The organism is Acidobacteriota bacterium, assembly GCA_028874215.1.
Classification (GTDB): domain Bacteria; phylum Acidobacteriota; class UBA6911; order RPQK01; family JAJDTT01; genus JAJDTT01.
On the sequence record JAPPLF010000003.1, the window covers coordinates 103298 to 160968 of the forward strand.

Genomic DNA, 57671 nt, shown 5'->3' on the forward strand with positions numbered 1-57671 from the left:
TTTTTGCCTCAACTTACCCCCCCCCCCCCCCCCCCCCGGCCCCGGCCGGTCCGGGCCGGGGGGGGCCGCCGCCCCCCGGGTCCGCAGGGAGATCCCAAGAGATCGTGGGGAAACTGGAGGACGGAGGGCCGCCGGCGACCGGCGGACAACGCCGCGAACGCTTCGTCCACGGCCGGCGCCAGGTCCGCCGGATCCTCCACCCGGCGGGCATGACCGGTCACCGACCGGAGCATCCGAAACTGTTTCTTGGGCTCGTGGATCAGCCCCAGACCCTGCTCCCGCTCGCCTCGCGCCACGGTGGTGGTCAGATGCAGCAGGGGAGAGCTGGAATGGTAGGCCTCCCCCACCGCGTGCATGGAGTTGGCCGCGCCGGGCCCGGTGCTGGTGACCAGGACGCCGGGACGGCCGCTGGAACGGGCGTATCCGTCGGCCATGAATCCGCAACCCAGCTCCGACCGTCCGCCGATGTGGCGCACCCGGTCCCGGTAGCGGTGGAGGGCGTCGAAGATATCCAGGTTGTGGATGGAGATGATGCCGAAAAGGAGGTCGACCCCGTGGAGCGACAAACGCTCCACCAGTGCCTCGCCGCCGGTCCTGTTGGCCATCTCAACTGTCCGGAATCAAGGGCCGCCCCGGCGTTCCATTCGTCATTCCCCGGACTGCCGTTCCGGGCGAAGCTCCCGGACCACCTTGCCGATCCGCCACATCTCCGATTGCTCGACCTCCTTCAACTCCCGGGTGAGGGCCTCCCGGTAGTCGGCGGCCCGGTTCGCAGCCAGGACCCGGCGCGTCTCTTCGCCGCGCGCCACCTTGTCGTAGAGCTCCTCGAAGATGGGGACGTTGGCGTCCCGGAAGCGCTTGAACCAGTCCAGGGCGCCGCGTTGGGCCGTGGTGGAGCAGTTGGCGTACATCCAATCCATCCCGTTCTCGGCGATGAGAGGGTAGAGGCTCTGGGTCGCCTCTTCGACGGTCTCGTTGAAAGCCTCCTGAGGACTGTGGCCCCGGGCCCGAAGCACCTCGTACTGGGCCAGCCAGAGTCCGTAGATGGCTCCCATCAGGACCCCCCGTTCTCCCGTCAGGTCGCTGTAGACCTCCTTTTTGAAGTTGGTCTCGAAGAGGAACCCGGACCCGATGGCGATTCCCAGCGCCAGGCAGCGCTCCCGGGCGCGGCCCGTGTAGTCCTGGTCCACCGCGTAGCTGGAATTGATCCCCCGGCCCTCGAGGAAGAGCCGCCTCACCGTCGTCCCGGATCCCTTGGGCGCCACCAGGATCACGTCGATGTCGGGCGGCGGAACCACGCCGGTCTGGTCGTTGTAGGTGAGGGCGAACCCGTGGGAAAAGCAGAGGGCGTCGCCCGGTTTGAGGTGGGGCTTGATGTTGGGCCACTGCGCGCCCTGCCCGGCGTCGCTCAACAGGTACATGACCAGCGTGGACTGCTCCACCACCTGCGTGATGTCCTCGATCAGGTTGACACCCGGGACCCAGCCGTCCTCGACCGCCTTCTTCCAGCCGTTGCCGCCGCGGCGCTGCCCGACGACCACGTCGATCCCGTTGTCCCGGCAGTTCAGGGACTGCCCGTGGCCCTGAGGGCCGTAGCCAATGACGCCGATGCGCTCACGACCCAGAATCTCCCGGACCTTGTCCATGGGGTAGTCGCTGCGTTCGATGACGTCCTCGACATAGTCGCCGATCTGGATTCTTCTCATAATTCCCTCTCTTCGGAAGATTCGATATGCTTCGCTTGTTCAGCAGGACGAAGGAGCGAGTTTATACCAAATCCTGCGAAGGCGACTCAACAACTCCGGGACGCAGTTCCCGCGGGCCGACAAGGAGCAGTCATGCAGATCAAACAGGTTTGGGACCTGACCCGGTTTCGCCCCGAGAAAATGCAAAAGGTGAATCTCTTCGAGACCCCCCGCATGTTCTGCGACATCTACTGCTTCGAACCGGGCCAGGAACAGAAGGTTCACTCCCACCGGGGCAACGACAAGATCTACCACGTCCTGAAGGGACGCGGCCGTTTTACGGTGGGTGAGGAAACCCACACCCTGGAAGAAGGGGAGGCCACCTGGGCCCCGGCGGGCGAACCCCACGGCGTGCTCAACCATTCCGGTGATCCTCTGATCTGCCTGGTCTTCATGGCGCCCCATCCCAGACCGGACCGATTCGCGCCGGCGGGTGAAGATTGAAGCCATGTATTGCCGGTCCCTGCCCCTTTCCTCCGACCCGGCCGCGCTGTACGCCCGGCTGAGCCGGTCCCGGGGCCCCTGGGCGGTTCTCGACAGCGGTTGGGACCCCGGAGGCGCGCGGGGCGGTCCCCTGTCCCGGTTCTGCGTCTGCGCCGTCGACCCGTTCGCCCTCCTCACTGCCCGAGGGGACCGGGCGGTCCTGACCTGGAAAGACGGCCGTTGCGAAAGAGGATCGACGCTTCCGCTCCTCCGGGACGTACTGAAGCGCTTTCAGCTTCCGGACTCGAACTGGCCCACCCCTTTTCCGGCGGGGGCCTTGGGATATTTCGGTTACGAGCTCGGGGCTCTGATGGAGCCGGCGTTCGGTGCGCCCCCGAGAGCGGACCAGGAGACCGGCCTCCCCGACCTCTGGTTGGGTCTGTTCGATTCCGCGGTGACCATCGACCTGGAGCGCGAACGGATCGTGCTCAGCGCCACCGGCCAGCCCGATTCCGGCGGCCGGGCCCGCCAACGGGCGGAATCCCGGATTCGGGAGCTGACCGCGGCAGTCGAATCCGCGGTAGCCGCCCCGATGCGCGGCCCCGTACCGGCACCGCCGGCATCCGCTGGCGGCGACGGCTTCGATTCCAACTTCACTCCTTCCGGGTTCGCCCGGGCCGTCGACCGGATCAAGGAATTCATCGCCGCCGGAGACATCTACCAGGCCAACCTCTCCCATCGCTTCCGGACACGCTTCAGGAAGGACCCGTTCCGGCTCTTCCTGGATCTGCGCCAGGCGGCCCCCGCCCCATTCTCCGCCTTCCTGGACGGTGGAGACTTCGCCGTGGTCAGCATGTCGCCGGAACGCTTCCTGCACCTGGACCCGGAGACGCGCCGGGTCGAAACCCGTCCCATCAAGGGCACCCGGCCGCGCGGGCGAACCGTCACGGAGGACCGCCTCTTGGCCCGGGAGCTCGTCCACAGCGGGAAGGACCGGGCCGAGCACGTCATGATCGTGGACCTGGAGCGGAACGACCTGGGCCGGGTGGCGCAGGTGGGCACGGTCCAAGTGAGGGAATTGTCGCTGCTGGAAACCTTCCCCACGCTGTTTCACCTGACCTCGACGGTGGAGGGGATCCTGGCGCCCGGACGCGACCGCGTGGATCTTCTCAAGGCCACCTTTCCCGGAGGCTCCATCACCGGAGCGCCCAAGATCCGCGCCATGCAGGTGATCGACGAGCTGGAGACGGTCCGGCGGGGGATCTACACCGGGTCTCTCGGGTACCTGAGCTTCACCGGCGGGATGGATCTGAACGTGGCCATTCGCACCATCGTCGTCCGGGATGGGCGCGCCGAGTTTCACGTGGGCGCCGGAATCGTCGCCGACAGCGACCCGGAGGCGGAATACCAGGAGACGCTGGTCAAGGGACGGTCCCTGCGGGAGGCCCTGGAGGCCGCCGAAACACGGGATCGCGAGCCCTTTCGCCAAACCGCCTCAAGGTTGCTGGCGGATCGGATTTTCTAATAGAATAGCGATCCTTCCGCCCGGAAACCTCAATTCCGGGCGTGACGTTTCGAATATGTGGTGGGCGTAGCTCAGTCAGGTAGAGCACAGGGTTGTGGCCCCTGTGGCCGTGGGTTCAAGTCCCATCGCCCACCCCATTTCCCGGGCTTTCCAAATATTTGGTTGAAAGTAGCGTAGAGGGGGACTGCCTGGGTCGCTCCGCTCCCTCGGCGACAGGAAAGTCGCCGCTCCACTCAGAAATGCTCGCTGCACCAGGGGGGCGGGGTGACGCGGAACATGGCGTCGGCTTCGGCGAGTTTCCTGGGGTCGCGGGCACGGATGCGGGACGCGCGAGCCAGGGTCAGGAAGCTCACGCCGCCGAGGTAGACGGCGCCCAGCTCGTTGGCCGTGAGTTCCAGGTCGGGGCGCCGGGTGGTGGGGCGGCAGGCGGCGCCGTCGGGTCCCCCTTCCAGCTCGAAGCGGCCCCGGTTCCAGGGGCAGCTCGCATCCTCCAATTCGAGAACCAGCCGGCCCGATGAAGCGTACCGCCGGGCTGAGAGCGCCGCCGGCGCGTCGATGAGGCGCAGCCAGAGAGAATCGCAGGGGGTGCGTTTCAGGTGGCGCGGGTCGGCCAGCATCCAGAGGAGCGGGTCCTGCAAGGGTCGGTGGCCCGCCTGGACGCAGGTCATCAGGTCCACTCCGAAGCAGAACTGCCAAAGCGCTCTTTCGGCGCGCGCGTTGATGCCGCAGAGTTCGTCCACGGCGACGATCTGGTCCCGGGGGCGGATCCGGTAGAGCGCATAGCCTTCGACGCTGGACCCGTCCCGGTACACGGCACGGATCAACCGGGTCCGGTCCGGGCGATCCTGGTCCTGGGGGTCGCCCAGAGCCTGTTCCCAGCGCGCGGTTCGGCGATGGATGGCCCCGGCTCGCCCATAACAGGCCTGCTCGCGAACCTTCGGCAACAATTCCAGCGCTTCGGACCGGGAAATGTATTCCACCCGTCCTGCGCCCGAGTCGCCGGGGATCATCTGCGTCCGCAGCCGGTCGATGGACCAGGACTCGTGGAAAGTGGCGATCCCATAACCGAAGCGGCCGTAGATGATGCTCTCGGAGGCGTAGAGGCCGGTGGCCGGTTCTCCCCGGTCATGCATGTCCCGGAGCTGGCGGTTCATCATCCGGGTCATGAGCCCCCGCCTCCGGTGCGTGGGCTGGACCGTCACTCCGGCCACCCCGGCCATGGGGAGCCAGCCTCCCGGAATCCGCAGCCGGAAGGTGTGGGAGTTGATGGTGCCCACGATCCGTCCCGAGTCGTACGCGGCCAGCGAACGGTCTATTTCAACCGGAGTGTTCAGTAGCTGCGATTCCGGGATGCCGTACCCGAATCCGCTGTACTTGGCCCGGATCCAGGCGGGATAGTCTTCGGCGGACAGGGCCCGCAGCTCGATGCTCATTCGTCCTCCGGCACGATCTCGACTTCGACTCTGAACCGCCCGAACCGGTTCTGATCTCCCTCCAGCTCGAAAGTCAGGATCTTCTCGGGACGAGACCTGCAGACCTGGACCCGCGTCCAATCCCGGTTCCGGACGGTCACTCGATAATCCCGCTCCGGCAGGACGTCGTAAAGGCAGAGGCCGTGGCGGCGAATCAGCTTCAGATCCAGGGCAACCGCCGCGCCGGCGCTGTCGTAGACCGCGTTCAAGACCTGGAGGCCCTTGGAGTTGGCGTTCAGGAGCAGCGGACAGCCGGCGGGCGGCGGCGCCAGCCGGAGGGTCACCTGCTCCCCGGGGTCCAGGGGAGGCGCCGTGAAATAGCGTCCGTCCACGATGTGAATGTAGTTCACTCCGTCCGCCGAGACCCCTTCCACGGGAACGTCGCTCTCCACCATGAACCCTTCCAGGCGTCGGCCGGTGGGGTTGGCCACCGTCACGCTCCCGGGAGAGTCGGCGCGGAATCGGATGGACTCATAGTCGGTCATGGTCTCGTACAGCATCTTCTCGCTGGCCAGCCAGAAACCGAGCCGTTCGGCCCGGGTGATGGCGTAGATCAGGTAGTCCAAGGTCCCACGCCCCTGGTTGACGCTGCCGTCCGCGCTGAAGAGGGGATGGTATTGGAGCGTGTAGACTCCGTTGTCCAGCCGGTACGGGTCTTCGTTCCCCTCTCCCGAACCCAACTCGAACTCCCAGGGAGGCTTGCGCGTGGAGGCTTCCAGAGCCGGAGAAGGGGCCTTCCCATGCCGGCCCGAGTAGATCAGGTCGACCAGATTGTAATCGCAGTCGTATTCGTGGGTGCGATCCCAACCCCGCAGGGCCTTGTGCTTCTCCACTCTGGTGATGACCGGGTGGTAGGGAAACCAGAAGCCGGAACTGGCCACGGTGGTGCTGCCGTCGGTCTCGTAGGCGTGCTCGCCATATTCCCACATGTCGTAGAAGCAGAAGGTGCAGGTTCCCAACAGGTCGGGCACTTGCTCGTATGCGTAGTCCATGGCGTCCAGGGTTTCAGGGTGGGCGTGGGCGCCGCCGTGCCGGCCGCAGGTGTAGACCCGGATCCCCAGACGCTCCTCGGTGACCCGGATATGTTCGTAGAGCCCCTTTCCCACCAGGTAGGTGGGGGGACCGCCCACCAGGCTGTCGTTGTGCAGCCCCGCCTCCAGGAACTCGTACTTGGCGACCTCGCGGACCCAGAGCCGGGACTCCTCCTCGGTGGCGGAATCGTCCGCAATGACCCAGTCCAGGATGTCCCAACTGGCCGGCACCAGGTTGGCCGCCTCGTACTCCAACATGGCCAGGTCGGATGACTGGTCCACGTCGTGCCGCAGGGAGAGGACACCCCGGTAGCTGCCGAACGCGCGCAGCCGGGTAGGGGGCAGGCCCTGGTTTTGTTCCTTCAGGAGCCGGGCCAGGAAGTAGGCCAGCGTGTCCCCCCAGTGGACCGGATTGTTCCAGTTCCGGATCTCGTCCACGTAGAGGTGGGCCTGCAGCACGCCGCCCAGGAACTCGAAGACCTGGTTGGCCACGTAGAGGGTGTTGCCGGTGAGGACGATCCCGTCGCCGAGCCGGCTCCGGGTGGCCGTCGAGGCGTTGCGGAGGTCCCCCGTAATCTCGTAGAGGCCGGCTGCAACCTCTGCGCCGGCGGCGGCCTCGACGCGGTGAACGGCCGCGCCGCGGGCGCCCGTGACGTAGAGATCCTCCCAGGTCGACGTGTCGCCGAACGGGGAACCGGCGGTCCAGCCCCATCCGCTGTAGCCCTGGGGCCGCTCCAGCCGGGATCGCTCCAGGCCCAGGAGGGAATCGGGGAGATTGGTCCGGCCGGTGACCATGAGAAAGAAATCCGGGTCCTGTAGACGGTCCCGGATCCGCGAGAGGGTGCGCTCTTCAAGCCGGGCGGCATTGGGAATCACGAGAGTCTGGTACTCCCGGATCGATTCCCGCAACTCCTCTTCGTCGACGGTGTCGTGCTTCAGGTTCAGCCGGTTGAGAAAGGCGGAGGCGGCGTTGGGGGCCAGGTAGGCGTACTCCCCCTTGAGCCACCGGGCCCGCTCCCCCCAGGCGTCGGTGAACTCGTAGATCTCGTCTTTCGCCCGGGCTTCCCGGACATAGAGTTGCCGCGAAGTCCCGCTCTTGAGCAGGGCGACGTTCTGGCGCAGAGTCGGTGGCATTTCGGTCACTCCTCATCGAATCTCCCGCCGCGGGAGGTTGCTTCAGATCTTCAGACGGGGGTCCAAGGCGTCCCGGAGCCCGTCCCCGAGAAAATTTACGCTCAACAGACTCACGAAAATCAAGAGACCCGGGAAGATGGCCAGCCAGGGGGCAACCTTCAAATAGTGCTGAGCGTTGAGCAGCATGTTGCCCCAACTGGGCAGGGGGGGCTGGATACCGAGCCCCAGGTAGCTGAGGCTGGACTCGGCCAGGATGGCGTAGCCCAGGTTGAGGGTGGCGTAGACGATGATGGGCGCCATGGTGTTGGGCAGTATGTGCCGCAGGATGATCCTCCAGTGGGGAATCCCCACCACCCTGGCCGAGTCCACGAACTCCATTTCACGCAGCGACAGGAAGGAGCCGCGAACGATGCGCGCCAGGCTCATCCACCCGAAGATCACCAGGATGCCGATGATCTCCCAGACGGTCCCGTTCCCCAGGCGGGAGAGGATCAGGAGCAGGGGAAGGCTGGGGATGGAGAGCATGAGGTCGGTGAAACGCATCAACAGGGTGTCGATGAAGCCTCCGAAATATCCCGAGACGGCGCCGATGAGGATGCCGGCCAGCGCGCTCAGCAGGGCTGCCGAGAGTCCCACGAAGAGGGAGACCCGCCCCCCCTGGAGCAGCCGCGTCAGGACGTCGCGGCCCAGCTCGTCCGTTCCCAGCCAATGGGACGCGGAGGGGGGTGCGAGATGCTGCTGCAGATGGACCCGGCTGTAGCTGTGAGGCGAGAGCCAGGGTCCCAACAGCGAGACCAGGGCGATGAGTCCCAGCACGGTCAACGAGACCATGGCCAGGCGATGCCGGCGGAGCCTCTGCCAGGCGGTGACGCCCGATCGGGTTCGAGACGGTTCCATGGTCGCCGCTTACTCCATTCGGATCCGGGGGTCCAGGAAGGCATAGGCCACTTCGGCCAGCAGATTGAACAGGGCCACCAAAAGTCCGAAGATGAGGAAGATGGCCATGGCCAGGTAGTAGTCGTTGTTCATCAGCGAATCGAAGATCAATCTCCCCATCCCGGGCCAGGAGAAGACGATCTCGGTCACTACGGCCCCGCCGATCAGGGCGGGAATGGTGAGGGCGATCAGGGTCACGATGGGAATCAGCGCGTTCCGGAGGGCGTGGCGCACCCAGATCACCCTTCCCGCAAGACCCTTGGCCCGCGCCGTCAGAATGTAGTCCTGGCGGATCACTTCCAACAGGCTGGACCGCATGTAGCGCATCCAACTGGCGGTGCTGAAAAGGCTCAGCACCAGAACCGGAGCCACGTAGTACCGGGCCTGCCCCCAGAAGCCCAGACCCGGCTCGATGGAGGGATGCCCTCCGGGCGGCAACCAGCCGAGAACCACTGAGAAGAGGAGAATGACCAGAATCCCGGACCAGAACACCGGGAAGGAGATTCCCACGAAGGCCACCAGAGAGAGCAGATAGTCCGCCACGGAATACTGGCGCAGAGCGCTGTAGACCCCGATGGGTATGGCGATGAGGATGCTCACCAGCAGGCTGAGGCCGGTCAGGGCCAGGGTGTTGGCCAGGCGTTGGGGAAGGATGCTGGTGATGGGACGATGGTAGAGGCGGGAATATCCCAGGTTCCCCTGAGCGACCTGGGACAACCAGCGGAAGTATTGGATATGGATCGGATCGTCCAGGCCGTAGACGGCCCGCAACCGCTCGACCTCCTCCGGCGTCACGTTGGGATTGGACAACACCAGCATGTCCATGGGGTCCCCGGGCGCCAGTTGCATCAGGGTGAAGACCACGACGGTGACGAAGAAGACCACGGGGATGGTCTGCAGCGAACGTCTCAACAGGTGTCGGAACATGGGTTGGGTGGGTCGTGGCAGTCCAAGGTTAGAGGGAGGGTTGGGGGTCTTCCGGTGGTGTTTTGGTGTTATGTTCGTTTGGAGGCCGGCGATTGGAAATCGCCGCTCCAGTCGCCGCTCCCAGGCGCCAGTTTTCGACTCCCCATCCCAGAAATTGATCCGGGTAGGGGACGTAGCCGGTGAGGCGCCGGTCCATGCTCACGACCCGGACGTGCCAGTACAGGGGCAGGGTGGGCAGCTCGCGAACCCAGACCTCCTGCTGGCGGCGCAGCAGGCCGTAGCGTTTTTCGTCGTCGATGGTGCCCAGCGCCTGCCGGATCAGGTCCTTGTTCTCCTGGACCGCGTTCCAGGGCGACCCTGGCGTCAACTGATCCAGGTTCGTGTCCCTGGGCCACCATAACCCATAGGCGGAGACCGTGGCCTCCGGCTGGATGACCCAGCGCCAGACGGCCACGCCTCCCGGTTGCAGATTCTGCCTCTGCAGCGTGTCGGGAAAGAGCAGCCGTGCCGACTCGGGCCGGATTTCCACCTGGATGCCCAACTCCTGCCACAGGGCCTGGAGCACCGACACCACCTGGAGCCGGGTCCTGTCCCCCGCGATGGTGATCAGGGTCAGGCGCATGGGCTCTCCCCGGGCGTTTCGGAGCGGCCCGTCCCCTTCCCTGGACCAGCCGGCCTGCTCCAGGAGTCTCTGCGCCCGTTCCGGATCATAGCCATACCGGGACAGTCCGGGGTTGTGAGCCGGATGGCTGGGGTGGACCCAGGAGTGGGCCGGGGGCTGCTTGCCCCGGAAGATGGCGTGGTTGATCCCCGCCCGGTCGATGGCCAGGAGAAGCGCCCGCCGCACCCTCAGGTCGTCGAAGGGAGGGTGTTTGACCTGCAAGGTGGCATGCTCCAGCCAGGCCGAATCGACATACCGGATTTCGATCGCGGGAGTCTCCTCCAATTCGCGGGCTTGTCCCAGAGTGAGCCAGCCGTCCGTCAGGTGGACCTGGCGGGTGGAGACGGCGATGGCCAAGGCGTTGAGATCGGGAATCACCCGCACCAGGATCCGCTCCAGGTCGGGCGGCGGGCCCAGGTTGTAGGCCGGATTGCGGACCAACAGGATATGGCTGCCCGAGGCCCACTCCTGGACCTGGAAGGGGCCGTTGGCCTTCGGATAGACGCTGACCCTCTCATCGGCCAGGAAACGGTCCCAATAGGCCCCTCCCTCCGAGCGGTACCGCTCCCAGATGGGACGGTAGTAGCCCTCGGGGATGAGACGCAACCGGAGGTCCGCGTTCCCGAAGGGCCACAACGTCTTGTAGGACACCCGGATGGCGTGGGAGTCCAGGGCCTGGACGTCGCCGATGGGCTCCATGTAGGACGCCCCGTGTGGGTACTGCTCGTCACTCATGAGCTCCCAGGCGAAGGCGGCGTCGCGGGCGGTGATCTCGGTTCCGTCGGCCCATTGGAGACCCCGCCTCAATTGGAACGTGGCCTCCATCACCCCCTTTTCGTAGTCCACCTTCAAGAGGCCGTTCTCCAGGCTGGGCAACTCGGTGCAGAGCACGCAGCGGGGCCGGCGCCGGGAATCGATGAGCAGCAGCGGACGCCAGATGAAGGATCCCACGTCGCCCGAAACCATCAGGTTTCCCACGATACCGAAGAGGGCGTCCGGTTCCTGGGAAACGCCGATCACCAGGGTCTTGCCGGGCTCCGGAACGGGGAGATCCGCCTGCCCGCCACAACCGGGAGCGGCCAAACAGACGAAGGCCGCCAGGAGCGAAAGCCGAAATTCCCGCAGCGCCGTCGACATCTTCAGTTCCTGACCCTCATCTTGCCCGAGCCGGGCTTGCGGCGGTATATTGGCCGCCTCCATGGGCCGGGGTCAACAGCCCCTGGTGAATGTCCCGCGCCGGGGCGCGACAGGGGATCCGCACCTGTGACTCACCTGCTGGAAGTAAAACGGTTGAGCGCTCGCTACACCACTCCCGGCGGCGTGGTTCGAGCCGTCGACTCCATCTCCTACTCTCTGGATCAGGGAGAAACGCTGGGACTGGTGGGAGAGAGCGGCTGCGGCAAGAGCGCCAGCGCCCTCTGCCTGCTCCGGCTCCTGCCCGATCCTCCCGGAAAGATCGTGGGAGGCGAGATCCTCTTCGACGGCCGCGACCTGCTCCGGCTCAGCGAGCGGGAGATGCGCAAGGTCCGCTGGTCCGAGATCGCCATGGTCTTTCAGGATCCGCTGGCTTCCCTCAACCCCGTCCTCACCATAGGCTTCCAGATCCAGGAAGTCTTGCGGCTGCATGAGGGGATGACCTACCGGCAGTCCCGCGACCGGGCCCGCGAGCTTCTGGGACTGGTGGGAATTCCCGACCCGGAGCGGCGGCTGGACCAGTACCCGCACGAATTCTCCGGAGGCATGCGGCAGCGGGCCATGATCTCCATGGCCCTGGCGTGCAATCCACGCCTGCTGATTGCGGATGAACCGACGACGGCGTTGGACGTGACCCTGCAGGCCCAGATCGTGGATCTGGTCAAGGAGTTGCAACAGAAGCTGGGGATGGCGGTGATCTGGATCAGCCACGACCTGGGAGTGATCGCCCGGCTGGCCCAGCGGGTGATGGTCATGTACGCCGGCGCCATCGTGGAGGAGGCCGACGTCCGGGCTCTCTACAATACCCCCGGCCATCCCTACACCAGGGGTCTGCTGCGGGCCACGCCCCACGCGGTGGCCGGGACGAAGCGTCTGGCCTCCATTCCAGGGCAGCCGCCCGACCTGATCGAGGAGCTCCCTGGCTGTCCCTTCGCGCCGCGGTGCGGCCACACCGTCCAGCGGTGCCGGCAGGAGGTCCCGTATCTGGAGGCGGTGGGAGCCGCTCACCGGGTGTCCTGTTGGCAGAAGGACGAGCTGGCGGGAGGTGCCCGGTGACTGTCCGGGACACTCCGGAACTGGTGCGGGTGGAGGGACTCAAGCAATACTATCCGGTGAACCGGGGCGTCCTGTTCCGGCGCCAGGTGGGTGCGGTGCGCGCCGTCGACGGCATCTCCTTCCTCATTCGGAGAGGAGAGACGCTGGGGCTGGTGGGAGAGAGCGGCTGCGGCAAGTCCAGCACCGGGAGGGCCATCCTGCAGTTGCAGCGTCCCACCGCGGGCCGGGTCTTCCTGGACGGAGTGGAACTGACGGAACTCAAGGGCGGGGCTCTGAGGCGCATGCGCCGCCGGATGCAGATGATTTTTCAGGATCCGTACGCTTCCCTGAACCCCCGGATGACGGCGGGACAGATCCTGTCCGAACCCTTGGAAATCCATCAACTGGCCCGGGGGCGCCGGCAGGAGAGGGTGCGGGAGCTCATGGAATTGGTGGGTCTCAACCCCGGCTACGCAGACCGCTATCCTCACGAGTTCTCCGGCGGCCAGCGCCAGCGGATCGGCATCGCCCGGGCCCTGGCCCTGCAGCCCGACTTCATCATCTGCGACGAGCCGGTTTCGGCTCTGGACGTCTCGATTCAGGCGCAGGTCATCAATCTTCTGGAGGATCTCCAGGAGCAGTTCGGTCTGACCTACCTTTTCATCGCCCACGACCTGAGCATGGTCCGGCACATCAGCGACCGGGTCGCGGTCATGTACCTGGGCCGGATCGTCGAGCTCGCCAGCCGGGACGACCTCTACGAGAGCCCCTTGCACCCGTATACGCAGGCGCTCATCTCGGCCGTTCCCCTGCCCGATCCCGACCTGGAGACCCACCGCAGCAGGATCGTTCTGAAGGGCGATCCTCCCGACCCGGCGGACCCGCCCGCCGGCTGCAACTTCTGCACCCGCTGCCCGGTTGCCGTCGATCGGTGTCACCGGGAGGATCCCCCGCTTCAGGAAGTTCGACCGGGCCACTGGGCGGCCTGTCATCTGGTTGCATGAACCTTTCATGAGGGAGACACACGTCATGAAGAAACCGTTCGGTCTTGCAATTGTTCTGCTTTCGGCATCCATTTCCGCGCTCGGGGAGACCGAAAGATCACAGGCGGAGACGGAAGCCATCGCCGGCATCCAGGAGAAAGGAGGGCTGGTGCTGGAAGTCGCCCAAAACGACCCCAGCCTCGACGTCGCCTTCCATCTGGTCTCGAAACCGGCGGAGGACGGAGACCTGGCGCCCTTGGAGCAGCTCACGAACGTGGTCAACCTGAACCTTCGCAAGGCGGCCATCACCGATGCCGGCCTGGTCCACTTGAAGGGCCTCAAGACCCTCCAGCGCCTCCACCTGGAAAAGACCGCCGTTACCGACGCCGGCCTGGAGAATCTCAAGGATCTGACCAATCTCGTCTACCTGAACCTGTACGAGACCGCGGTCAGCGACGCCGGCCTCCAGCACCTGAAAGGACTGTCCAAACTCCGGAAGTTGTTCGTCTGGAAGACCCAGGTGACCCCGGCCGGCGTGGACGCCCTGCGCCAGTCGCTGCCCGAGCTGGAAGTGGTTTCAGGCCAGGAACTCGCTCCCGATCCTCCCGAGGAGAAGACCGGCGAGGACGAGGAGAAGAAGGCGGACTGAACAGCCCGTGGCAAGAGTCGCCACGGACGGTCAGGTCAGACGCAGCCGGGATACTCCCGCCCCCTCAGAAGCCGATAGCTCGGCATGGGCAGCGAAGGGTTCGTCCACCGGGAGCGGGCAGTCATGTAGTGCACGGCGAAACCGCGCCGGGAATGGTTCGTCCGGTTGGGGCGTGAGCTGTGCAGCAGCAGGCTGTGATGAAATGAGCAGCTCCCCGCCGGCATGACCACGGGCGCCTCGGACGCCAGGTCCATGGCGCTGGCCGGAACCTGCTTGTCGACGCGGTCCCCGATCTGCCAGGGCTCGCCGTGGTCCACGACTCCGCCCAGGTGGCTGCCCGGAATCACCCACATGCTCCCGTTGGCCACGGTGACGTCATCCAGCGCCGACCAACAGGTGACCAGAGCCATGGGCTCGATGAAGAAATAAGCCGAATCCTGGTGGTACGGCTTCTCGACGCCCCCGGGCGGCTTCATGAAGAGCTGGCTTTCGAAGAGCTTCACGTCGGGACCGATCAGGTCCTCCACCATGTCCAGAATACGACCGTTTTTGGCGTGGCGGAGAAACACGGGATCGTTCTCGGCGCAATGGTCCAGCTTGCGAATCGTCTCGACGGACCGGCGGCCGTTGGCCGTGGGTTCCAGCTCCAGGTTCGCCTCGGGAAAAGGGACGCGTCCCTCGGCGATGTCCTCCGTCCGCCGCTTCAGCGCCTCCACCTGGTCCGGGGGGATGACGTTCTCCACGATCAGGTAGCCCTGATCTCGATATTGCGCGACTTGAGCTTCGGTCAGTCTCTTCATGCTGGGAAGTATAGCAATTGAAAGGAAAGAGAAAAGCTCCCCCACCGGCCGGAGCGGCGGTTTTCCTACCGCCGGAGGAGCGGCGGTTTCCTAACCGCCGATTCTTGAATTTCAGGCGGACGCGAACGGGACCGGGCGATTGGGAAGCCGCCTCCTCGTTCAATGAAAAGCGAAAAGGCTACAGAAAGGGGTAGCCGTGGATCACCGACACGACGATGGAGAGGATCGTCAGGACGATGCAGACGGCGGCGGCGGCCAGGTGGTTCAGGCGCTCGGGTTGCATGGGGTCCAGCCAGCGAGCCAACAGGTAGCCTCCCAGAAATCCCCCCAGATGAGCCCAGTTGTCGATTCTCGGGAAGATGAATCCGAAGATCCCCAGGATAATGGCGTACCCTCGGGCCTGCCGGCTGATGTTGCTGCCGATGCCGCGGCGGCCGGCGTAGACCAGCGCCCCCAGAAGGCCGAATATGGCCGCGGAGGAGCCGACCGAGAACATGGCTCCCCGGAGCGGTCCGGGCAGGAAGGGAAGAAACATCCCGGTCACGGTGCTCAATCCGAACCCGGCCGCGGTGGCCACGGTGTAGATGAGGATCATGCGGCCGGGGCCGTAGATCTCGGCGGTGACCGGCGCCAGTTGGCGGACCCACATCAGGTTGAAACCGATGTGGAGCAACCCGCCGTGGAGCCAACCGGCACTGAGCAGGGTCCACCAGCGATCGTAACGGAACACGGGAATGGCGCCGCTCGCGCCGAACAGGAACAGGCCGTGCTGGCTGGGAGACAACAGCGAGAACATGCCTCCACCCCGGGACTCTCCGGAACCCACGACCAGGGTCGCGACGTACAGGAAGATGCAGCCCACCGTCACCAGCCGGAGAAATCCGAAGTCGTCGCCCAGAATCCGCACCAGGGGCGCAAAACCCCAGAGACCCGGGTTCTTGCAGCCGCACTCATAGCATTCGGAGTCGTTGACTCCCACCAACAGGCCGCAGGATCGGCACACCACCGAACCGGTCGTCTGTCGTCTGAACACCGTCGATCTTCCTCTCCGGACCTCAGCGGGAGGTTCCGTGCCTAGTGTACCAGCAAGACGGCGCCCGCAAGGGGTGGCCCTACGGCCGGAGAGCGAATTGGAACCGGTCCGGGTCGAAGGAATCGGAATGCGCGCGGTCCAGGAATTTCCCGGCGGCGCGGCGGCCGACTTCCCAACTGACTCCCATGCCGTGCCCTCCCAGGGCGGCGACCCAGAACAGATTCTCCAGTTCCGGATCCCAACCGATGACGAAGGAGGTGTCGGACGCCTTGGTGCGAAAGCAGGACCAGACTTGCTCCTGGACCGCGTCTCTGAGGTGGGGCAGCTTGGACCAGCAGAGCTGGGCCAGCGCCTCGGTCATGTCCGCGTCCACCGTCGGTTCCAGGCTCTCGGTCTCGCCCTCGTCGCAGACGCTGATGAGTAGTCCGTCGGACTCGGGCCTGAAATAGAAATTGTCCTCCAGGTTCCAGACGATGGGCCAATGGGGATTCACTCCGGGGACTCGCCCCAGGACAAAGAGGTGGCGCTTCAACGGACGCATGGGAACCGGCGCGGCGCCCGCGAGTCGGCCGACCAGCGGCGCCCAGGCGCCGGTGGCGTTGACCAGGCGGCGGGCCGTGATTTCGCCCTGGGTGGTGTCGATTCGGAACGGCCCCGTCCCCCGGCAGCCTCGCAGTTGGCAGTCGAACAGGAAGGAGACCCCCCGCTCCCGGCTGCCGGCGAGGTAGAGCTGCAGCAGAGCGGAAATGTCCATGATGCCGTCGGCGGGAGTCCAGAGGGCGGCGCCGAATTCGTGGCGGTCCAGCAACGGGACTCTCCGGCGGGCTTCCGGCGGGCTCAGGAGATACGATTCGATCCGGTCGGGTTCCCGCATCGCCTCCAACCGGTTCGCCGGTCCCAGGAGCAACGACCCGACCTGGCGAAAGCCCAGCTCCGACTCGTACTCGCCGTATGCCCGGCGACTGGCGGCGGCGGCCCGCCGGATGTCCTCCCGCTCCTCGTGCTGCCTCACCATGGCCGCATTCCGGCCCGAGGCGTGGAAGCCGGGCACCGATTCCTGATCGATCACCAGGATCGATCCCGGGAATGACCGGCTCAGGTGAAATGCGGTGGAGGCGCCGGCAAAACCCGCGCCCACGATGAGGACGTCGACCTTCATCCCGAAAACCGTATCGGTTCGCGTGGGGAGAATTCAACAGGAGCGGCGATTTCCAATTGCCCTCCCAATTTCTTTCTTGACAACTCCGATCGGAATACTAGATAATGCGCCGCGTCGTCGGAAGACACGGTCATGGAGACTCAAATTCAACCCAATGTCACACCCCTGCTGGCGCCGGCGGAAATGATGCCGGCCGAGGATCTGGTGGCTTGGGCGCTGGATCAGTGGCATCCCCGCATCGCCGTCTGCACCAGTTTTCAGGCCGAGGGAATGGTCATCCTGGATCTTTGCTGGCGCTACCGCAAGGATGTCCGGGTCATGACCATCGACACGGGACGGCTTCCGGCCGAAACCTACGAAATGATGGACCGCGTCCGGGACCACTATGGAATCCGCCCGGAGGTCTTCTTTCCTCACGCCGCAAGCGTGGAGACCATGGTGGGAGAATCCGGGATGAACCTCTTCTACCGATCCCGGGAAGAGCGAGAGCGTTGCTGCCACGTCCGCAAGGTAGAGCCTTTGACACGGATGCTCCAACCCCTGGACGCCTGGATGGTCGGCCTGAGGAGGGAACAGTCTTCCAGCCGAGTCGGCGTCTGCAAGCTGGAAACCGATTGGGAGCACGGTTCCAAGATCAAACTGAGTCCGCTGGCGGATTGGACCCACGATCAGGTCTGGGACTACATCCGGCGCAACCGGGTCCCCTGTCATCCCTTGTACGACCAGGGTTACGGCAGCATCGGCTGCGCCCCCTGCACTCGGGCTCTTCGTCCCGGCGAGCACCCACGCGCCGGACGCTGGTGGTGGGAGCAGGGAAACCACCGGGAATGCGGGATCCACTGCCTCCGGAAAGCCGATTGATTCGGTAGCCCTTCGTTTCGCAACTCTTCTTGAACACAATGCAGCCTTCCGAGGCGCAGGCACGCGATTCCAGTGATCCGAAGACCAAACTGATCTGCCCCTGGGGAGGCCGGCTCGTGGATCTCGTGGCGAGCCCGGAAGAGTCCGCGGATCTCCGGGCGCGAGCTTCCTATCTCCCTTCGCTTCAAATTTCCCGGCGGAGTGCGCTGGACCTGGAACTCATGGCGTCCGGGGCCTTCTCCCCGCTGACCCGCTTCATGAGCCGAGCCGACCACGAGCGGGTGGTGGGGGAGATGCGGCTGGAGACGGACGCCCTCTTTCCCGTTCCCGTCGGTCTCCCCGCTGCGCCCTCCGAGGCGTTCCGATTGGACGCGGAGATCGCCCTCCGGGACTCCAGGAACGACCTGCTGGCGATCATGACGTTGGAGGAGATCTACGAATGGGACTTCCGGGAGACGGCCCACGCCGTCCTCGGCACCCTGGACATTCGCCATCCCCTGATCACCGAAATGCACGGCTGGGGCAAGGTCAACCTGTCCGGAAGGCTCCGGGTGCTGCATCCGCCCCGCCGGCCCGACTTCGCCGAGCTGCGCCTGGGCCCGAGTGAAACCCGTTCCCGCCTGGCGAAAATGAGCTTCGCCAACGTGGTCGCCTTTCAAACCCGGAACCCGCTGCACCGGGCCCACGAGGAGCTGACCCGCCGGGCCATGGACGAAACCGGCGGCGCCTTGCTGCTGCACCCCGTCGTAGGCATGACCCGCCCCGGCGACGTGGACCAATTCACGCGGGTCCGCACCTACAAGGTCCTGGCCCGCAACTACTACGACTCCCGCCGCGTGCTCTTGAGCCTGCTCCCCTTGGCCATGCGGATGGCCGGTCCCCGGGAGGCCCTCTGGCACACCCTGATTCGAAGAAACTACGGCGCCAACGCCCTGATCGTCGGCCGGGACCACGCCAGTCCGGGCACCGGACGGGGCGGCCTTCCGTTTTACGAACCCTACGAGGCGCAGGAACTGGTGCGGCGCTTCAGCGGCGAGACGGGAGTGAAGATGATTCCCTTCCGGCAACTGGTCTATCTGCCGGACGAGGACCGGTACGAGGAGGTCGGGCACGGGCGGACCGCGGCCCGGACCGCTTCCATCTCAGGATCCCAGGTGCGGGACGACTATCTGCGCAAAGGAAGGGACCTGCCGCGCTGGTTCACGCGGCCCGAAGTGGCGGACATTCTGGCGGAGGCCTACCCGCCGCGCCACCACCAGGGAATCTGTATCTGGCTGACCGGCCTGAGCGGCTCCGGAAAGTCCACGACGGCCCAGGTCCTCACCGTGCTCCTGCAGGAGCAGGGGAGGAAGATCACGGTTCTGGACGGCGACGTGGTCCGGACCCATCTCTCCAAGGGGCTCGGCTTCAGCAAGGAGGATCGGGACACCAACGTCCTCCGCATCGGCTTCGTCGCGTCCCAGATCGTCCGGCATGGAGGCACGGTGATCTGCGCCGCGGTGAGCCCGTACCGGGAGACCCGGAACCAGGTCCGATCCATGGTGGGAAGCGGCCACTTCGTGGAAGTGTTCGTGGACACTCCCCTCGAGGTCTGCGAGGAGCGGGACGCCAAGGGCATGTACGCCAAGGCCCGGCGCGGGGAAATTCGCGGATTCACCGGCATCGACGACCCCTACGAGTCTCCCCGGGACCCGGAGATCATCCTGGACACGGTGAGCCACTCTCCGCAGGAAAACGCTCAGGAAATCGTGGACCACCTGTTGAGGCGGGGCTTCGTCCGGCCGGCGGAGTGAGCCGGTCGTCTTCATTCAACAAGATTGAATCGCAGATTCGAGTCGCCGGTAGAGACAATCGAAGTCCTCGGCACATTTCAGGCGGATTTTGGAAATGTGAGAGGCGGCCTCTTCCCCCAACAATTTGCGACCACCGCCAGGACCGTCGGCGACGCCACGCGCTTTGGCCAATTGTTCGAAATAGTTCTCCTTGACGTGGACATCGGCTCGCACTTCGGCCCAGCGCCATCCGGCAGGCAGATCCAGACCGGCAAGGACCCAGGTTTCGATCTCCTCCCATGCGTTCTCCGCAAGGAAGGTTCGCATGCATCCGAACTCTTCTTCGATCTGGTCGAGTCTCTTCCGCCGACCCTTCTCGCCATCGCGATCAACGCACAACACGAATATTTGGGCCATTCCACGATGCCGTTGGATGATTTCCGCGATTCGGTGCGACTTCAAGGCTTCTCGGACGCCACCGAGCACAGGATCTTCGCAGACCCGGACACGCGTGCGTGGTCTACCCATGGAGCCAAAGAGAGATTCGAACAGAGGTTTTAATACAGACTTGTCTTTACGGGAATCTTCGGGTATGACGAGGACTCTCACGAGCCGTCCTTCGCTTCGCCGTAGTCTTCGGTGAAATAGAGCGCATCCTCCATCCAGCCGGATTCATGGAGCCGGCCAAGGCCTTGATCTCTCCGCAGTTCCTGCACGTTGGGCAGCTCGGCAACTCGGCGGATGATTGCATCAGATTTGTTTTCCAAGCGGCACACTACGGATGTGCTCTTAAACGTATCGTCGTTGATAGCGGTCAACAGTGTCGGTGCATGAGTCGTCGTGACCACCTGAATACAGTGCTTCGCGGTTTGTCGTTCGATCAGATCCGCCAGCAAATGCAGCCTGACCGGATGGATTCCGTTGTCCAAATCTTCAAAGAAATACAGGCCCTTGGAGTTTGAGCCAAGCAGCGCTGCCAGTATGACGAGAAAGCGCAAAGTTCCATCCGAAGCACTGTAGGCCGACACCTTCCTGCCATTGGCTTCACAGACCATGAGATGGACGCGGCCACTCGGACCACGCGGAAACTCGAAGCCACACACATCCATTGGCGTGAGTTCGCGTAACCAGCTCGCTAGAATGGCTCGACGCTCGGCATCGGCGCAGATTTCCTCCAACACCGTCGGCAAATTGTCGCCGGAATCCCCCAACACATTGGCTCCAGGAAACGTTGGGTCGCGCATCCGATCCAGTGACGGTTCCAGAAAACGCATACTCTTCAGGGCATTGAGGACCTGTCTCGTGAGATCCCTATACCGAATCCCTGCTTGTCGGCTTTCACAAACCTGCGTCACCGCCGGCCGATCCCGTTTGATGTTGATTCGGCGACCGTTGTCCAGATCAATGTATACGTCTGGGTATGGGGTCCTGGGTTTCTCAAAGACATCTTTCTGACCAACGCGGAGGCGCTCATATGTGATTCTGAATCCGCTGGTTCGAGATATTTCAGGGCTGACCTCAATCGAATACGTGGCCTCCCCATTCTCCAACGTCAAACCAATCTCAAATGCGAACGCAACTTGGCCAAAGCGGATGATTTCATTTGCTGCGCCTCGGATCGGTCGCCACTCAACGCGCCCGTCAGCGCCATATCTGCCGCCGATGATCTCTGCCAGCGTATAACCGCGGCCGACACCTTGGAGAAAACGGAACGCGTCCCGGATGTTGCTCTTGCCGCTGGCGTTGGCGCCGACAACCACGGTAAATGGACCGACACGCAGTGTCTCGTCAGCGAAGTTCTTGAAATCGACGAGTCGAAGTGAAGTGATCACGCCGGTGACACCGATGGGGCTGCTGGGGCGATGTCGCAAGTTAAGTTGGTGGAGGTAATCGGATTCGAACCGACGACCCCCTGCTTGCAAAGCAGGTGCTCTTCCAACTGAGCTATACCCCCACCCTGGGTCGAGAAACTACAGCGGCAATCACCGAAGCCGATGGGGTGCGCCCCAGGAGATTCCCGCTATGGGCGTTTAGTTTAGCAGCCTCGGAGAATGCGCGTCGCGATTCGGAGCTGGGACTCTTGAAGCGTAAAGGGGGGACTGATGTCCCCCCTTACCCCCCAACCGGCGGTAGGAAAACCGCCGCTCCAGCCGGCGACAAGAAAGTCGCCGCTCCTGGCGGTAGGAAAACCGCCGCTCCTCTCAGCCGGAGACGGTGCGGGGGCGGGTGAAGGGCTCCTCCAGGTATTTCTTGGCCTCGGCCTGGGCTCCGTTGTAGTCGATCTTGCTGTTGGCGGCCTTGCGGTATTCCGACTTGGCCCGCTCCCGCTGGCCCAGGATGTCGTAGATCTTTCCCAGGTAGATATGGATCCAGGTCTCGATCCAGGGTGGGTTCAGGTTCCCGTTGAGCGACTCCCGGAAGGCGTTGGCCGAATTGGAGAAGCTGTGCTGCTGGAAGAACACCTCGCCCAGCCGATAGCTGGCCATGGAGCTTCTGGGGTCCATCTCCTTGGCCTTCTCGAATTCCTGAATCGCCGCCACGAACTCCGCCTTCCGCTGGTAGTCCTCTCCCAGCGCGATGTGGACCAGGACCCGCATCCGATCCGAATCGTTCAGGATCTTTCCGTTGGGATCCACCACCACCCGGAGGGGCCGGTCCTTCATGTCGAGCTTGAACGACGTGGAGCGGCCTCCGATGACCAGTTTGTCGTCGTTGGCGTCACCCTTGGTCTCGATTCGCAGGTCGGCCGGCATGCGGAAGAGGTCGATGTCCTGCTTCACCTGGCCGCGGATCTGGAATGTCCCGTCTCTCAGCTTGTAGATGTTGTAGTCGACCTTGAACTCGGGGACTCCGACCGACTCCACCCACTGGACGAAGAACCAGCCGTAGTCTTCGCCGCTCTTCCGCTGGACGAAGTCGACGAAATCCTGGATGCCCGACTCCTGGTCCTTCCGCTCCTGGTACCACTCCTTGAAATACCCGTCGAAGCCCTCCCGGCCGATGAGCTGACCCAGCATGTAGAGCACCCAGGCCCCCTTGCTGCCGACGATGGACTCGTACTGGGAAGAACCGGGCTTGAAGGTGAGGCCCTCGGTGATGGGGGCCAGTTTCTGGTGCTTCATGGCATCCACCGCCTCGCGGGCCAGCACGCCGCGAAAATCGTCGGCGTGACTCGACTCCATGTAACGGAGTGCCGCGTAGGTGCAGAAACCTTCGCGGAGGAAGACGTCGCGGTCCCCCTTCGGTCGCACCGAGTACCCCCACCAATGACGGGCCAGCCGTTTGGCCAACTCCACCACCGGCATCCGCTTGGCTTCGAGCAGTCCGGATTCCAGAAATATGAGGCCGAACGACCCGGCGGTCTCCAACTCCACCTTGCCCACCGCAACCAGGTCCAGTTTGGACAGCGGGCTGGGACCGTACTCCTGGTTGTAGAATTCCAGGATCTTTTCGATCTCCTGAGCCCAGGGAGTCAAGTCGCCCTTGAAGTCCTCCCTCACGTGGAAGCTGATGGGAACCGGACCCTCCTTGAAATCCTGCCGGAGGTATTGGGAGACCACCACGGGGATTTCGGTCAGGGGATAGTCGCTCGACCAATTGAAGACTTCGGTGACGCCCTCGGTCCGGATCGACTCCAGGCGGCCGGGCGCCACGGCCGAGAATCCAAGGGGAACCCGCACCCGTACCTTGGCCGTCGCCGAGTCGAACGGAAGCAGGTGCTGAGGAAACCAGCGGCCCTCGGACAGGAGCAGTGCTCCGTCGGGGGAAATCACGGCCTTCTCGGTGCGGGCGACGTTCAGGAAGGCGAATTCATCCCCTTCCAGATTCCCCTCGAACCGGAAAGTGAGCGTCACCTCGGTCCCCGGGTTGAGGGACTTGGGGCCCTGAACCCTCATGTTCTTCTGGCTCAGGTCGTCGAATCGTGTCGAGTACCGGTTCCCGTCCTGGTCCATGGTCGACAGAATGCTGAGCTGATTGTTGAAGTCGAAGGGGATGCTGAGGATGTTCTCCAGGACCTTGAAGGTGACCCGGGCCGATCCCTCCAGGAAACGCTCCTGGGGGTCCACCTCCACCTCGATGTCGTAATGGCTCACATCCAGCAGGCGCGGTCCGGCGGGCGCCGTCTCCGCCCATGCCGGAGCATTCCCCAGTACCAGAAGAGAAATCGCAATCAGCACTTTCATGACATCACTCCTGCAGATAACTTCGGACCTGCACCGCAGCTTCACGATACGCGTTCTGCCGGCCCAGGCGGCCGGCGGCCTGTCCCAATTTCTCCCTGACGCTCGCCCTCTCCCCTTCCTGAGTGAGGAGCCGCACCAGGTAGCGGCCGATGGTCCGTCCCCGCGCTTGCCATTGAATGAACTCGGGCACGATGCGTTCGCCCATAACCAGATTGGTCAGAGAGTAGGTCCGGGTCCGGACCAGAAGACGGGCGAATATCCATGTCGGCCACGACATCCGGTAGACCATGGCGAACGGAACGCGCAGCAACGTGGCTTCCAATGTAGAGGTCCCACTTTTGATTATGGCACAGTCGGTCCGGGGAAGGACTTGGGCCGTTTCCTCCTCCCGGAACTCCAGCGGCAAGGGCTTGCCCCGCCTCCCCAACCAGCTTCGATAGACTTCTTTTAGTTCCTCCAGCGGCAGGTCCGGAGCCTTGACCACCCAGTATCGTGCCTGGCAGCGGCGGGCAGCGTAGCGGGCGGCGTCCAGCATGCGTGGGAAGATTCGCCGCACCTCCTGGATCCGGCTGCCCGGCAGCAGAGCCACCAGGGGTTCCTCCTGCGGGCCGGACCCGGCTCCGGGCTCCACCTCTCGAAGCCGCTCCAGAGACGGATTCCCCACGTAGAGAGCGTTGACGCCCCGGCTCCGAAAGTACTCCTGCTCGAAGGGAAAGACGGCCAGAACCAGATCCACGTCCCTTCGAATCTGGCGGACGCGCGAAGAGCGCCATGCCCACACCTGGGGTGCAATGAAGTATACGACCGTCACGCCCGCCTGTTTCAAACGGCGGGCCAGCCTGAGATTGAAATCGGGAAAGTCGACCAGGATGGCGAGCCGGGTCCGGCGCAACCGGACCTCCCGGAGAATGCTCTGATACAGGTTCCAATAGCTGGACAGATTTCCAGCCGCCTCCCAGGGACCGATGGCGGCCAGCCTGGAGACGTCCTCCAGCAGGTCAACGCCCGCCTGGGACATCTTTTGGCTGCCGCTCCCGAACCACTGGATCCGGATGCCGGAGCTGAGCCGGTCGATTTCCCGGACCAGCGCCGCGGCATGCTGCTCGCCGGAGGTTTCTCCGGCCACCACCAGAACTGAGACTTTTGGAATCACACCCATTGGACTGGACGGGGCGCCGGAAGTTTCACGCGGCCGTGAGATTTCGCGGGAGGTCACGCACCGGCGGTTGGAAACCGCCGCCCCCGTTGGAAACTGACTTTTTTGTTCGGCGGTTGGAAACCGCCGCCCCCACTGGAAACCGCCGCTCCTCCTTACTGGATGCGCTCGCGGATCCAGCCTCCGCCCAGGACCCGGTCACCCTGGTAGAAGACCGCCGCCTGACCGGGCGAGACCGACATCTGAGGACGATCGAAGACGACACGCGCCATTCCTCCCCCGTTCTCCGCTGCCGCCGCCGGGCAGTCGATCTCCGCGGCGGCCTCGGCGTGCCGGGAACGGATCTTGACCGAGGCCCGGACCGGGCCCCGCGGCGTCCGTCCCGAGATCCAATGGACACGCTCGGCCACCAGCCCCGTGCTGAACAGCTCCTCCTTGTAACCGACGATCACGGCGTTCTTCCGCCGCTCCAGACGCAGAACGTACAGAGGCCGTGGATGCGAGATGCCCAGGCCCCGCCTCTGTCCCACCGTGAAACGGAACAGTCCCCGGTGAGTCCCCACCCGCGAGCCGTCCGCCATGAGCACCGGCCCGGGACGCTCCTGCTCCTGGAGGACCGGCAGAAAGTCGTGATCCACCCCTCCGGCCTGCCGGCGAATGAAGTCCGCGTAGTTGCCCCCGGAAACGAAACAGATTTCCTGGCTCTCCGGTTTGTCGGCGGTGACAAGCCCGTTGGCGCGGGCGATGTCCCGAACCGCGGCCTTGGGATACTCGCCCACGGGAAACAGCGTCCGGGCCAACTGATCCTGGTTGAGCTCGAACAGGAAATAGGACTGGTCCTTGTCCGTGTCCAGGGCCTTCAGGAGCACGTGGCCGTCTTCTTCGTCGCGGCCCACCCGAACGTAGTGACCGGTGGCCACCCGCTGGAGACCGATCTGACGAGCGAAATCCATCAACCGGTCGAACTTGACGAAGGTATTGCAGAGCACGCAGGGAGACGGAGTCCTGCCCTCCAGGTACTCTCCGATAAAGGTCCTGATGACCTTTTCCCGAAAGACCTTCTCCATGTTGACGACGTAAAACGGGACCGCCAACCTTTCCGCCACCCGGCGCGCGTCGTAAGTGTCGTCCAGCGAGCAGCAACGCCCGGACCGGACCGCCGTACCCTGGGGGTCCTTGCGGTGGTCCCACAACCGCATGGTGCATCCCACGATGTCGTAGCCCGCGTCCTTGAGCAGGACTGCGGCGGCAGAGCTGTCCACGCCGCCACTCATGGCCAGAAGGATCCGCTCCATGGTTGCCGGTCACTCCTCTTCCTGGTTCCGATCCAAAAACTGGGACAAGAACGGGCGACCGCAGAGGCCGCCTTTGCCGCTGCCACGGTTCGTCAGGTCCCGGCCCGCAGTTTCGATTTTACTAACAGTCCGTGGTGAAAGTCCCGCGAGCACCGAGACCGTTCCTGCGCCCGCCGGACAAGGCGCGATTCGGGTGCATACCGGGAGTATGTGCCCGAATCGCAACGCAGTCCGCCGGGATGCAGGGACGGTCGAATGCCGGGGCGACTTTCGCCGCGGGCGGTTCAGATCAGCTCGTGAACCGGCTGGCCCGTGGTGTCGTCGATGGAATTGGCGATCTTGACGGGGCGGCCGATGGGGCTCATGTACTCCTTGGTCCAGTCGATCCCGAAGGCCTTGTAGACGGTGGCGTGCACGTCTCCCATGGTCACCATTCGTTCGGCCACGAAGGCGCCCCGCTCGTCGCTGGCGCCCACCACCTTGCCCCCCTCGATACCGCCTCCGCCCAGGATCATGGACCAGCAATGGGGCCAGTGGTCCCGTCCCCCCTTGGAGTTGAAGCGAGGCGTCCGTCCGAACTCGCCCATGACCAGAACGAGAGTCGACTCCAGCAGGCCCCGTTCTTCCAGGTCGTCCAGTAGCACGGGAAGGGATCGCTCCAGGCCGGGGACCAGGTTGTCCCGGTGTTTCTTGTCGTTGTCGGCGTGCGTGTCCCAGCCGTTGAGATCGTGGCCGGCCGCGGTGACGAATCGGCTTCCCGCCTCCACCAGCCGGCGCGACAGCAGCAGACTCTGTCCGAATCCGGTGCGGCCGTAGGCGTCGCGGGTCTTCTCCGGCTCCTTGGAGAGGTCGAACGCCTCCCGCACTTCGGAGGAGAGGACCATGTTCACGGCCTGCTCGGTGAAGCTGTCCATCTTGAACGCTTCAGCCCTCTCCATCTTCCGGCGGTAGGTGTCGTCCATCAGGGTCAGGAGCGAACGGCGGTCCTCCAGCCGTTTCGGCGAAATGGCCTTGGGCAGGCTCAGATCCTGCACCTGAAAGCCTTCGCTGTTGGGATCGGTGCCCACCACCATGGGATCGTACTTGGCGTCCAGAAACGCCCCCTTGAGGTAGGTTCCCTTGGCCCCCTGCGTGTAACCAGGGACCGCAATATGTGCCGGTACGTAATTTCTGGGGCCCCGTTCCCGCGTGACGATGGAACCGAAGGAGGGGAACTGCATGGCCGCCGTGGGCCGGTGTCCGGTGAGGGCGTAGTAGGTCCCCTGTCCGTGGTTGTTCTCCTCGGTGTGCATGGACCGGATGATGGAGACCTTGTCCATGCGCTTGGCCATGCGGGGAAGGAGCTCGGAGATCTGGATTCCGGGAACGTTGGTGGAGATGGGGTTGAAGCTGCTGCCGGCCTTGGGGTCCCACATGTCGACGTGGCTCGGTCCCCCGTCCAGCCAGACCAGGATGCACGACTTGGCGGTAGCGTTCGCTTCCACGTCGATGCCGGCTTCCGCAAAGACGCTCTTGGCCTGGAGATAGCGGCCGAGGCTGATGCCGAACAGGCTGAGGGCCCCGGTCCGGATGAACTCGCGCCGCTGCAGCAGCGACTCGGTGCAGGTCAGACAGCCGATCTTTTGGCCGGGCTTGGGTACGCTCATGAACGGATTTCCTTTTCAGATCAATACCAGATTTACCCGTCCTTCGGCCATCAATTCGAAGCGAACTCCCGGGACGTGATCATGGCCCACATGATGTCCTGCAAGGCCTCTTTCCGTGACTCACCGGAAGCAACCACGCGCTCCAGCCGGGATTGCTCCGTCTCGCTGGGCAATCGGCTGAACGCCCTCAGGTACAGTTCTTCGATGATCTCCCCATCCGTCCTGCCAACCTTTACGAGTTGATCGAGCCGGTTGCCGGGATGCGTGATCTTCTCCTGATAGGTCGAGCCGACCATGATGTGGAGCGCCTTCTTCAGGCTGGCGTCGTTCTTGCGCTCGGGGATGCTGGCGCGGTTGGGACGGTCGTGGATCTCCAGGAACGTGGACGAGTAGAGGTCGGGGACCCGGAGGTGAATGGCGCGGGTCCCGGCGGGAGCGACGCCCATCCAATTGTTCTTGAAGGTCTCGGGGACGCCCGTGACGTTGGAGATGGAGTCCAGGAGAATCTCGGCATCCATGTCCCGGCGCACCCGGCGGGAGTAATTGGCCACATCGTTCCGGTTGGTGGCGTTGGGAATGGCCGAGAGCTGATAGGTGCGGGACTTGGCGATGAGCCGCAGCAGGCGCTTGAGGTCGTAGCCGTTTTCGGCGAAATCCCGGGCCAGCTCGTCCAGCAACTCGGGATGCGTCGGAGGATTGGTGGAACGGAAGTCGTCCACCGGGTCGACGATCCCCCTGCCGAACATGTGTCCCCACATCCGGTTCACGATGGTCCGGGAGAAGTTGGGATGGTCCGTGATCCACTCGGCCAGGGCCAGTCGTGGATCGAATGACTTCTCCTCGGACAACGGCGTCCCGTCGGGAAACACCGGGGAGGCTTCCTGGCCGGTCCGGGGATGGAGGACCTTGACCGTGTCCTCCGACTCCTCGTAGTCGGGGACGCGGCCGGCCGGGTCCTCGAAGACCACGATGGCGCCCTCCGAGGTCCACTCGGTCCGGCTCAGCCGCCCGAAGAAGGCCGCCAGACCCCAGAACTGGTCCTGAGACCATTCTTCGAAGGGATGATGGTGGCACTGGGCGCAGTCCAGCCGGTAGCCCAGGAAGACCCGCATCTCCTCGGGCATGCCGTCCTCGGGTTTTGTAACCTCTCCGTTCTGCAGGAAGTGCCGGGAGGGTCCGTCGTTGCCCTGTGCCGAGATCCGCTCGAAGGCCATCTGGTCGTAGGGCTTGTTCTCGGTCAGGCTGTTTCGGATCCAGGCCCAGTAGACCAGGGAATGGGCCGGTGTCCCCGTGGAGGAGTAGGAAACCCGGTAAAGATCGCTGAAGCGGAAGGTCCAATAGTCGATGTACTCGGGCGTCTCCAGCAAGGTGTCGATGAGACGGTCCCGTTTCGCGGGATCGGTGCTGCTCAGAAACTCACGAGCTCGATCCGGCGGCGGAAGGGTGCCGGTCAGGTCCAGGCAGACCCGCCGCAGGAACTCTTCGTCGGAAGAGAGGCTCGAGGGGGCGATCCGCAGCTTCCGCAGTTTGGCGAACACGTGGCGGTCGATGAGGTTGTTGTCGGCCACCTGCGGGACCATGTGCACTGCATCGGCGATGACGCCGATCCGGGAGTTGGCCACCCTGCCCGGCGCCCGCACCAGCAGGGCCGTTTCTCCCGTGGCGACGGCCTCTACCCGGCCGGTGGGGGAGATCCGAACCAGTTCGGGGTTGACCGTCTCATAGCGCACCTGGTCCGTCAGGTCCTCGGTTCTTCCATTCCCCAAATGTCCGGTGACCAGCAACTGCCGGTGCTGGCCCTTCTCCAGGACCAGATAGGAGGGAAAGATCTCGATTCTCTCGATCCGGAGCTGTTCTTCTTCCCGAACCGGGGCGCCTTCCCGGACCCAGTCTCGAAGCGCCGCGTAATCGGCGGACTCAGCCGAGAAGCGGCTGCCTCCGCCATGGGGAATCTGGAACGTCGGCTTCTGCAGCAGCAGGCTCTCTTCCGGTTTTTTCGGATCCACTCGCGGCCGGATCGGTTCGGCGCTCTCGGGCGACAGGACCTGGTAGGTGCCGCCCTCCACGATCCAGCGGTGGTCTTCCTGGGGATGCCTGGCATCCAGCGAGAGCTTGAAGCCGCCGCGCCCCTTGACTCCGCCGTGACAGGCCGAATCGTTGCAGCCCCGCCGGGTGAGTATGCCGCCGATTTCTCTGGAGAAACTGAACGGTCTTGATGCCTGGCTCTCACGCACCTGGATCGAGGCCTGGGAAACCTGACCCTGAAATTCCGCCCTGATCGCCGTACCCCCGTTGTTGCGGGGGACGAGCTTCCCTTCGGCGCTCAAATCGGCGACGTCGCGGTCTTTCACCTCCAGGCGGGTGTCGGCGGTGACGTCCCGCTCCGTTCCGTCGGCGAATGCCGCCACCACCACCAGCCGCTGAGAGGCGCCGGCGCCCCACATTCGGATCTCCTGGGGCATCATGCGCAACGACAGAGCTTGAGGCGAGTGAGAAGGTGAGGGAGCAGGCGTTCCCGAAAAAAGCAGCGAACCGGTAAGAACCAGGACGATGGCCATCGATGCCCCGGCCGGAGCCCGGGTCCAGGGTTTCCGCTCGGTCGGCTCCGTCATTGCTCGTACTCCTTCTTGCCTTCGGCCGCCGCCGCACTCTGACCCGTGGCCAGCGTCATGATGGGGACCTGTCCCAGCGGAAGCCGGGCGCCGGTCCGGTCGCCCGACGTGGGTTGGGCCCAGAGACGAACGAGCTGAGGCATTTCGGTGGCCGTGGCGCCCGCGTCCGCCACGAAGGCCATCGTCACTCCCTTTCGAACCGGACGGAATCGAGTGATGTCGCCGATATTGCCGCTTTCCAGGCCCATGGGGAAATAATAGGCGCCCAGGAGCAGAGAGTCGGTGTAAGGGGCCGGGGTGGCCGGCAGGACCCGGACGCCGCTGGGGAGGTTTTCCGCCGAAACGGCGACGCCACCCTCGAAGCCTTCCTCCATGTCGCAGACCACGGTGAAGGTCTTGCTCTGTCCCGGCTCCAGGTTCACCCGGTCGGTGGTGGGTCCCAACCTTCGCCCCTTGACTCCCAGGACGTATTCCACCCGTCCCACGTGGGGGATCATGGGACGAATCATCAACCGGTAGGCCAGATCGGATCCTCCCCTTCGGGAGGTCAGGTCCCGGATCTGAAGCCGGTAGATCCCGTCTTGCTGAAATGTGAAGACCGTCTTTCGCTCCGTCGATTTGCTGACGTCGTCGCCGTCCCCGCCATATTCGAAGTGGATATTGTTGAAGACTTCCTCACCCTCCGGGTTCCAGACCCGGATCCAGGGATTGAATTGGGGAGGCGCGGCCTGTGGAGTTTCGACCTCGAAGACCAGGCCCTCTCCGGCCTTCGCCCGGAATCGATAGCTGTCCACGTCTCCCGGCGGGTCGATGGTCCCCTCCAGGAGCACGGCGGTGGGGACTTCCGGACCCTTCGAGTCGTTGGGTTCCTGCTCCTGCAATTGGGAGACGACCCGGTCCTGGGCCGCTTCTCGCCGGGACTCCGGCGCCGCCCCGGCGGTTCCTGTCCCAGAGGCAGGCTCGACACTTCGAGCCGCCAGCACCTTCAGCCGGTCGGGCTCCAGGGGCTTATGGAACGCACCATGTTGAGCGTACGCCCCCGAGTCCCGCTCCAGCCAGTCGGCCGGATCGGGATGGGCCGGCTTGCCCATGATCGTGGAAGAGTCGGGAGGTTCGGTGGCGATCCGGAGCAGGTAGACGAAGTCGGGATTTCCCTCACCCAGAAAGGAACCCATGGAGACCACATAGCGGCCGGCCTCTCGGAAGCGGTGCGTCGGCATGGGAAAGACGGCGAACTGAGCGCCCCACCCCTGCCGGCGCGACTGGAGCACCGGAACCCATGAGAGCGGCCTGGATTCCCAGGGCAGCCTGAGGAGTCGGTCCGGGTCGAACCAGCTTCCGGTGGGAGCGTAGAGATTCAACTCCGCCTCCGCGCTGTAGGGGATATAGATGGGAAAGGAGGTGAAGGTCTGGAAGTAAAACTGTTCGCCCTCTTCCGCTTGGAACGAGTACAGGTCGAGCTCCCCGTTGGCCTTGGTGGTGCCGGCGATGACGACCGGTGGCTGAATCGCCTGCTGATCCTCCGCGTCCCGTTCCAGCACCACGGGTTCGCGGACGACCTGGAAGTTCAAGGCATTGGACATGCCGCGGGGAGTGACGATCCGAAACCGGTGAAGCCCGACTGCGGCGTCCTCGCTGATCCGGAATTGCAGCCGGGCCCGATGTCCGGCCAACTCGGTCTGCTTGGCCTGTGCGTCGCGTTCCACCAATTCGTCGGGCGCCGCTTCCTGGATCTCCTCCAGCTTCAGAAACCGGACTTCCACGTCGTCGCACTCGCACTCGAACCAGGCGGCGTAGGTTCCCTCCATGTGCTGGCCCCGGACCGACACCTCCATCGTGGTGCCCCGTTCTCCCCCCAGCGGGAAGACGGAAAGGGTCTTGGGCTCCTTGGGCGCGGCCTTCCCGGAGTCGTCCGCGGCCCGGGAATCAGCCAGGAAAAGCAGCAAACTTGAGGCGATCAGAAGTCGGATCTTGATCATGGCTTCGGGTCTGCAATCGCCAGTCATGCTACCACACGGCACGGCCAGTTTCCGGCGTCCCGCGCCCGGTTTCTGCCGACAGCAAGTCTCGTAGTAGACTGACGGGGCGGCGCAGGCCGGCAATGCCGAACCCTGGCGCCGCTCGGTTGGAAAGATCCGGTGTCCGCATCAGCAGACGGGAGGAATAAGGCATTGAATTGTCCATCAAGTCCAAGGTTCGCATCTCGATTTCGGTTCGTCCGGATATCGCTACTCGCACTGTTTCCACTCTGGCTCCAGTTCTCCTGCAGTGAATCGGTCCCGCCCCAAGAGGACACGAAGCGGAGCCTGGTGGTTCCGCCGCCCGATTTCAAGGTGGCCTTCGTCGGAGACTCGGGCTACGGTCCGCGGACCGACCGGGTATTGGAGCTGATCCGGCAGGAAGGGGCGCATTTGGTTCTCCACCAGGGAGACCTCGGTTACGACGAGGGCAACCTGGAGGCGCCGGTCAACTGGCACTCGGGGGTCGAGCGGATTCTGGACGCGGCCGTCGAGGGAGGCCGGTTTCCCTATCTCTACAGCGTCGGCAACCACGACGTGCGGCACTGGCGCCAGCGGACCCCTCCGGGGTACAGCCGCATTCTCCAGGAACGGGTCGAGGGAACTCCCGGCCTGGAGTGCACGGGGGATCTGGGGGTGAAGTCCACCTGTACCTACCAGGGACTCTTCCTGGTGCTCTCGGGAGTGGGCTCCATGGGTCAGGGGCACCGGCAGTACCTGTCCGAGGCTCTGGAAGAGGGAGAGGACTTCCTCTGGAAAATCGCCTCCTGGCACAAAAACCAGCAGGACATGCAGGCGGGCGGAAAACGGGACGACACCGGCTGGGGGGTCTACCGGGACTGCCAGGAAGCCGGAGCCATCATCGCCACCGGTCACGAGCACTCCTATTCCCGGAGTTACACGCTGACCGATCTGGGCAACGAGGCGGCGGGCCACGGCGCCACCGGTTCCCCCGAGCGGATGGTTCTGGGAATGGGGAAGACCTTCGTTCTGGTCAGCGGGCTCGGGGGCAAGAGCGGACGGGACTACCACTGCGAACAGCACGAGGACGACACCTGGTGGGCCTCCATCTTCACCCGGAACTACTGGCTCAGAAACGGTGAAGTCAAGGAGAAGAACTGCTCGACCATGGACCCCGAGAGCAAGCAATACGCCCGGACGGTCCAGGAGTACGCAGACGGCGCCCTGTTCATCACCTTCAACCCGGGCGGCCAGACTCATCTGGCCCGCGGCGAGTTCCTGACGGTGGAGGGAGACCGGATCGACGAGTTCGAGATCGTGAATGAACTGGGTGCGGAGGAGGCTGCAGTCAGCGCGGCCGGCGGCGCCGGAGAGGGCGGATGAGAAGGCGCGACGCCCTGAAAGTGATGGCGGGTGGCCTGATGGCCGGGGACCTCTGGGCCCGGTCCGGAAGCGGGCGGCTTCAGGCCGCTCCGGACTTCCGACTCCGTTACATCCTGGCGTCCAGCCTCTATGGAACCCTGAAGCTGAAGGAGATCCTTCCCGAGGTGGCGCGGACCGGCACCCACTTCATCGACATCTGGCCCCGCGGCCATGCCGATCAGCGGGAGCAGATCGAGGAGATGGGTCATGAAGCCTTCGGCCGGCTCCTGCGGAAGCACGGCGTCCAGGTGGGGATCCTGACCCACTACGACTTGGGACCGTTCGGGCTTCAGGAGGAAATGAAGGTCGGCCGCCAGTGGGGGACCCGCATCCTGATCTGCGGCAGCGTCAAGCGGACCGGCGAGGGTCCGGAATCGCTCGAAGCCGAAATCGACGCGTTCATCGAAAAGATGAAGCCCCACGTGGCCGCCGCCGAGGAGGCCGGGGTGACCATCGGCATCGAGAATCACGGCTCGGCCCTGATCCGGAGCCCGGAATCCATTCGCTATCTGGCCGAAAAGTCTCCTTCACCCCGTCTGGGGATCGCTCTCGCTCCGTACCACCTGCCCCAGGACCCGGAACTCATCGCCGGGCTCATCCGGGATCTGGGCCCGAAGATGGTCCACTTCTACGCCTGGGAACATGGCAAGGGCGCCATGAAGAAGCTCCCCAAGGCAGAGGAAATGGAGCAGTTGCCCGGATTCGGCAGTCTCGACTTCGTCCCCGTCGTCCGGGCCCTCCAGGAGACCCGTTATGAGGGTTGGACCTCCATCTTCATGCACCCGGTCCCCCGGGGGATTCCCATCCTGCCCACCGCCCGGGAGGTCACGGAAGCCGTGAACCGGTCACGCCGCTATCTGGAGGAGTGCCTGAAGGCGGTCTCGTAACCCTGGTAAACCGTGCATTCCCCGGACCAGGAATCACGAGACTCGAATCACGCTAGCCGGGTGGAATTCACTTTGCCTGCGACCGCCCGGACTGCCGACTCGTCGACTTCGACGCCCAGGCCCGGTCCCTCGGGCACGATGTACTCGGCGCCGTCGACCTCGAGGGGCCGATGGAGATAGCGGTTGGCAACCGAGAAGACGGCCGGGTTGTACTCGGCGAGTCCGACATTGCTCGATGCAGCAGCGAACTGCAGGGCCGCGGCGATCTGGGGTCCCATGGCGATGCTGATGTGGGGGACGATCCGGGCGCTGGCGCCGACGTCCCGTGCAAGGCCGGCCGCTTCGGTGATGCCGCAACGGCCGATGTCAGGCTGCAACCACTGGGCGCAGCCGGATGCCAGGAACGGCGCCAGTTCGTACCGCGTACGATAGCACTCGCCCAATGCGATCGGGGTGCGGATTTCAGCCGCCAGATCGGCGTGGTCCTCCGGGAATTCCGGAGCCAGCGGGCACTCGAGCCACAGGGCTCCACGATCGTCAAGCTTTCTGCAAAAGCTGCCCGCCGAGTCCCCGTCAAGCCGCCAGAGAGCGTCCACCGCAATGGAAACCTCCGGTCCCAAAGCTGCGCGCAGGCGGTCGATGAGATCGAAGAGTTCTTCTTCCGTACGGTCGTAGAACAGTTTGAAGATTCGAAATCCCGCGTCCCAGGCTTCCCGGGCCCGCTCGACTCGATCCGCGTTCGTTGCGCCCGGGAGCCCCGAGAGGTAGCACGGAATCCTGCTCTTGGGGGCGGAAGACGACAGCAGGTCCGCGACCGAAGTCCCACGAGCCTTGCCGGCCAGGTCCCACAGGGCGATGTCGACTCCGGCAATCGCATCGACCATGAAGCCGCCCGTCTGACCGCGAACGCGCATGGTCGAGTACATCCGATTTCGCAACGATCTCACCGTATCGGGAGAACCGTCGAAATCCTGGTCCTCGACGGCCGGGCGCAGCAATTGATCCATGATCAGGCACACTACATCCGGAGCGAGCGGGGCCTGGGCGTCTCCCCATCCGGCCAGGCCCGACTCCAGGGTCACCTTGACCAGGGCGGCTTCGAAATTCACCGAATAGAGCGTGCTGCTGGTTTCCGACCAGCGGTAGTCAAAGCCGCTGGCAGCCAGCGCGGCCGGGCTGCCGGCGGTTCCTGTCACCTCTGCGGCGTCACGCGGCAGCCTGACCGAAAACGCCTCGATTGAAGCGATTCGATCTACCGGCATGGCTGACTGTTCGTCCCAACCAATTTTCGCAGAGCCTCAAGCTCGCTCAACCCGTGTTCATCGAGCGAGCGGGTTGGATGGCGAACCATGGCGTTCTCGACAACACCCGCATGCACGAGATTGTGCTTCATTGCCGAAATGCCCAGTCCGGGCTGCAGTTCATACCGGATCAAGGGCAGCGCCCGCTGGAACGCTCTCCATGCCGATTCGAGCTCACCGTTCTCAAGCGCGCTCCAGATCGAGCAGAAGACCGAAATCAGGTCGCTGCCCGGCATGGTTCCCTGGGATCCCCGCTGCCACTCCTCGATCATGAACTGCCCGTTCAGTCCTCCCAACAACCTCAGCGTGTCACCGGCGGCTTCGAGCGTCATGGTGATCTTGGGGGCGGTCGGCGGAGCTTCGATCTTCGCGTAGTCCACATGCTCGATTTCGCGCGCCAGGCGTGCGAGCAGCGCCGGAGGCATAACGACCTGCGTGAGCAGGGGCGCATCCTGCACCATGATGGGAATCCCCACCGCGTCGCTGATCGCTGCATAGAAGAACATCAGGCCGTCGGCATCCGGGCGCAAGTAGTACGGCGGCAAGACCATCAAGCCGGCCGCACCGAGCCCCTCCGCTTCTTTGCAGGTTTCCACGGCGGCTTCCGTGCCGGTGGCTCCGACGCCGGCGATCACCGGGGCCCTGCCGTCCAAATGACGCACCAACGCATCGAGCACCAGCCGCTTCTCTGAAGGGAGGAGAGCGTAGCCCTCGCCGGCGTTGCCGAAGGCGCCGAAGCCGTCGCGGGCTCCGTGCGCCTGCAGATGGTCAACAAGCCGCAGCAGGCTGGCCACGTCGACCTTGCCGTCGCCCTTGAACGGCGTTACGAGGATGGGGATGACCCCTTGGAAAGCGTTCTGCATCTTCGTCTTCTTCGTAACGGAAGCGGCCGCCGCTCCCCTACCACATCGACTTCTTGTCCCCCCACGGGTGACGGAGAAGCTCCTCCTCAACGAGCTCGGTCCCCCATCCGGGACCGGTGGGAATCTTCATGTGGCCGTTGACGACTTCGGGCGCATGGGTGGTCACATCGTCCCTCCACGGCACGTCGTCGATATCGGCCTCCATGATGCGGACGTTGGGGAGGACTGCGCAGAGGCTGGCGCTCATGAAGGTGGCCAGGTGGCTGTAGTAGTTGTGAGGAGCGACGTTCAGTTGGTAGGTCTCCGCCAGGTCTCCGATCTTCTTGGCCTGGGAGAATCCGTTCCAGGGCACGTCTACCATGAATACGTCGGCCGCCCGCAACTCGAAATAGGGAATGAACTCCCGCATGTAGATCAGGTTCTCCCCGGTGCAGATGGGCGTGGAGGTCGATTCCCTGATGTCCCGAATGGATTGGGGATCGTACATGTCGATCTCCAGCCAGAGCAGGTCGTAGGGCTCCAGGGCGCGGGCGATCCGGCGGCAGGCTTCCGGTTTGAAGTTGAAGTTGAGGTCCAGGTTGATGTCGATGTGGGGTCCGACGGCCTCTCGAAAAGTCGCGATGATGCTCACGATGTGATCCAGCAACTGTGGAGTGATGGCTTGGTCCGTAGTGCCGGGACCGCTCGCGAATCCGGGAAAGTAGGCGAACGGATCTTCTCCCGGAAAGATGATGTTCGTTTTCAATGCGGTGTAGCCCTTGGCCACCACCTCACGGCCCAGGACGCCCACGTCCGACAGGTTCCGGAGAGGCTCGCACCGAACGTGGCGATAGTGTGCGGTCCGGGTGGTTCCGCAATGCGACCAGTAGAGGCGGACCTCCTCCCTCAAGGGTCCGCCGAAGAGCTCCACCACTGAAATGCCCAAGGCCCGCGCCTTGATGTCCAGGAGCGCCAGCTCGATTCCGGCGATCCCCTTGGCCGCGATGCCGCCCGGACTCTGGCGGCTGCCTCGGATCATGTCCCAGAACCGCATCTCGAAGGCCCGCGGATCCTTTCCCATGAGCACCGGCTTCAGGTCGTTGACGACACCCACCACGCCCCACGGATTCTTGCCGTCGCTGCACTCGCCGTAGCCGGTCACCCCCTCGTCGGTCTCGATCTTGACGAATACCCAGGGTCTCCAACCGGCGTCCACGACGAAGGTCTTGATCTCGGTGATTTTCATGGCGCTGCTGCCTCGTCTCTGAAAAGGTTCCGAGAGAGTATGCCTGAGAATGCTACCCGTGCAAGCCTTACCGAATGGCCCGGCGCGGAGCTGGCACCGTCATATCGACTGCCAACGCCGTGAGTATGAGACCATGGAGTCATGAAAGCGGCTGTCGAACTTGATGACGCTACCTTCCGAGAAGCCAGTACCCTGGCCGCCGGTCGCGGGATGACGTTGGAGCAGTTTGTCGCTGACGCAGTCCAAGAGCAGCTCCGTCGGTACTCCCGTGACGCCAATATTCGAGACAAAGAGTCACCTTGGATGGCCGGTTTCGGCGGGCTGGCCGACCTCAAGAACGAAAATCGGTGTGTTCTACGTATGATCGAGGAGGAGTTCGAGGGGCCTGACTCGTAACGATTGCGTGATCCTCGATACGACTTCTTGATTGTCCCCGACGCATTTTCAGAGTCGCACCGGGCGTGCTAATCTGGTTTCCACTCATCAGGGGGAGATCACATGGATAAAGTACTCGTCATTGTTGGAGATGCGACGGAGACGGTGGATACTCTGTATCCCTATTTCCGCCTCCAGGAAGCCGGCTTCCAGCCCGTCGTCGCGGGGCCCGAGAAGCGCCGCTACAACATGGTCCTGCATGAGATCGGACCCAACTGGGACATCACCCGGGAATTCGAGGGCTACAAGATCGACGCGGACATCGCCTTTCGCGACGTGGTGCCGGAAGAGTACCTGGGCATCTTCTTTTCCGGTGGCCGGGCCCCCGAGTACATTCGTTACGACGAGGACCTGGTGGCCATGACGCGCCACTTCTTCGACGCCAACAAGCCTGTGGGCTGCGTCTGTCACGGCGTGGAGATTCCCGCCTACGCCGGCTGCGTCAAGGGGCGGAGGATGGCCACCGTTCCCAAGTGCAAGTTCGACCTGGAGGTGTGCGGCGGCATATTCGTCGACGCCGGTTGCGTGGTGGACGGCAACCTGGTGAGCGGGCGCACGTATCACGACCATGGCCAGTACATGGGGCACTGGATCCGGCTGCTGATCGAGGCTCGTGAGGAACAGCTTGTCCAGGCCGCGGCCGTCTGAGTTGAGATCCTCCCGGAAATCTTTCGCAACTCTGGCGGCGGGCTTCTGCGGCCTGCTGCTGGCCGTCGCTTGCTCCCCCGTTTCCGATCCCCCGAAAACGCCGTCCTACCCTCTCGTTGTCGGATTCGAAAGATTTCACCGGAACGGGGATGCCGAAGGGCCCCACGGAGGGGAAGTCCTCCTGGGAGAGCTGGGTTGCACCCATTGCCATGTGGCCGATGAAGCAGTCGCCCAACGGGTCATTCCCCGGCAGGCTCCCATCCTGGACGGAGTTGGCGGCCGGGTCCGCCTGACTTACCTGAAGGATTTCCTGAGTCGACCCCAGGGCGCCAAACCGGGGACGCCCATGCCCCATCCTCTGGCAGGTTGGGCGCCGGAGGAACGGGAAGCGGCGGCGGAAGCCCTGGCCCATTTTCTCGCCTCTTTGGAACAGCCGGATCCGGCAGAGTCCGCTCCGGTAGCGAGTCCGCCCGAGATCGAGCAAGGAGAGCGGCTTTACCACACGGTCGGGTGCGTCGCCTGCCACACTCCCTTCGTGCCGGCTGGAGCCATGCATCAGGCCGGCGGTGGGGGATTTTCACTGGAGCAAATCCAGATCCCGGCCCCTCAAGTCCCTTCGGTCCCCATCGCGGATCAGGTGTCAAGAACGACCCTTGAGCCGCTGGCCGGTTTTCTGTTGGATCCCCTGCGGACCCGGCCCGCCGGGAGAATGCCTCCGATGCGGCTCTCCGCTGCCGAGGCACGTGCCATCGCCGCCTATCTTCTGGCGCAGGGAGGAGTTCTCGCTGATCCCCAACGCACGTCCCCCGAGGGGGAAAAGATCGCAAGGGGCCGGGTCCTGTTCCGGGAACTGCGTTGCAACGCCTGCCATCGTCTCGAGGAAGAAAAGGCCGCCGCGGCCCCACTCCCGCGGCTTGAGGAGCTGGACCCCGAAAAACCGGGCGGCTGCCTGGATCCGTCGCCTCGCAAGGGAGTGCCCGACTACGAACTGGACCCGGTCCAGAGAGCCGCCCTGGCCGAGGCGCTGGCGGGATTGAAGGGAGAGATTGTCCGGCTGGATCCGGAGGCCCAGGTCCGCCGATACCTGGAGGTCTACAACTGTTTCGCCTGTCACCAGCGGGGAGATCAGGGCGGACCCGAAGCGGGAAGGGCGGCCTATTTCCTCCCGGTGGAGGAACTGGACATGGGGAACGAGGGCCGGCTGCCTCCCCCCTTGACCGAGGCCGGCCGCAAGTTGACCCCCGAGTGGTTGAGGAAGGTCTTGGAGGGTTCGGGCATGGTGCGTCCCTACCTGATGGTCCGGATGCCGGACTACGGGAGCGCCGCCGAAACCCTGGCGGACGCCTTGATCCGGGCCGACCAGGACCTGCAGTTGCCCGCTACGGATGTCTCCGGCACCTTGCACCACCACCGGAACCGCTACGGGCGCCGCCTCATGGGGGCCGACGGTCTCAATTGCATCAACTGCCACGGCCTGCGGGGCCACCCATCCACCGGTATGCCGGCCCTGGATTTGGCCGACTCCCTCGAACGCCTCCAACCCGACTGGTTCAAGCGGTACGTCCTGGACCCCGACTCCAGCCGTCCCGGGACCCTGATGCCCACCTTCTTCGAAGGAGGGAAGGGAACGCTGACGGACGTATTGGGTGGAGACGCGGACAAGCAGATCGAGGCGATTCTCACCTACCTGAAGGAACTGGACCAGACCCGCCTGCCGGTGGGCATGGAGCCGGAAGAGTTCTTCGACCTGGTCCCCGGGGACCGGCCCATCCTGTTGCGGACCTTCATGGAGGGAGTCGGCACCCATGCCATCGCCGTGGGTTTTCCCCAGGGGATCCATTTCGCTTTCGATGCTTTGGAGGTCCGGTCCAAGCTCCTCTGGAGAGGGCGGTTCCTCAACGCCGAGTCCACTTGGTCCAATCGCTTTACGCCCTTCGTGCAGCCCTTGAGCGAGGATCGGGCCAAGCTGCCTGAAACCATGCCCCTGGCGTTTCTGGAGAGCGGCCTGAGCCCCTGGCCCGGCGGGATGGGTAAACGGGCGGGTTACCGGATGCGTGGATTCCGGGTCTCGCCTTCCGGCGAACCGACGTTCCTCTACAGTTTGCGGGGGATCGCCGTCCGGGAACGGTTGATCCCGTCCCAGGACAATGCCTGGTTCCGGAGAACTCTCGATCTCACCGGCGACGGCGAATCGGTCTGGTTCCTGGCGGCGCGGGCCCCGGAGATCTAACCCCGGGGCGCAGCACTCTATCCCCCCGGCGGCCTCAAGACCCGGCTCGGCGAGCCGGAAGCCTCCATGCCCGTGCTCCGCCGGTCGGGCGGAGCCGGCGAGTTGCTGCTGCCGGTCCGGTTCCGGGATGGGCAGGCCCGGATCGAACAGGAAGTCTCATGGTGAAACGTATCGGCCTACTGTCGGCGTTGGTTCTGGCGTTCGCCGCGGACCTGGACGCGCAGGAAGAGGACTACTACCGCATCGTCACCCTTCCCGTCCCGGAGACCGTCCCCTTCGAGGTCAGCGGCCTGGAGCGGCTGCCCGACGGACGGATTGCCGCGGCCATCCGGCGAGGAGAGGTCTGGCTGGTGGAGGGCGCCTACAAGGAACCGGCCGAGGGGCTCCGATTTCGCAGGATCGCCCAGGCGCTCCACGAGCCGCTGGGCCTGGTTCGCCACGGCGATTCCCTCTATCTGGCCCAGAGGAGCGAGCTGACCCGGCTCCGGGACCTCGACGGCGACGACGTGATCGACGAGTATCTCACCGTCACCGACGACTGGGGCCTCACGGGCCACTACCACGAATACGCTTACGGCCCCCGGGTCGACGGGCAAGGGGATTTCTGGATCACCCTCAACGCCGCCATCGGGAATCTGACCGCCGATGCCGATGCCTGGCGGGGCTGGGCCTTGAAGGTGACGCCGCAGGGCCGCCTGGTCCCCGTGGCGACGGGTCTGCGATCGCCTTGCGGGATCGGAATGAACGGCCGCGGCGAAGTCTTCACCACGGATCAGCAGGGAGGCTGGGTCGCCACCGGCGCTCTCCATCACGTGGAGGAGGGAGACTTCTACGGACATCCCGACGGCCTCAAGTCGTGCTCCCTGCCCGGCTCGCCCGTCGTCTGTCCGGAGCGGATCCCCACCGGCATCACCGTCGTCGAGGCGGCCGCGCAGATTCCGGGATTCAAGTTGCCGGCGGTCTGGTTCCCCTACCGGAAGATGGGCCGGAGCGCCACCGACCTGGCGTGGGACCATTCGGCAGGCCGCTTCGGTCCCTTCCAGGGACAGCTCTTCGTGGGGGATTTCACCGACGCCATGATCTCGCGGGTGTTTCTGGAACGGGTGGGCGGACAATACCAGGGCGCCTGCTTTCGTTTCCGGGACGGATTTCAGAGCGCCGTCGTCCGCCTGGTCTTCGGAGCCGACGGCTCGCTCTTCGTGGGGGAGACCAATCGCGGCTGGAATTCCCTGGGTACCCGTTCCTACGGCTTGGAACGCCTGGTCTGGACCGGACGCACGCCCTTCGAGGTCCGGGAGATGCGGGCCCTGCCCGACGGCTTTCGGCTCACCTTCACCGGACGCGCAGACCCGGATCGGGCCGCGCAGACCGATTCCTACCGCATGATCAGCTATACGTATCTCTACCATCCCGACTACGGCAGTCCGGAGGTCGAGACCAGGGAACTGACCCTGAGAGAGGCTCGCGTGGCCGCCGGCGGTCGATCCGTGGACCTGATTGTCGAGGGTCTCCGGCCAGGCTACGTTCACGAGCTGCACCTGCCCGGCATCGTCTCCGCCGAGGGAGAGGGACTGCTCCACGCACGCGCCTATTACACGCTGAACCGGATTCCGGCCTCCGACCCCGGCTCGGAGCCGCATGCCCGAACTCGTCCCTGAACCGGCTGGCCGCCCGCTTCCTCAGGCGCTCAGAAACCAGGACTCCGGCACCCGCACGAGCTTGAGTCTCCGGGTCCTCTTGCCCTTCTCGACAGTGTCGTACTGGTAGGTCATGAGCACCTGGTCGCCGGAGAAGGCCAGGGAGGGATAGTGGCATCGGAAAAAGCCGCTGGGGAGTTTCCCCGCCTTCGGGTTGACCCGGATGTGGGCCACCGGCGGAGGGGAAATCCGGCCGGCCGGTTCCAGGCCGGGACTGGAGTCCACCGTCTTGAAGTTCCGCCAGGTCTGGCCCTCGTCGGCGGAGGTGGCCACGGAAAGGCGGGAACGATAATACCCGTTGCGAATCTCGTCCCCGGAGGTCTGGTTCCAGATCACCAGCAGTTGCCCCGAGTCTCGGAGCCGGTCCACGTCGCAGGGAACGTCGCCGGTGGAGAGGGCGGTGGGGCTCGCCTCATGCCAGTTCTCGCCGCCATCTTCGGAGCGGGTCTGGAAAAAGCGACCCACCTTGGTCCTCATGAGCATGAGAACGGATCCGTCCTTGAGCTCGGTCACCACCGGCTCGGCGGTTCCGCCGAATCCCCCCAGGCTCCTCTCCCCGGGAAGGGGCCAGACCATGATGGACCCCTTGGACCGCTGCCAGGTCGCTCCGCGGTCGTCGGAGAAATAAGCGAAGCAGCCGCTCATCTGAGGCCGGTGGGCGTGTCCTTCCAGGCCGATGGAATACCCGTCCAGCATTCCCGTGGCCATGGCCTGGCGGGTTTCGGGGTGAAGCCCGTTGAACTGCCAGTAAACGGGCAGCAGCAACCGTCCCGTGGAGAGCTCCGTCAATCGTCCGAAGGGAACCTGCAAGAAGGCGCCCGAAGAACCCGATCCGGGTCCCGGCAGGTCGATGTCCGATCCCTTCGACCAGTTCCGTCCGCCGTCCCGGGAGGTTGCGAAACGCAGGACTCGATGGTCGGCGTGGCGCGCCGGCGCACCGCTCAGTTCCTCGGCGTAGACCATGCCCACGGTTCCGCCTTTGAGAGGAACGAGATGGTTCCGCGTGACGTTCATGGGTTTTCCCTGCTGCATCAGTGGGAAGGGCTTTCCCCAGGTCTCTCCCCCGTCTCGGGAGAATGACCCGGAATTTTCGTTCATCAGGGTGAGAATATGGCCACGTTCCGACGCGGCCAGGATCCGTCCCGAGCCCGCCGGCAACAGCCCCTCGTAGGTGTGTCCGCTCGCCGAAACGGTGCCGGACGCCCTCAAAGCCGCGGCTCCCGCCATTGAGGTTGCCAGGAATTGCCGCCGGCTCAGGTTGTTTCTCTCTTGCATGCTCACTCTCCTTGATTCCGCGTCGAGTTCAAGTTTCAATTCCGCGCTACGGGACGCAGCCCGGGCATTGTAGAATGGGCGGCTTCCGAAAACGAGGAGAAGCGGCGGCGGTGAAGATTCAGCAGCCACGGGTTCCGGAGTCCAAGGTTCTCTCGCGAGACCAGATGGCCGCGGAGTGTGAACGGCTCCGGGACCAGAAACGGACCATCGTCTTCACCAACGGCACTTTCGACCTCCTCCACGCCGGGCATACCACCTATCTGAACCAGGCCCGGGAATTGGGAGACGTGCTGATCGTGGGTCTCAACTCGGACGAGTCGATCCGCTCCATCAAGGGGGACAAACGGCCCATCATCCGGGAGCCTTACCGGTCCCGAATGCTGGCGGCCCTGGAGTGTGTGGACTACGTGGTGCTTTTTGACGAGGATGAGCCCCGGAACCTGATCGCCGAATTGCTGCCCGATGTGCTGGTCAAGGCAGAGGACTGGGCCCACTATGTGAGCGGCCGCGATGTGGTGGAGGCCAGCGGGGGCCGGGTCGTTCTGGCGCCCCTGGTGCCGGGCCTCTCCAGCAGCGGGATCATTCGGCGGATTCGGGAAGTGTTCCAGGACCGGGAAGAGGAATCCCGCTGAAGAACCGAGGTTAGTGCAACGTGCCCGTCCAGTACATCGTCACCGGCGGCGCCGGATTCATCGGCCGCAACCTGGTGGCGGCGCTCAATGCCCGGGGCCACGAGGACATCCTCATCGTGGACCGTCTGGGCTCCGATCAGAAGTGGAAGAACCTGCTGGGCCTTTCGTTTGTCGACCTGGTGGACCTGGGCGAGTTCCGGGACTTCATGGCAGACTCCACCATCGACGAGCTGGAGACGGTCTTTCATCTGGGGGCCTGCAGTTCCACCACGGAGCGCGACGCCGACTACCTGCTGGACAACAACTACCGTTACTCCCAGGAAGTCTGCCAATGGTGCCTTTCCAGCGACGTGCGCTTCGTCTACGCTTCCAGCGCGGCCACCTACGGGGACGGATCTCTGGGCTACTCCGATGACGAGGCCCGGATTCCCCACTACCGGCCCTTGAACATGTACGGCTACTCCAAGCAGTTGTTCGACCATTGGGCTGCCAGGGAGGGACTCTTCGACCGGATCGTGGGACTCAAGTACTTCAACGTCTTCGGCCCCTACGAGGATCACAAGGGCGAGATGAGATCCATGGTGCACAAGGCCTACGGCCAGATCGTCTCCACCGGAAGGGTCCGGCTCTTCAAGTCGCACCGGCCCGGATACGGCGACGGCGAGCAACTGCGCGACTTCGTCTACGTGAAGGACGCGGTGGACGTGACCCTCTTTTTCGACGACCATCCCCAGGTTTCGGGACTCTTCAACTGCGGCACCGGGCGGGCCCGGAGCTGGAACGACCTGATGAACGCCTTATTTGCCGCCATGGGACGCTCGCCGGAGATCGAGTACATCGACATGCCCGAGTCCCTGCGCAACCAGTACCAGTACTTCACACAGGCGGACAGGGCCAAGCTCCGGTCCGCCGGTTACGATCGCCCCTTCACTTCCCTGGAAGAGGCGGTCCGGGACTATGTGACGACCTACCTGGATCCGGTCCTTGGAGGGGCCGACCCAGCCTAGATCCACCAAGTTGAAAGGAGCTCACGTGGCCGAACCTCTTCGCATTCTCTCCATCGGTGCGCATCCGGCGGATATCTTCGACCAGTGCGGCGGCACCATGGCCCATCACACCGCCCGCGGCGACTGGGTGGGCTGCGTCGTGCTGACCCACGGAGCCCGGGTCCACGACAAGGTCATCAGCGACTCCATGCACGGCCGGGAGACCATCCCTGAAGCCTCGGTCCTGGAGGGAATGATCGAGGAACGCTCAGACGTGAAGGCCCAGGAAGTCCGGCGCGCCTGCCGGCTGTTGGGAGTCGAAGACCTCTACTTCTTCGGGGCCGACGACTCCATCCTGCTGGTGACCGAGGAGGTGGTCCGGCGGCTGGCCCGGCTGCTGCGGAAGCTCCGCCCCAACGTGATCCTGACCCATTACCCCAAGGAAGGGGACGGTGTGGCCCAACCCCACGCCATCACCGGTCAGATCGTGATGCACGCCATCCATTTCGCTCATTCGGTGGACCCGGGGGACCGGAATCCGCCCACCAAAGCGGCCCAGGTCTTCTTCTTCGGGACCGGAGCCGCCGCTGTCCCCAGCGACGTCTGGGCCGCCCGGGTCGGGGTCTACAACGACGTGCTGATCGAGATCACCGACGTGGTGGACAAGAAGCTGGCTGCCCTGGACTGCCTGGAGAGCCAGGGGTACGGTGGCGCCTACGCCCGCAAGCGGATCGAAACGAGTGACGGAGCCTTCGGGGTCGGGGGCCGCGTCGCCTACGCCGAGGGTTTCATCAAGATGAACGCCGAGGTCCACACCTATCTTCCCGTGACCAGCCACGCCCTGCGGGTGGCCAAGGAGTCGGATCATGAGATGATGCGGCGCCACTCCTACCGGGTTCGGGTGGACTAACGTAAGGAGTTTTTATGACTTCCCTATCTTTCAAACCGCGGGTGCCCGTCTTCGACGCCAACGTCAAGGTGGGCAATCATCACACTGAAGTCTCTCCCTGTGTCGACCGCGCCGGCCTGCTGGCGGAAATGGACACCCACGGGGTGGGCCGGGCCGTGATCTACCATGCCCTGGGCGACCTGACCTCCCCGGTGGACGGAAACCGGGCGCTGGAGGCGTGGCTCGGCGGCGACGGCAGGCTTCATCCCCAATGGAGCGCCCATCCGCTGCCCCGTTCCCTGGATCAGTTGCAGGAACTCCATTCCCAGGGAAGGGTGAGCAGCGTTCGCCTGGCCGGCCTGGACATCGTCGATTTCCCCTTTCGTCCCTGGGGTTACGACCCGCTCCTGAGCTGGCTGAGCCGGGAGGGGATCCCGTTGTGGGTTCCGCTTCCGGAGATGGACCCGGATGACATCGTGACCACCCTCCAGGCCTATCCGGACCTGGAGACGGTGCTGGTGGGGGCTCACTATATGCACGCCATGTGGGTTCAGCCCATGATGAAGGCGCTGCCCCGGACAAACCTGGAATTGAGCCGCTACGAGCCCATCGGCCAGATCGAGGCGCTGCTGGAGGAGTTCGGAGTGGAACGTTTCGTCTATGGATCCTGGTATTGGCGCCTCGCCATGGGTCCCATGCTCTTCTACCTGCATCACGTGGGGCTTGACGACAAGGAACTTGCCCTGGTCTGCGAAGGCAATCTGCTGAGAATCCTGGGAGTGGAATCATGATCGACGGCGTGCGAGTGATCGATTTTCATGGACATGTGGGGGCCAACGACATCATGGGGATGGTGGACGATCCCGACCTGATGCTGCACACCATGGATTCCTGCGGCATCGACGTCTCCTGCGTGTTCAACATCTACTATCCGGACGGAACCACGGGCAACGACATGACGGCCCGGTTCGTAGCCCGCCACCCCGACCGCTTCGTGGGCTTCGCCTACGTCTGTCCACTGATGCCGGCGGACAGCATGGTGGCCGAGCTGGAGCGGGCCATCGACACCCTGGGGCTCGTGGCCATCAAGCTCTATCCCCCCTTCGTTCACTGGTCCCTGGAACATCCCATCTGGGATCCCATCTACGAATTCGCCAACGAGCGGGAACTGGCCCTCATCCATCACACCGGAACCGAGTGGCAGGCCTATCCCAAGTTCCTGGGTGAAGTGGCGCCCCGCTTCCCCAAGGTCAAGTTCGTCTCGGGGCACTCGGGGAACACCCCAGTGGAACGGGCGCAGGCCATCGCCGCGGCCCAGGCCAACGACAACGTCTACCTGGAGACCTGCTCCACGTTCCGCACTCCGGGAGTCGTCGAGCAACTGGTGGAGGAAGGGGGAGCCGACCGGGTTCTCTTCGGCTCGGACACGCCCCTGATGGATCCCCGCCCTCAACTGGGGAAAATCATCACGGCCCGGATCTCCGACGAGGCCAAGCGCCTGGCCCTCGGCGGAAACGCCGCCCGAATCCTGGGGATCTGAGGCCCGGCTCACCGATATCCGGCCGGCCGCGACCGACACGACCCGAAACTCGCAGGAGACGAGCAATTGGAGGAGGACCGCCAATCCTTGGAGACCGGAACCGCTAAGGCCGTCATGGCGACGCCGGCCATGGACCGGTACAACGGCCGGATCCTGATCCTGAAGTCGTTCCTGATCTATTTCGCCGCTCCCGTCGTCTACATCGGCATCGTACAGGCGGCCCTCTGCGACCGCCTCGGCGCCAGCGCCACGGTGGCCAACCTGCCCGCCTCCACCTATCTCCTGGGTTCGTTGGCGCCCCTGGTCCTCTCATGGGTCATCCCTCACCGGTGGACCCGCACCACGCTGGTCACGGCCTACCTGGTCACCATGTCGGCCTTCCTGATGGTTCTCGCCACCTTGATCCTGCCCGTTTCCAATACCGTGCGGCTGTGGGCCGTCGTCGGGCAGGGCCTCATCCAGGGGGTGTCGGCGTCGGTGGCCCACGTCTACGGCTTCCAATGCCTGAAGCGCGGCACCACCCCCAAGGGGCGGGCCCGGGCGTTGAAGTGGGCCTACGCGGTGTCGCCGATGGCCGGGGTGGCCGGTTCCCTCTGGGCTCAATTCGTGCTGGGAGGAGGCATCGAGGGACTCTCCTTTCCCTATGACTTCGGCCTCCTCTACCTGACGGGCGTGCCCTGCATGGTGGCCATTTCCATCCTCTCCAGCCGGTACCGCCTGCTGGACGTGCAGGAGGAAAAGCCGCCCAACCTGCTCCCCTACCTCTGGCGGAGCCTTCGTTCCTTCTGGACCCTCCGGGTCCTGCTTCTGGTTTGGCTCGCATACTTCTTCTGGTATCTGACCATCAACACCATGCCCAACCTGTCGCTGTTCGCCCGCGAAGCCTTGAATCGGGAGCCGCAAGAGCTTTCGGGCTGGATGATGGCCCTCCGCTTCGGATTCAAGTGCGTGGGCGGATTCGTGCTGGGCGTGATCGCCATCCGGTGGGGATTTCGGGCGCCCCTGCTGACCTGCACCGGCCTGGTGGGCGCGGCCGTGCTCTGGGCCTGGTTCATCCCCGGACACCTCTACCTGCTGGCCTTCGGCATCATGGGCGCCGGAGAGTTGGGTGGCGTCTACTTCCCCAATTACGTCATCAGCATCTCGTCGGCCGCCGACTCCACCCGCAACCTGGCCATCCTCGGACTGGTGACTCCGGTGAGCAGCCTGGGCCCGGCCCTGCACGGCGGGCTCGCCGACACGCTCGGCTTTCCGGCCAGCTTCCTCTTCGGAGTGACGGCGGCACTGGTATCCCTGACGCTGATCCTGCGGCTCTCGCCCCAAGCGACGCCGGTCCGGCGGGGGTAACGGCGTCAGGGCGACCGGGGATCCAATTTACTTCTCCCAAGCCACGAAAACTCTCAGCTACATTGGATGAAGTACATATTGAGCGATTTCATTTTCCAGAGTTTTCGACCACCAGAACCTGAATCGGGCGGCGAGACTTTTCGGCTACCAATCCCAGTTCCTTGCGCAGGGCGGCTATCAAGACATTCGGGTCGCCTGGTTGGTACGGAAGTTCCCAATCGTATTGGCCACTCAGTCCGGTCTCATCTATGACCGGCAGTCCAATCCACTCAGCCACCGCGTGGCAAAGGCTCTCCATAGTCTGCTTGGTTCCATGGAGGGTGCCTCGCATAAACCAGAAACTGCTTTTCGCCGCTTGTGAAGGTCTAAGCTCACTCTTCTCCCGAGGCAACCGTTTGAGAACGAGTACTTCCTTCTCCTGATTTTCCCAGTAGACGGACAACCCAAAACTGCTCTTCAGAGACTCTCGCAGGAGAGGTAGAAGTCGAGACTCTTGGCCCTTTGGCACGATGGCAGAGACGCGATATTGCTGTTCTGATTGGAACAAGCGGTAATCGCAATAGGGTGGAGAGACTTCAAAAGCAAGATGAATCAAGGCCTTGAGAAATATCCCATCTGCAACGAGGCGATTGCTCCCGGGAGAATACATCGAGGCAGCCGTTCCCATTGCGGAAACAGGTTTGATAAGAACCTGCGTCAGAGGCGCTATCCCGTCTTCCCACTTGATCTCTGTCCGGTCCCATTCGAGGTTGGCCTCAATTGTCTCTTTTTGGGGCAGATTGACGGGCGTACCCTCCATGATCTTCTCCAACACCGCGACAGTCAGATTCGAAGGAGAAGTGATTCCGGCGATTCTGCCCGCGGAATCGACGATCACAGTGTGGGGAATAGGTGTCGCCTGGTAAGCCTTGAACCATTCTTGGTCTGGATCCCAGGCTGATACGCCCCGCATGGGTGTTGTCTTAAGGAATCCACGAAGTCGATCTTCGTCTTCATCAGCCGAAATGGAGATGAAGGATATGGGCTTCCCGGAGAGCTTTTCAACCAGCCCATTCCAGTGAGGAATGATTCGGACGCATGGGCCGCACCATGTTGCCCAAAACTCGAAGACCACTGTTTGTCCGAGAAGAGATGAAAGTGCCAAGTCTTTTCCTTCAAGGATCTGAAGCGCACCTCCCGAATTGAACCCGGGAGCGGGGCCACCAACCATCGACTCCTTTTGTGGGTCAGACAAAGACTCCGGCGGCAGTTGACAGGCGGGTCCCAAAAGGCCCCCGCAAATGACTGCAACGAGAATGCTTGGGTATATTGTTCGCATGGGATTTCTCCATTCCACCACTATCGTCGGCTACCGCCGTGCGGCCTGTTGAAGTTCCCGTATCTGTTTCAGTGGTGTGGAATGCTGCTAGTCACCACCGGAACGTCACTCCAATACCCGAGGGGTGACCACGATGATCACGGCGTCTCCAAGTTCTGACGTGTCACTCAAATGAGACGTGCCGACCACAAGCGTCTCGCCACTGATGGCGACAAATGGAGTGACGATTGAGGCCGTGCTGAATCTGGCCAGCTCCGCTAGGGAAGGCGCCCGTTGGGTCACACCGGGGAATCTAAATAGCAGTGTATTGTCGAGCCCTTCATAGCCGGCTTCGAAGCGAAACTTGTCAACGATAATGCTGGTCTTGTCTGGAGCCGGAACCACTCGAATGCCTGACACTTCCAAGATAGCCTTGCCTTTTATCGCCACGCTGTGCGGATCGCCTCCACCTTCATTGACCGTAATCACAGGGCTTCCCAAGACCTCGAATCGGCGGTACTGGGTGAGGGAGGATATGTCGTCCACAACTGCTTGTATGGAGGCGGGTAGTCCGTTCTTGGTTCCTTCGCCCTGACGTTTGGCACCGAGGACGTAGAACTGAAATAGGACTCGCTTCGGCGGCGTGTCATGTTTTCGGATGAGCTCCTGGAAGATCAGGTGTTGCTCCGGTGGCGCCGATATCGTGATCGTGTTGAAAACGTCACTTACCCCAATTATGTGTTGGCCACTGCCTGTAGCGTTCGCCATTTTGTTCGCAACGGGTTCCTCTGCTGTCAGTGATCCTCTTCCCTGCTGACGCATGACCGTTGTGTGCGGAAAGCTACCCAAAAGACTTGCCAGATCATCCGCCGTTCTCCATTTGATCTCATAGACTTTCGTGATCAGCTCGCTCGCTTGAGGCTGGCCCGGCGCGAGCTCGGTCCAGGCTGACCCGACGAGGAAAAGATTGACGATCAGGATCGCTCGTTTTCTGTTCACAGTCCCTCCTTTGTCAGGATCCACATCATCCTTGTACCGGTCTTGGGAAGCCGGAAATGTAAAACCAGTTGCCGGGCGGTTCTTTGCTTAGTTTGTGTCGAGATTCGGGCGACGGCAGTCTCTGCCCTTCGGGAGGGTGGAACCTCCTCCTTGAGTTGAATCCGGTCCGTCAGGGATTGATCCTTGTCAGCGGCTTCCGGTGCAACGGGCCACGGCTTTGGCCTTGGCATTAATGCAAGAGAGTCCATGCCTCTATCGTTCGGCAAGGGCAGGCTGGTGATCTTCTCTGATACGGGAGGAGCGTCCGGGATTTGCAGCAACAGGATGCAGGCCACAATCGCAGCCGCCGCCAGGGTGCCAAGGATCGGAATGGGACTTCGGGTCCTCTCTCCTTTTCGGATTCTCTCCCACGCGCGGTCGCGGGCCCGTCGATAGACCGCTTCCGGTACATCCGTATCTCGCCACTCTTCTCTAAGGAATCGGTTCATCGGTGTTCCCTGAAGTCACCCAATGACTTCCGCAGCTTCTTCCTGGCGCTATGGAGATAAAAGCGAATGGTCGCCGCCTTCCTGCCCAGGATCAGAGCCACCTCGTCCGTCGGCAGTTCATGGAACTCCTTGAAGATGAAGGTGGCTCGTTCATTGAACGAAAGGCCGGAAAGCGCTTCGAGGAGCCGATTTCGGATCTCTCTTTGCAGAACAGGATCGGCGGAGGGCTCTGCTGCAAACAATTCCTTCAAGGGGCTCCATATCCGCCGCCGCCGGTGGGCGTCGCGTGCTGCATTGACGGTGACCCGGTAGATCCACCCATCCAGCTCCCGAACCGTCTTGAATTGGGGCAACCGTCGGAAGATCTTGATGTACACCTCCTGCGCCACGTCTTCTGCGTCGGCCAAGTTCCGTGTCAGATAGAGCGCTGTTTTCATCACTCTCGTCTGGTAATGACCGATAAGCAGGTCAAAGGCTTGGCGGTTTCCATCCCGCGCCTCTCGAGCGAGATCCCGAAGCCTCTTTTCAGCCTCGTCCATTAACGTCCTTCCCGCCCACCCTCTTCCAATAAAGACGCGCCTGACACCGGAATCGTTGGGATGAGCGGGTTTGATCGTTTCTGTACCGGGTCCGGACAAGCCGTGACAGGCCGTTGGACCACACTGGTTTCTCGTGTCCGACATTAGTCGATCAGGGTTCGAAATATGTCCAATTGATGGGACGGAAGAAGGGAAGGCGGAAGAAGGGCGCGCGCGCGGAAGAAGGGGACAGTCTGTTCTTCCACGGAGTCGCTCCGGCTGGCGTGATGGCGCGGATGTGCCAGCCTAATGTCGATCCGGCCAACCCGCCGGGTAAACATGCAGATTGGCAGTTCGGTCCGGCTCGAACTCGACACGCTTGGTCAGGCTGCTACGTACGGTGAAATCCTGAACCAAGTCGGGGCCCTCCGATGTCTACCATTGGCAGTTGATATCCTTGAGAGGATTTAAACTCGGCGTTGCCGAACTCTCTTGAAACGGGAGGAAAGCAGGTGAACCAACTTCTTCAAGAGGCCTTTGAGAGAGCCGCCGAGCTCCCGCAAGTGGAGCAGGACAGGATCACGCGCTTCCTGCTGGCTGAATTGGAATCGGAGCGGCAATGGTCTGAGCTGTTTGCCCGCCCGGAGTCGAAGGATCTGCTGGAACGCCTGGCGGACGAAGCTCTGTCCGAACACCGTGCAGGGAGAACTCGGCCTCTGGCCATGGGCGATCTGTAGACGTGCGTTCGTTTACGCGACAGAGCTTATGGGATGCCTATCGCCGCCTTCAGGACCACGCGTTTACGCAAACAAAGGGGACAGTCTGTTTCTTCACGCGCTGAGGTCCTCGTGGGTGGGCGCCATGCATCCTGAGGTCGTCGAACTCGGAGAGCCTGGGCAATGAGAGTCGAGATGCCGTCAGACACCCTGGAAGACGCCCTGTCCGCACTGACGTTGCCGACCCTCCGGAGCATGATGGAACTGCTTCCCGTCCCCAAACCGCGGCCGAAGCTGAAAGCGGGGATGGTGGACGCCATCCGGCTCCGGCTGACCGGCAAGTCATTGCGTCAACTGTGGGAACGCCTTGACGAAACTCAGCGGCTGGCGGTGACGGAAACGCTTACCGGCCTGGGAGTCCGATTCAACGCCAGCCGGTTTCGCGTCAAGTACGGCGTGCTGCCGAAGGGGTTCGACACGGAGAGTTCCGGGAAGTCTTCGCTGTTGCACTTCTTTCTCTATCCGCCGGACGGCTACCGCATGTTCTTGCCGACCACGATCCCCAGAGATCTCGAGCAAAAGCTCCTCGAGTTCCTGTCCGAGCCGGCGGCTCCGGCCCTCGTTTCGGTGGACCAGGTTCCGGAGGTCGTCGGTCGCCGCCGGCGCACCCCCGTTCCCCCGGGGCAGAAACGAAAAGTCGACAGAGTTACTGTGACTCGACGCGATATGGAGCAGGCTGCGTCGTACGACCTGCTGGCGGTGCTTCGTTTGATCGATCAGGGCGGGGTCGCCTTCGACACCTTTCATCAACGTTCATCCGCAGGGACCCTGAGACGACTCGGGGAGGTGCTTCACGACGGGGACTTTTTCGACGCCGGCAAGGAGCGGGAGTCCCAGGAGGAGGAGGCCGGACCCATTCGGGCGTTCGCCTGGCCGTGGTTGGTGCAAGCCGGCAAGCTGGCCCAACCGCGCGGGTCCAAACTGGCCTTGACCGAGGCGGGACGCATGGCCTTCACGGCTCCGCCCGCCGATACGCTCCGGCGAATCTGGCGGTCGTGGCTGAAGAATACGTTGTTGGACGAGTTCAGCCGCATGGACGAGATCAAGGGCCAGCACTGGGTGCCGGGCAGACCGACCATGACGGCGCCGCGCAAGCGCCGGCCAGTTGTCGCCGCGGCGCTCGCGGAATGTCCCTTGGGCCGGTGGGTCCAGGTGGACGAGTTCTTTCGCTTCATGCTGGCGGCGCATCCGGATTTCGATGTGACGCGTTTTCCTTGGCGTCTCTACGTCGGCGAGATCCAGCATGGCAACTTCTCAGAGGCCGACAATCAGGAGTGGAGCCTTCTCCCGGGCCGCTATGTCCTGTGTCTGTTGTTCGAGTACGCGGCCACGCTCGGCTTAGTGGACGTCGCGTTCACGGATCCACGCGGAGCGCGGCCTGATTACTGGCACATCTGGGGCACGGAAGAAATGGAATTCCTCAGCCGTTACGACGGGCTGGAATATTTTCGGCTCAATCCGCTTGGTGCCTACTGTCTCGGCCGGACCGACAGATATGAGCCGGCGATTCCTCCGCGTCGTACCCGCCTGACCCTCTTCAGCGACCTTCGAGTACAGTCGTCGGCTCCACTGCCGCCGCCGGAACGCGTGCTGTTGGAGATCTACGCCGAGCCGGAGTCCGACGGGAGATGGCGGCTGGATCTCTCTCGCTCTCTTTCGGCCGTCGAGCGCGGTCACGACGTGACGCAACTGGGAAAGTTTCTCGCCGCCCGCGACGATCAACCGTTGCCCGAAAGGGTCGAGGGGTTTCTCCGCACCGTCGAGCTCGGTGGGCGCGCCCTGAAGCCGGAGGGGGCGGCCGTGTTGATCAAGTGCGCGAGCAAGGAGATCGCGGACCGGATTGTCGCCGACCAACAGGCCGCCAAGTACTGCAGGCGCGCCGGTTCGCTCCGGCTCGTCGTTCCCGCAAAATCAGAAGCCAAGTTTCGCCGGGCGGCCCATGCCCTGGGATACGCTCTGTCCCTGCCCAGACGATCTCTTCGTTGAACTCGATGTATCCTGCGGTCGACGACCTTCGAATTCGGAGACCCTGAGCCATGAGAATCGAACTGCCGTCCGCCACCGTGGAGAAAGCTCTGTCGGCACTGATGGTCCCGACCCTCAAACCCATGATGGGGTTGCTGTCGATTCGCAAGCCGCGACCGACACGGAAGGCCGGCATGGTGGAGTCCATCTTGCCCCGGCTGACTGGCAGGTCGTTACGAGACCTGTGGAAGCGGCTCAACCGAACCCAGCAGTTGGCGGTGAAGGAGACGCTCTATGGCCTGGAGGGCCGATTCAACGCCCAACGGTTTCGCGCCAAGTACGGAGTGCTGCCGAGGGGTATCGACCGGGGCGAAACTGAGAAACCGACCCTGTTGCACTTGTTTCTCTACCCGCCGGACGGCGAACGGTATCGTCCCCCGACCACCATTCCCAGCGACCTCCGGAAGCAGCTCCGGGAGTTTGTTCCCGAGCCGGAGTTCCCGACCGTCGCCTCGGTGGAGGAAGCTCCGGATTTCGTCGATCGGCGCCGGAGCGGATTTGTTCCCAAGGGGCAGAAACCGAAGTTCGACAGAGTGTCCCTGAATTGCCGCAACATGGAGCAGGCTGCGGCGTACGACCTGCTGGCCGTGCTCCGCCTCATCGATGCCGGCAGGATCTCCATCAGCAGGAAGACCCGGCGCGCGTCCGCGGTCTCCGTGCGACGCGTCGCGGAGGTGCTTTACGACGGCGACTTTTACGACGCAACCGAGAAGAAGAAGCGGTGGACACAGTTCGTCGGCCCCATCCGGTCCTTCGCCTGGCCCTGGTTGGTGCAGGCCGGCAAGCTTTCCCAGTTGCGCGGCTCCAAGCTGGCGTTGACCAAGGCCGGACGCGCGGCCTTCACGGCGCTGCCCGCCGAGACCCTCCGGCGGACCTGGAAAGCTTGGCTGAAGAACACCCTGTTGGACGAGTTCAGCCGGGTGGAGGAGATCAAGGGGCAGACCCGGGGCCGGGGCAAACGGACGATGACCGCGCCGCGCAACCGCCGGCCCTGGGTCGACGAGGCGCTCGCGGAATGTCCGGTCGGCCGGTGGGTTCAGGTGGACGAGTTCTTTCGGTTTATGCAGGCGGCGGAACTGGACTTCAGCGTCACGCGGTATCCCTGGCACCTCTACCTCGGCGGGCCGGAGCACGGGAGCTTCGGGCTTGCCGGTGATCAGAGTTGGAACGCGCTGCAGGGGCGATATGTCCTGTGCCTGTTGTTCGAGTACGCGGCCACCCTGGGCATGGTGGACGTGGCGTTCACCGACCCGCGCCACGCGCGGCGCGATTACATCGGCCTGTGGGGCGCCGATGATCTGGAGTTCCTCAGCCGGTACGATGGCCTGGAGTATTTTCGACTCAATCCGCTCGGCGCCTATTGCCTCGATCAGGCCGACATTTACGAGCCGGCCGCGCCTCCGGTCCGAACGGCGCTGACCCTGTTTACCGATCTTCGCGTGCAGTCGACGGCGCCGCTGCGGCCGGAAGAACGTGTGCTGCTGGAGACCTATGCCAAGACCGTGTCGGACGGCGTCTGGCGTCTGGATCTCGCTCGAGCCATGTCGGCCGTGGAAAGCGGCCAGGATGTGGCGCAATTGAGGGAGTTTCTCACCGCGCGCAAAGATCAGCCCCTGCCGGACCGGGTGGAAGGGTTTTTCCGCCGTGTCGAGCAGGGATCGCGAGCCCTGACCGCGAAGGGACAGGCCCTGATCATCGAATGCGCGGACAAGGAGATCGCCGACCGTATCGTGGCCGATCCGCGGGCTACCAAGCACTGCATCCGTGCCGGCCCGCGCCGGCTCGTCGTTGCCACAAGATCCGAGGCGGCGTTTCGGAAGGCGGCGCATGCCTTGGGTTACGCGTTTTCCGTGCGGTGACGGCGGCGTAAAGAGAACCGACCCCCGAACCCGTTCCTCCGACGTTCCGAAAAATGGCTGAAGCCGGTTTTCGGGACACTGCGTGACCTAAGACAACGTGCGATACTCAAAGCGTGCGTT

General features: G+C 63.8%; 48 protein-coding genes and 2 tRNA genes (1 of these 50 cut by a window edge). 24 read left to right on the forward strand and 26 right to left on the reverse strand.

Annotated elements, in window-relative coordinates; translation table 11 throughout:
- Nucleotides 1-8: 8 nt before the first annotated feature.
- Together OXT71_00465 and ilvC are read right to left on the reverse strand one after the other, a co-directional pair.
- Complete coding sequence (locus tag OXT71_00465; GenBank protein ID MDE2924861.1) at nucleotides 9-605, reverse strand: thiamine pyrophosphate-binding protein; 597 nt, start codon at nucleotides 603-605, stop codon at nucleotides 9-11.
- Between the two features lie 42 nt (nucleotides 606-647).
- A complete protein-coding gene (ilvC, locus tag OXT71_00470) occupies nucleotides 648-1706 on the reverse strand; it encodes a ketol-acid reductoisomerase (GenBank protein MDE2924862.1) in 1059 nt (352 codons plus the stop codon).
- 132 nt (nucleotides 1707-1838) lie between these two features.
- On the opposite strand from ilvC, the gene OXT71_00475 reads away from it, so the two are divergent.
- The 3 genes from OXT71_00475 (at nucleotide 1839) to OXT71_00485 (ending at nucleotide 3830) form a co-directional block, all read left to right on the forward strand.
- A complete protein-coding gene (locus tag OXT71_00475; protein ID MDE2924863.1) occupies nucleotides 1839-2189 on the forward strand; it encodes a cupin domain-containing protein in 351 nt (116 codons plus the stop codon).
- Entirely contained in the window at nucleotides 2179-3693 is a 1515-nt protein-coding gene (gene pabB, locus OXT71_00480; protein ID MDE2924864.1) for an aminodeoxychorismate synthase component I, read from the forward strand. Before OXT71_00475 ends, pabB begins: the two co-directional genes overlap by 11 nt.
- A 60-nt stretch (nucleotides 3694-3753) precedes the next feature.
- Nucleotides 3754-3830, forward strand: a tRNA-His gene (locus OXT71_00485).
- 96 nt (nucleotides 3831-3926) lie between these two features.
- Here the strand turns inward: OXT71_00485 and OXT71_00490 are convergent.
- From OXT71_00490 to OXT71_00510, 5 genes are read right to left on the reverse strand one after another with little or no spacing between them, the layout of a single operon-like run.
- Entirely contained in the window at nucleotides 3927-5126 is a 1200-nt protein-coding gene (locus OXT71_00490; GenBank protein MDE2924865.1) for a GNAT family N-acetyltransferase, read from the reverse strand.
- Nucleotides 5123-7330 carry a hypothetical protein gene (locus OXT71_00495; GenBank protein ID MDE2924866.1) on the reverse strand — a complete coding sequence of 736 codons (2208 nt, stop codon included), beginning with the start codon at nucleotides 7328-7330 and terminating at the stop codon, nucleotides 5123-5125. Before OXT71_00495 ends, OXT71_00490 begins: the two co-directional genes overlap by 4 nt.
- A 42-nt stretch (nucleotides 7331-7372) precedes the next feature.
- Nucleotides 7373-8227 (reverse strand): ABC transporter permease, encoded by an 855-nt coding sequence (locus OXT71_00500; protein ID MDE2924867.1) that lies wholly within the window; start codon nucleotides 8225-8227, stop codon nucleotides 7373-7375.
- Between the two features lie 9 nt (nucleotides 8228-8236).
- Nucleotides 8237-9193, reverse strand: coding sequence for an ABC transporter permease (locus tag OXT71_00505; GenBank protein ID MDE2924868.1), 957 nt, complete (start codon nucleotides 9191-9193; stop codon nucleotides 8237-8239).
- A gap of 28 nt (nucleotides 9194-9221) precedes the next feature.
- Nucleotides 9222-10991, reverse strand: coding sequence for a peptide ABC transporter substrate-binding protein (locus OXT71_00510; protein MDE2924869.1), 1770 nt, complete (start codon nucleotides 10989-10991; stop codon nucleotides 9222-9224).
- A gap of 126 nt (nucleotides 10992-11117) precedes the next feature.
- On the opposite strand from OXT71_00510, the gene OXT71_00515 reads away from it, so the two are divergent.
- From OXT71_00515 to OXT71_00525, 3 genes are read left to right on the forward strand one after another with little or no spacing between them, the layout of a single operon-like run.
- Nucleotides 11118-12104, forward strand: coding sequence for an ABC transporter ATP-binding protein (locus OXT71_00515; protein MDE2924870.1), 987 nt, complete (start codon nucleotides 11118-11120; stop codon nucleotides 12102-12104).
- Nucleotides 12101-13087, forward strand: coding sequence for a dipeptide ABC transporter ATP-binding protein (locus OXT71_00520; GenBank protein MDE2924871.1), 987 nt, complete (start codon nucleotides 12101-12103; stop codon nucleotides 13085-13087). Before OXT71_00515 ends, OXT71_00520 begins: the two co-directional genes overlap by 4 nt.
- Nucleotides 13088-13112: 25 nt before the next feature.
- Nucleotides 13113-13715: a hypothetical protein gene (locus tag OXT71_00525; protein ID MDE2924872.1), complete on the forward strand. Its 603-nt coding sequence runs from the start codon at nucleotides 13113-13115 to the stop codon at nucleotides 13713-13715.
- 35 nt (nucleotides 13716-13750) lie between these two features.
- Here OXT71_00525 and OXT71_00530 read toward each other — a convergent pair whose 3' ends face one another.
- The 3 genes from OXT71_00530 to OXT71_00540 all read right to left on the reverse strand — a co-directional run bounded on the left by OXT71_00530 (nucleotide 13751) and on the right by OXT71_00540 (nucleotide 16707).
- Nucleotides 13751-14515 carry a phytanoyl-CoA dioxygenase family protein gene (locus tag OXT71_00530; protein MDE2924873.1) on the reverse strand — a complete coding sequence of 255 codons (765 nt, stop codon included), beginning with the start codon at nucleotides 14513-14515 and terminating at the stop codon, nucleotides 13751-13753.
- Nucleotides 14516-14693: 178 nt separating this feature from the next.
- Nucleotides 14694-15548 carry a rhomboid family intramembrane serine protease gene (locus OXT71_00535; protein MDE2924874.1) on the reverse strand — a complete coding sequence of 285 codons (855 nt, stop codon included), beginning with the start codon at nucleotides 15546-15548 and terminating at the stop codon, nucleotides 14694-14696.
- Between the two features lie 79 nt (nucleotides 15549-15627).
- Entirely contained in the window at nucleotides 15628-16707 is a 1080-nt protein-coding gene (locus OXT71_00540) for an FAD-dependent oxidoreductase (protein ID MDE2924875.1), read from the reverse strand.
- Between the two features lie 132 nt (nucleotides 16708-16839).
- Between OXT71_00540 and OXT71_00545 the strand changes: the two genes are divergently transcribed.
- Both OXT71_00545 and OXT71_00550 read left to right on the forward strand, forming a co-directional pair.
- A complete protein-coding gene (locus OXT71_00545) occupies nucleotides 16840-17568 on the forward strand; it encodes a phosphoadenylyl-sulfate reductase (GenBank protein ID MDE2924876.1) in 729 nt (242 codons plus the stop codon).
- A 38-nt stretch (nucleotides 17569-17606) separates the two neighbouring features.
- A complete protein-coding gene (locus OXT71_00550) occupies nucleotides 17607-19361 on the forward strand; it encodes a bifunctional sulfate adenylyltransferase/adenylylsulfate kinase (protein MDE2924877.1) in 1755 nt (584 codons plus the stop codon).
- A gap of 15 nt (nucleotides 19362-19376) precedes the next feature.
- On the opposite strand, the gene OXT71_00555 is transcribed toward OXT71_00550, so the two are convergent.
- The 9 genes from OXT71_00555 to OXT71_00595 all read right to left on the reverse strand — a co-directional run bounded on the left by OXT71_00555 (nucleotide 19377) and on the right by OXT71_00595 (nucleotide 32212).
- Complete coding sequence (locus OXT71_00555; GenBank protein ID MDE2924878.1) at nucleotides 19377-19949, reverse strand: hypothetical protein; 573 nt, start codon at nucleotides 19947-19949, stop codon at nucleotides 19377-19379.
- Complete coding sequence (locus tag OXT71_00560) at nucleotides 19946-21172, reverse strand: AAA family ATPase (GenBank protein ID MDE2924879.1); 1227 nt, start codon at nucleotides 21170-21172, stop codon at nucleotides 19946-19948. Before OXT71_00560 ends, OXT71_00555 begins: the two co-directional genes overlap by 4 nt.
- Nucleotides 21173-21218: 46 nt before the next feature.
- A tRNA-Ala gene (locus tag OXT71_00565) sits at nucleotides 21219-21294 on the reverse strand.
- A gap of 247 nt (nucleotides 21295-21541) precedes the next feature.
- Complete coding sequence (locus OXT71_00570) at nucleotides 21542-23524, reverse strand: M1 family aminopeptidase (GenBank protein MDE2924880.1); 1983 nt, start codon at nucleotides 23522-23524, stop codon at nucleotides 21542-21544.
- A 4-nt stretch (nucleotides 23525-23528) separates the two neighbouring features.
- Entirely contained in the window at nucleotides 23529-24683 is a 1155-nt protein-coding gene (gene lpxB / locus OXT71_00575; GenBank protein ID MDE2924881.1) for a lipid-A-disaccharide synthase, read from the reverse strand.
- Nucleotides 24684-24835: 152 nt separating this feature from the next.
- On the reverse strand, nucleotides 24836-25975 hold the full coding sequence (mnmA, locus tag OXT71_00580; GenBank protein MDE2924882.1) for a tRNA 2-thiouridine(34) synthase MnmA: 1140 nt from the start codon (nucleotides 25973-25975) through the stop codon (nucleotides 24836-24838).
- 284 nt (nucleotides 25976-26259) lie between these two features.
- Nucleotides 26260-27621, reverse strand: coding sequence for a DUF1501 domain-containing protein (locus OXT71_00585; GenBank protein ID MDE2924883.1), 1362 nt, complete (start codon nucleotides 27619-27621; stop codon nucleotides 26260-26262).
- 50 nt (nucleotides 27622-27671) lie between these two features.
- Entirely contained in the window at nucleotides 27672-30233 is a 2562-nt protein-coding gene (locus OXT71_00590; GenBank protein MDE2924884.1) for a DUF1553 domain-containing protein, read from the reverse strand.
- Nucleotides 30230-32212, reverse strand: coding sequence for a hypothetical protein (locus tag OXT71_00595; protein ID MDE2924885.1), 1983 nt, complete (start codon nucleotides 32210-32212; stop codon nucleotides 30230-30232). The genes OXT71_00590 and OXT71_00595 overlap by 4 nt, the downstream gene beginning before the upstream one ends.
- A 330-nt stretch (nucleotides 32213-32542) precedes the next feature.
- Between OXT71_00595 and OXT71_00600 the strand changes: the two genes are divergently transcribed.
- Together OXT71_00600 and OXT71_00605 are read left to right on the forward strand one after the other, a co-directional pair.
- Nucleotides 32543-33595 carry a hypothetical protein gene (locus OXT71_00600; GenBank protein MDE2924886.1) on the forward strand — a complete coding sequence of 351 codons (1053 nt, stop codon included), beginning with the start codon at nucleotides 32543-32545 and terminating at the stop codon, nucleotides 33593-33595.
- Nucleotides 33592-34521: a sugar phosphate isomerase/epimerase gene (locus OXT71_00605; GenBank protein ID MDE2924887.1), complete on the forward strand. Its 930-nt coding sequence runs from the start codon at nucleotides 33592-33594 to the stop codon at nucleotides 34519-34521. Before OXT71_00600 ends, OXT71_00605 begins: the two co-directional genes overlap by 4 nt.
- Nucleotides 34522-34568: 47 nt before the next feature.
- Here the strand turns inward: OXT71_00605 and OXT71_00610 are convergent, their stop codons facing one another.
- Genes OXT71_00610 through OXT71_00620 form a run of 3 tightly spaced genes read right to left on the reverse strand, consistent with a single transcriptional unit; the run spans nucleotide 34569 to nucleotide 37910 of the window.
- Nucleotides 34569-35783: a mandelate racemase/muconate lactonizing enzyme family protein gene (locus OXT71_00610; GenBank protein MDE2924888.1), complete on the reverse strand. Its 1215-nt coding sequence runs from the start codon at nucleotides 35781-35783 to the stop codon at nucleotides 34569-34571.
- Nucleotides 35774-36685, reverse strand: a complete 912-nt coding sequence (locus OXT71_00615; GenBank protein ID MDE2924889.1) for a dihydrodipicolinate synthase family protein — start codon at nucleotides 36683-36685, stop codon at nucleotides 35774-35776. Before OXT71_00615 ends, OXT71_00610 begins: the two co-directional genes overlap by 10 nt.
- Nucleotides 36686-36722: 37 nt before the next feature.
- Nucleotides 36723-37910: a mandelate racemase/muconate lactonizing enzyme family protein gene (locus OXT71_00620; GenBank protein MDE2924890.1), complete on the reverse strand. Its 1188-nt coding sequence runs from the start codon at nucleotides 37908-37910 to the stop codon at nucleotides 36723-36725.
- A 141-nt stretch (nucleotides 37911-38051) separates the two neighbouring features.
- On the opposite strand from OXT71_00620, the gene OXT71_00625 reads away from it, so the two are divergent.
- The 4 genes from OXT71_00625 (at nucleotide 38052) to OXT71_00640 (ending at nucleotide 42881) form a co-directional block, all read left to right on the forward strand.
- A complete protein-coding gene (locus OXT71_00625) occupies nucleotides 38052-38306 on the forward strand; it encodes a hypothetical protein (GenBank protein ID MDE2924891.1) in 255 nt (84 codons plus the stop codon).
- A 102-nt stretch (nucleotides 38307-38408) separates the two neighbouring features.
- A complete protein-coding gene (locus OXT71_00630; protein MDE2924892.1) occupies nucleotides 38409-38993 on the forward strand; it encodes a DJ-1/PfpI family protein in 585 nt (194 codons plus the stop codon).
- Nucleotides 38971-41223: a c-type cytochrome gene (locus tag OXT71_00635; protein MDE2924893.1), complete on the forward strand. Its 2253-nt coding sequence runs from the start codon at nucleotides 38971-38973 to the stop codon at nucleotides 41221-41223. The genes OXT71_00630 and OXT71_00635 overlap by 23 nt, the downstream gene beginning before the upstream one ends.
- Nucleotides 41224-41381: 158 nt before the next feature.
- On the forward strand, nucleotides 41382-42881 hold the full coding sequence (locus OXT71_00640; GenBank protein MDE2924894.1) for a hypothetical protein: 1500 nt from the start codon (nucleotides 41382-41384) through the stop codon (nucleotides 42879-42881).
- Nucleotides 42882-42902: 21 nt separating this feature from the next.
- Here the strand turns inward: OXT71_00640 and OXT71_00645 are convergent, their stop codons facing one another.
- The gene (locus OXT71_00645) at nucleotides 42903-44195 is read right to left on the reverse strand and encodes a sialidase family protein (protein ID MDE2924895.1); all 1293 of its coding nucleotides are present in this window, start codon (nucleotides 44193-44195) and stop codon (nucleotides 42903-42905) included.
- 110 nt (nucleotides 44196-44305) lie between these two features.
- On the opposite strand from OXT71_00645, the gene OXT71_00650 reads away from it, so the two are divergent.
- The 6 genes from OXT71_00650 (at nucleotide 44306) to OXT71_00675 (ending at nucleotide 49589) form a co-directional block, all read left to right on the forward strand.
- A complete protein-coding gene (locus tag OXT71_00650; protein MDE2924896.1) occupies nucleotides 44306-44827 on the forward strand; it encodes an adenylyltransferase/cytidyltransferase family protein in 522 nt (173 codons plus the stop codon).
- A 20-nt stretch (nucleotides 44828-44847) separates the two neighbouring features.
- Nucleotides 44848-45834, forward strand: a complete 987-nt coding sequence (gene rfaD, locus OXT71_00655; protein MDE2924897.1) for an ADP-glyceromanno-heptose 6-epimerase — start codon at nucleotides 44848-44850, stop codon at nucleotides 45832-45834.
- A 25-nt stretch (nucleotides 45835-45859) separates the two neighbouring features.
- A complete protein-coding gene (locus OXT71_00660) occupies nucleotides 45860-46723 on the forward strand; it encodes a PIG-L family deacetylase (protein ID MDE2924898.1) in 864 nt (287 codons plus the stop codon).
- 14 nt (nucleotides 46724-46737) lie between these two features.
- Entirely contained in the window at nucleotides 46738-47493 is a 756-nt protein-coding gene (locus OXT71_00665) for a hypothetical protein (GenBank protein ID MDE2924899.1), read from the forward strand.
- Entirely contained in the window at nucleotides 47490-48242 is a 753-nt protein-coding gene (locus OXT71_00670; protein ID MDE2924900.1) for an amidohydrolase family protein, read from the forward strand. The genes OXT71_00665 and OXT71_00670 overlap by 4 nt, the downstream gene beginning before the upstream one ends.
- An 87-nt stretch (nucleotides 48243-48329) precedes the next feature.
- Nucleotides 48330-49589 carry an MFS transporter gene (locus OXT71_00675; protein ID MDE2924901.1) on the forward strand — a complete coding sequence of 420 codons (1260 nt, stop codon included), beginning with the start codon at nucleotides 48330-48332 and terminating at the stop codon, nucleotides 49587-49589.
- Between the two features lie 88 nt (nucleotides 49590-49677).
- Here the strand turns inward: OXT71_00675 and OXT71_00680 are convergent, their stop codons facing one another.
- The 3 genes from OXT71_00680 to OXT71_00690 form a co-directional block, all read right to left on the reverse strand.
- On the reverse strand, nucleotides 49678-50907 hold the full coding sequence (locus OXT71_00680) for a TIGR03435 family protein (protein MDE2924902.1): 1230 nt from the start codon (nucleotides 50905-50907) through the stop codon (nucleotides 49678-49680).
- Between the two features lie 105 nt (nucleotides 50908-51012).
- On the reverse strand, nucleotides 51013-51885 hold the full coding sequence (locus tag OXT71_00685; GenBank protein ID MDE2924903.1) for a hypothetical protein: 873 nt from the start codon (nucleotides 51883-51885) through the stop codon (nucleotides 51013-51015).
- Between the two features lie 484 nt (nucleotides 51886-52369).
- Nucleotides 52370-52912 (reverse strand): RNA polymerase sigma factor, encoded by a 543-nt coding sequence (locus tag OXT71_00690; GenBank protein MDE2924904.1) that lies wholly within the window; start codon nucleotides 52910-52912, stop codon nucleotides 52370-52372.
- 491 nt (nucleotides 52913-53403) lie between these two features.
- On the opposite strand from OXT71_00690, the gene OXT71_00695 reads away from it, so the two are divergent.
- From OXT71_00695 to OXT71_00710, 4 genes are all read left to right on the forward strand, one after another.
- The gene (locus OXT71_00695; protein MDE2924905.1) at nucleotides 53404-53628 is read left to right on the forward strand and encodes a hypothetical protein; all 225 of its coding nucleotides are present in this window, start codon (nucleotides 53404-53406) and stop codon (nucleotides 53626-53628) included.
- A 162-nt stretch (nucleotides 53629-53790) separates the two neighbouring features.
- Nucleotides 53791-55653 carry a hypothetical protein gene (locus OXT71_00700; GenBank protein ID MDE2924906.1) on the forward strand — a complete coding sequence of 621 codons (1863 nt, stop codon included), beginning with the start codon at nucleotides 53791-53793 and terminating at the stop codon, nucleotides 55651-55653.
- Between the two features lie 50 nt (nucleotides 55654-55703).
- A complete protein-coding gene (locus OXT71_00705) occupies nucleotides 55704-57551 on the forward strand; it encodes a hypothetical protein (protein MDE2924907.1) in 1848 nt (615 codons plus the stop codon).
- 113 nt (nucleotides 57552-57664) lie between these two features.
- Nucleotides 57665-57671, forward strand: the beginning of a protein-coding gene (locus OXT71_00710) for an ATP-binding protein (protein ID MDE2924908.1). 1607 nt of this gene lie beyond the right edge of the window; only the first 7 of its 1614 coding nucleotides appear in the window; its start codon is at nucleotides 57665-57667; its stop codon lies off the right edge, out of view.

Coding starts and splice junctions, on each gene's coding strand:
- OXT71_00625 (MDE2924891.1), top strand. CDS start 38,052: ATGAAAGCGGCTGTCGAACTTGATGACGCTACCTTCCGAGAAGCCAGT.
- OXT71_00630 (MDE2924892.1), top strand. CDS start 38,409: ATGGATAAAGTACTCGTCATTGTTGGAGATGCGACGGAGACGGTGGAT.
- OXT71_00495 (MDE2924866.1), bottom strand. CDS start 7,330: ATGCCACCGACTCTGCGCCAGAACGTCGCCCTGCTCAAGAGCGGGACT.
- OXT71_00570 (MDE2924880.1), bottom strand. CDS start 23,524: ATGAAAGTGCTGATTGCGATTTCTCTTCTGGTACTGGGGAATGCTCCG.
- OXT71_00705 (MDE2924907.1), top strand. CDS start 55,704: ATGAGAATCGAACTGCCGTCCGCCACCGTGGAGAAAGCTCTGTCGGCA.
- OXT71_00605 (MDE2924887.1), top strand. CDS start 33,592: ATGAGAAGGCGCGACGCCCTGAAAGTGATGGCGGGTGGCCTGATGGCC.
- lpxB (MDE2924881.1), bottom strand. CDS start 24,683: ATGGGTGTGATTCCAAAAGTCTCAGTTCTGGTGGTGGCCGGAGAAACC.
- OXT71_00475 (MDE2924863.1), top strand. CDS start 1,839: ATGCAGATCAAACAGGTTTGGGACCTGACCCGGTTTCGCCCCGAGAAA.
- mnmA (MDE2924882.1), bottom strand. CDS start 25,975: ATGGAGCGGATCCTTCTGGCCATGAGTGGCGGCGTGGACAGCTCTGCC.
- OXT71_00620 (MDE2924890.1), bottom strand. CDS start 37,910: ATGAAAATCACCGAGATCAAGACCTTCGTCGTGGACGCCGGTTGGAGA.
- OXT71_00610 (MDE2924888.1), bottom strand. CDS start 35,783: ATGCCGGTAGATCGAATCGCTTCAATCGAGGCGTTTTCGGTCAGGCTG.
- ilvC (MDE2924862.1), bottom strand. CDS start 1,706: ATGAGAAGAATCCAGATCGGCGACTATGTCGAGGACGTCATCGAACGC.
- OXT71_00590 (MDE2924884.1), bottom strand. CDS start 30,233: ATGACGGAGCCGACCGAGCGGAAACCCTGGACCCGGGCTCCGGCCGGG.
- OXT71_00510 (MDE2924869.1), bottom strand. CDS start 10,991: ATGTCGACGGCGCTGCGGGAATTTCGGCTTTCGCTCCTGGCGGCCTTC.
- OXT71_00585 (MDE2924883.1), bottom strand. CDS start 27,621: ATGAGCGTACCCAAGCCCGGCCAAAAGATCGGCTGTCTGACCTGCACC.
- OXT71_00640 (MDE2924894.1), top strand. CDS start 41,382: ATGGTGAAACGTATCGGCCTACTGTCGGCGTTGGTTCTGGCGTTCGCC.
- OXT71_00700 (MDE2924906.1), top strand. CDS start 53,791: ATGAGAGTCGAGATGCCGTCAGACACCCTGGAAGACGCCCTGTCCGCA.
- OXT71_00490 (MDE2924865.1), bottom strand. CDS start 5,126: ATGAGCATCGAGCTGCGGGCCCTGTCCGCCGAAGACTATCCCGCCTGG.
- OXT71_00505 (MDE2924868.1), bottom strand. CDS start 9,193: ATGTTCCGACACCTGTTGAGACGTTCGCTGCAGACCATCCCCGTGGTC.
- OXT71_00595 (MDE2924885.1), bottom strand. CDS start 32,212: ATGATCAAGATCCGACTTCTGATCGCCTCAAGTTTGCTGCTTTTCCTG.
- OXT71_00670 (MDE2924900.1), top strand. CDS start 47,490: ATGATCGACGGCGTGCGAGTGATCGATTTTCATGGACATGTGGGGGCC.
- OXT71_00530 (MDE2924873.1), bottom strand. CDS start 14,515: ATGAAGAGACTGACCGAAGCTCAAGTCGCGCAATATCGAGATCAGGGC.
- OXT71_00500 (MDE2924867.1), bottom strand. CDS start 8,227: ATGGAACCGTCTCGAACCCGATCGGGCGTCACCGCCTGGCAGAGGCTC.
- OXT71_00665 (MDE2924899.1), top strand. CDS start 46,738: ATGACTTCCCTATCTTTCAAACCGCGGGTGCCCGTCTTCGACGCCAAC.
- OXT71_00680 (MDE2924902.1), bottom strand. CDS start 50,907: ATGCGAACAATATACCCAAGCATTCTCGTTGCAGTCATTTGCGGGGGC.
- OXT71_00545 (MDE2924876.1), top strand. CDS start 16,840: ATGGAGACTCAAATTCAACCCAATGTCACACCCCTGCTGGCGCCGGCG.
- OXT71_00690 (MDE2924904.1), bottom strand. CDS start 52,912: ATGGACGAGGCTGAAAAGAGGCTTCGGGATCTCGCTCGAGAGGCGCGG.
- OXT71_00615 (MDE2924889.1), bottom strand. CDS start 36,685: ATGCAGAACGCTTTCCAAGGGGTCATCCCCATCCTCGTAACGCCGTTC.
- OXT71_00540 (MDE2924875.1), bottom strand. CDS start 16,707: ATGAAGGTCGACGTCCTCATCGTGGGCGCGGGTTTTGCCGGCGCCTCC.
- OXT71_00465 (MDE2924861.1), bottom strand. CDS start 605: ATGGCCAACAGGACCGGCGGCGAGGCACTGGTGGAGCGTTTGTCGCTC.
- OXT71_00645 (MDE2924895.1), bottom strand. CDS start 44,195: ATGCAAGAGAGAAACAACCTGAGCCGGCGGCAATTCCTGGCAACCTCA.
- OXT71_00550 (MDE2924877.1), top strand. CDS start 17,607: ATGCAGCCTTCCGAGGCGCAGGCACGCGATTCCAGTGATCCGAAGACC.
- OXT71_00525 (MDE2924872.1), top strand. CDS start 13,113: ATGAAGAAACCGTTCGGTCTTGCAATTGTTCTGCTTTCGGCATCCATT.